Genomic DNA, 46419 nt, shown 5'->3' with positions numbered 1-46419 from the left:
CTCGTCAGAGGGCCCCTTTGCTTTGGATCGGATTCCGTTATTCGAAGTTGGCGTCCTTCATCAGTTCATACTCCGGCGAGAGTGCGTACATGCGTACGTATTCGAACTTGCCGGTGTCGACGAGTTTGAATTCGAATGCGTGCGTCACCTTGCCCGTGCCCGAGCCGATGTGCTGCGTGTAGAGCATCATCTGTACGGTGTAGATCACGTCGATGCCGGAGATCATCTTGACATCGGGGTAGAGCGTACCCAGGGCGGCCGACATTACCTCGCCGAAACGCTTTTCGACTTCGTCGTAGAACGCCTGGTACGAAGCGCGTGCTGCTTCCTTGTCGTCCGACCCCCAGTTGTCGTAGGCCGATATGTCTTCACCGGCTTCGCTCCAGTAGTATTTCGGAAGCGTGTTGATACGCCAGTTCAGGTTGGTGTAGCTTGCCGCGCAACCGCTGTAATATTCCGAATCCGTGAGGCGGCTCCCGCTGCGGTTATCCGTCGTATAGGCGGCGTCCTTGTTCTGGAGTACCCAGTCCACGCAAGCCTGGTAGAAGCTCTTGCTGTAAGCGCTGCGGTCGGGGGCCACGACGAGCGTCATGCTGGGGTCGAAGTTCCATTTGCCGCTGACCTTCTTGAACGGGCCGTCGAGCGTCTCGTAGGTGAGGTTCTTGCTCCAGTTCGAGCCGTCGAACGTGTAGCGGTCGGCCTGGAGCACGGTCGATCCCGAAGCATAGAAATGGTAAGCCACATCCATGACATCCTCGGGCATTGCATACGGGAATTTGTATTTCAGGTAGAGGGGCAGGTAAGTGTCCTGCGAGAACGACGAGCTGAAGTTGGGGTTTGTGGCGCCCATCTGTGCGTAGTCCTCGGGATTGACGATCGTCGTAGCCTCGGCTGTCGCCCACGACGTGCCGTTGAAGGTGTAGACTGCATACTGTTCCTGTGTTACCGCCCGGGTCTGGCCGAGGGCTGCGGCAGCTGAAACCGCCACACCGCGCTTCATGCTCGAAACCTTGATGTTGTCGAGCTGGTAGGTGGTTGTTTTCCGGTTGGCACCGTCACCCACATATTTGAACGCAAAATGGAGCGTTTTGCCCGCATATTTATACAGCGAGAAGCGACCGGCCGGTTCGAAGTCGTTGCCATAGCCGCTTGCCGGCTCTTCGGGGATCGTGAAATTCCCGGTGATGTCGGTCCAGGTGGCTGTGGTCACGTCATCCGTATAGTCTTCCGAGATAAGTATCGAGAGACAGTTGGCGTTCCAGTATCCGATCTTGATGTCGAAACCGAATGTCGTCATGCCGTCATCGAACGCCGGAACGGTGATCGGATCTTTGCTTACAAGCCATGATTCGACAGCGCCGGCGGCCCCGTTCGCCGAAACCTGGGCATAGAGGTTCTCAGAGTATTTCTTTATTGCCCACTGTTTGTTATCCTCGCCTGCAGCTTTTACCAGTTGCCATTTGTCGAAGTTGTCGGCATCGAACGTCTCTTCGAACAGGTCGTTGTCCGTGACAGTGACCACATCCTGTCCCAACTGAATATTGTCGATATAATAGGTCGTGGTCTTGTTGTCGGCCGCATTGCCCTGGTAGCGGAATGCCACGTAGACCGATTCGGCCTTATATGCGCTCATGTCGCATATGCCTGCCGTATACCATTTGCCGGAGGTCGAGCCGTCGAACGTGAAATTGTTCGTCAGGTCGATCCATGTCGCCTCCTCGGGGGTGACGCCATTGTAATCGGTGGATACGAGTACGCTCAGACCGTCATGCGTCCAGTAGGAGATTTTTACATCGAATGCAAGTTGCGGATTGTCGGCGAGCGTAAGGTTCACTTTCTCGGAAATAAGCCAGAGATCCTGCGGGCCTGTGGTGTTGAATGCAGAGCATTTTGCCGATTTTACACCGTTGTAGTCGTCCAGCGTCCAGGTCGAGGTGCTCGATCCTTTGACGATCTGCCATGCATTGAGCCCTCCGTCGAATGTTTCGTCGATACTCGTTGCCGCGGGAGTTTCACCGCCGCCCGTATTGGGTTCGGAAGCGGAGTAGTTATAGGCTACGACCTTGATCGCACCTGCTTCCGCATCGGGATAAGCACCCGTCAGGATCTTGTTGGCATAGCCGGCCAGCGGTTTCTCGGGGGTGAAATAGTTAGCCGGAGTCTCGCCCCAGACCGACTGGTAATCGGCACCCGAGACGGTGTAGGTCTCTGCCGCAGCGAGTTTGACAACCTCTTCGGCGAGGTCGGTCGCATTCTTATAGGTAACGGTGACAGTCGAGCCGTTCGAGAGGTAGCTGTCGTAACCTGCAGCCAGGAAGGCGGGCAGGTACGTCGTGGCGGAAGCGGCTTCGGAGAAACATTTTGCAGTGCCTACGGCGGCCAGGGCTGCCACTGCATCGGGCCCTGCGGCTTCGGCGATCGCCTTGTTGGTGGCATTCGACGCGACGCTGGCGTAGTCGGCGTCGGTCATCGTGTATTTCAGCACCTGGACGTCGGTGATCTCCTTGTCGGGGTTGAACCCGTCCAGATACTCCTCGTTGTAATCGTCGACATTACAACCCCCCCCCACGAATGCTATCGTCGCAAGGGCCAGAAGGTATTTTACAATATGCTTGTTCATATGGTTCGCTGTAATTAGAAGTTAATTTTCAGTCTTACTGTATAGGTGCGACCGAACGAGTACATGACGGCATATACGTTCTGCCAGATACCTTCGTCGGCTGCGGCGCACTGCGCGTCCATGATGTAGTTGTAGTCGTAGACGTTGTTCACGTTGCCGTAGATCGTGGCGCGTACGTTGCCGATCTTGAAGGCGTAGCTGGCCGAGAGGTCGAGCTGGTGTCCCCACGGAATTTTCCACGGGTCTTTCACGTCGACGGTCGAGTTACCGTTAAGGCTGGTGTTCGAACCGATGTAGAAGTCGGCGTAGTTGTTGCCGTAGGCGTTCCAGTCGGCGCTGACGCGCAGGCCCTTCATCGGGCGTACCGTGACGCCGAGGGCTCCGGTGGTCTGTGCCGAACCGCCGACCTTGATGCCTTTCTGCTTCAGGTTCAGCCATGCGTGGTCTTCAGCCATGATGCCCGAGGCGACCGTGCCGTCCAAAGCCTTGGTCAGGGGCTGCCCCTGCGTGTCGTAGATGTAGCCCTTCGAGTCGCTGTCCCACTGCCAGTCGCCCAGCGAAAGCATACCGGTCACGTCCAGCCAGCGGTTGGGGCGCAGGACGAAGTCCAGTTCGAGGCCCATGTGGCGTGCGTCGACACCCGAGAGGTTCACGCGGGCGTAGTCGCCGTTGGCCATCGAGCTGGAACGTACGACCGACTTGTCCATCCAGAGCGTGTAGTAACCGTTCAGGTTGACCGAAAGGATGCCCGAGCGGAATCCGTAGCCGATCTCGGCAGAGAATACCTTTTCGTTCAGCGGGTCGGGGTTCTTGACGTTGCTCGTGGTGCTCTGCAGGAATGCGCCGCCCGAGAAGAACGGGGCGCGGCTGATGTAGCCCAGGTTGGCGAATACGTTGTGTTTCTCGTTGATGTTGTAGTTGGCGCCTCCCTTGACCGTGTAACCGATGAAGTTCACGTGCTCGGACTCGGCGTGTGCGGCGTCGTAGTAGAAGCGGTCGTAGCGCCAGTAGCCGGTGTTGGAAACCGAACCCGATACGAAGGCGTTGAGGTTTTTCTTCGTCCACTCCAGCTGGGCGAATACGCCTTCCTGGTGTACGTGGCCGTCGTAGTCGCGGTAAACCTTGTCGCCGACCTGTAATTTCTGGTATTTCCAGTTGGGATCGGCTGCGGCGGCGTTCTGCTCGGGCTTGACGTTCTTGCGGCTGTCGTCGTCGATGTAGTACTTACCGTCGTAGAGGTCGATGATCTCGTTGTTGTGCTCGCCGATGTAGTAGCGCACGTCGATACCGGCCGACAGTTCGAGCGACTTGGAGATCTGGTTGGTGTAGGTCGAGAGCAGTCCGTACCACATGTGGTTGTTGTTGCTCTTCGACATGATCATGCGCGAACCGTCGGGGCTGGCGGCGTTCATCTCCTGGATCTTGTCGTAGGCGAACGTGCCGTCGGGGTTGCGGAAGGTGGTGTTCAGTACGCCGTAGTTGGTACCCTTCCACATGTTGCGGTCGGCCGAGGTGCGGCCCTGGCCCGAGTAGCCGCTGCCGCGTCCGATCGACATGTAGAGCGCCGTCGAGAGCGACGACTTGTAGTCGATCTGCCACTGGTGGTTCAGCGAGATCTGGGGCTTGTGGTATTCGTTGAAGTGCGAGTAGCGCTGCCTGCCGTTCTTGTCGAAACCGTACTCGGCGTTGTAGCGGTACATATCCTTTTCGCCCATGAAGTTCTTGGCCTTCTGCCACTCCTCGATCTTCAGTCCGTCGTCGAGGGCATGGCGCTGCGCGTGCTTCTGCGGGGCGCCGAAGGCGGTCAGCGACAACTGGTGGCGGTCATTGATGCGCTTCGAGATGTTGACGAACCAGTTGTAGCCTTCGAAGTTGGTTCCCTGGATGTAACCGTCGCCCCAGCGCTTCGCGCCGAGTACCGACAGTGCCCAGCCGCTCTTCGTGAGGCCCGTCGAGAGGCTGAACGAAAGGCTGTAAAGGCCATCGTTACCTACGCCGAACGAGAACGTGCCGCCCTGCTTGGCCTCGATGCCGTTGGTCACGATGTTGACCGAACCGCCGACCGAGGGCGACGAGATTTTCGAGGCGCCCAGGCCGCGCTGGGTCTGCATGCTGCGCGTCACGTCCGAGAGTCCGGCCCAGTTCGACCAGTATACGCCGCCCCACTCCATGTCGTTCACGGGGACGCCGTTGACCATCACGGCCACGTTGGCCGCCTGGAAACCGCGCATGTTGATCTTCGAGTCGCCGAAGCCGCCGCCGTCCTTGGTCACGTAGACGCCCGGCGTCGATTTCAGGATTTCGGGGAACTCCTGTCCGCCGAGTTTGTAGCTGATTTCCTCGGCGTTGACCGTCGATACGGCAACCGGGGTCTTGCGCTGCACGGCCACCGACTGCATGACGATGACATCCTGCAATGCCACGGCGTCGGGCTCCATCTGGATGATGCCCAGGCGTGCGTTCGGGCCCGTGACGGGTTTTTTGGTCGGGACGTAGCCCACGTAGCTGATCTCGATCTCCTTGGCATCGGTCTTCAGCGTGAAGTTGCCGTCGACGTCGGTGCTGACACCCTGCGATGTGCCGGGTACGGTCACAGAGGCGCCGATCAGCGGTGCGCCGGTCTCATCTACGATTTTACCCGTAACTGCCGATTGCGCGACAGCGGCGGACACTCCGAACAGAATCAGGGCGGCCGTCATGAGGAAATGTTGTAAATGTTTTCTCATACTTTTTAATGGATTAGTAAATAAAAGAGTGTAATGGATATTTCGGTTTCTTCATTTCTGGGTGTCGCGATCCGCGGCACTAAGATCGGGGATTTCTCCGCTTCCGCCGGCGGGATGGTTGGAATTTCACAGGATTTTAACCCCCGGCAACCTTTCGGGAAGGCTTTGTGATACATAAAATACTGGGGTTTGTATAAAGTTGCGAGGGATACTCCGCGTGTGAGATACCCCTCGTCGTTGCGTATCGCCGGCCGTGCCCGGCGATAGCCGATATCCGGTTTGCATACCTTCTCCCGCACCGTATCGGTGATGCAGGGTGCCGGTGGAAACCGTTATTTCCATAAAGCCGTCCATAATTTGCTTATACAAATTTAAACCAAATATTTCACAGCCGCAACAGAACACCGTAAATTTTGTTCAAATATTTTTCAACCTGTTGACGGGCACGGTCTTGCACGTTGCGGCACGTTCCTTGCTCAGCGGACGCGTATGCAGTCTTTCAAGGAACTATACTGGCGTTATTCGCTTTTCGTGCTGATCCTCGGACTGGGGGTCACGATCTTCATCGAGCTGACCCCGTTCCTGGGCGGGGTGCTGGGTGCCATGACGATCTACGTGCTGCTCCGGCGGCAGATGCATTACCTCACGGCTTGCCGCAAATGGCGGCGCAGCCTGGCCGCGTCGCTGCTGCTGGGTGAGGCGGTGCTCTGTTTCCTGGTGCCGATCAGTCTGATCGTCTGGATGGTCGTCAACCAGGTGCAGGACATCGCCCTCAAGCCCGAGTCGATCGTCGAGCCGCTCAAACACATCGCAGCGCTGATCCACGAAAAGACGGGATACAACCTTTGGCAGGAGAGGAATATCGCGTCGCTCGTGGGGGTGATCCCTCATTTGGGGCAGTGGGTGCTGGGCAGCATCATGGATTTCGGCATCAACATCGTCGTGCTGCTGTTCGTGCTCTATTTCATGCTCATCGGCGGCCTGCGCATGGAGGAGTACTGCCGCGAGATACTGCCTTTCAACCGCGACGTGGGCAGCAGCGTCATGCGCGAGGTGCACATGATCGTCCGCTCGAACGCCATCGGCATCCCCCTGCTGGCCGTCGTACAGGGCATCGTGGCGTTCGTGGGCTACCTGGTCTTCAACGCCCCGAGCCCGCTGTTCTGGGGCGTGCTGACCTGTTTCGCAACGATCATCCCCATCTTCGGAACGGCGCTCGTGTGGCTCCCGCTCGCGGGTTACATGGCACTCACGGGCGACTGGGGGCCGGCCATCGGGCTGCTCCTTTACGGCGGGCTGGTCGTGACGCACGTGGACAACGTCGTGCGGTTCATCATGCAGAAGAAGATGGCCGATACGCATCCGCTGGTGACGATCTTCGGTGTTTTCATCGGGCTGTCGCTCTTCGGGTTCATGGGGGTGATTTTCGGGCCACTGATGCTCGAGATGTTCGTCTTCTGCGTCAATATCTTCAAGAAGAAATACCTCGACGGGACGTCGTACAAGCAGTTGTTCGTGCCCGAGCACGATATCCAGGCGTAGCCCGCCGGGGCGCTTCCGGGCGGGGTGCTTTTACGAAAAGTAACCGTTTCGGGTGATTTTTGTGAAAAATTCCTGTAAAATGGTTGGAATTTCAAATTGTTTATTATCTTTGTTATTGAAATAACAGTGGAAGCGGTAACAAGAACCCTTAATAAAAATATCACAATGGCGAGAAATCTCAAAATCAGAGACCTTACGTTGCGCGACGGACAGCAGTCCTCGTTCGCGACGCGCATGTCGCAGGCACAGGTAGACCGTTGCCTGCCCTTCTACAAGGATGCAAATTTCTATGCGATGGAGGTCTGGGGCGGTGCCGTGCCCGACTCGGTGATGCGTTATCTCAACGAGAACCCGTGGACGCGCCTGGAGACGATTTACAAGGCTGTGGGCAAGGTGTCGAAGCTCACGGCGCTTTCGCGCGGCCGTAACCTGTTCGGCTACGCGCCTTACCCCGACGACGTGATCGACGGCTTCTGCCGCAACGCGATCGAAAGCGGGCTGGGCATCATGCGTATCTTCGATGCCCTGAACGACGTGGACAACGTGAAATCGACGATCAAATACGTCAAGCAGTACGGCGGCATCGCCGACTGCGCCGTATGTTATACGGTCGACCCGAAATATCCCGAACCCTCCTTCATGCAGCGCCTGATGGGCAAGAAGCGGCCGCAGCCCGTCTTCACGGATGCCTATTTCCTCGACAAGGCCAAACAGATGGCCGCACTGGGCGCCGACATGATCACCATCAAGGACATGTCGGGCCTGATCCCGCCGCGCCGTGTCGCCACGCTGGTCAAGCTGTTCAAGAAGAACATCTCGATTCCGGTCGATTTCCATACCCACTGTACCCCCGGCTACGGCCTGGCTTCGGTGCTCGCGGCCATCGTGGCCGGCGTCGACATCGTCGATACCAACTGCTGGTATTTCGCCGAAGGCACGGGTGCCCCGGCCATCGAGCTGGTACACGTCTTCTGCAAGAAGCTCGGCGTTGATACCGGTGTGAACATGGAGGCCGTGGCCAAGATCAATACCCAGCTGCGCGAGATCCGCAAGGAGCTCAACCAGTCGGTATTCGGCGCGGACAAACCCGAGCCCAAGGCGTTCAACCCGCTGACCGACAAGCTGCCCGCCGAGATCGACGCCCTGTTCGACAAGGCTATTGCGGCCGCCAAGGCCGACGATGAGGACGCTACGATCGACGCCTGCCGCAAGATCGAGGCCTATTTCGGGTTCCCGGCTCCCAACGAACTGGTGCAAAAGGCCGAGATCCCCGGCGGCATGTACTCGAACATGGTCGCCCAGCTCAAGCAGCTCAAGGCCGAGGACATCCTGCCGCGCGCCATGGAGCTGATCCCCTCGGTGCGCCTGGCCGCAGGCCTGCCGCCGCTGGTGACCCCGACCTCGCAGATCGTCGGTGCGCAGGCCGTCAACTGCGCCCTCGACGAGAAGGCCGGGCGTCCGATGTACACCAACAAGAGCTCGCAGTTCGTCGGCCTGGTCAAGGGCGAGTACGGACACACGCCCGTGAAGATCGACCCCGAATTCCGCTTCAAGATTTGCGGCGTGCGTGAGGAGACGCCCTACGATACGTCGAAATACCAGATGCAGCCCAACCCCGAACTGCCCGAGGCCGGAGGTGTGAAGCTCGCCGCCAACGAGAAAGAAGTGCTGCTGCTCGAGCTGTTCCCGATGGTCGCCAAGACATTCCTCACGGACATGAAGGTCAAGGCTTACGCCGCGGCCAAACCCGCCGAGCCCAAGGCCGAGGAGAAAAAGGCCGAAGAGGTGAAGAAGGTCGTCATCACGGGCAATGCCGTGACGGCGCCGCTGCCCGGGCGTATCATCGAGCTGAAGGTCAAGGTGGGCGATACGGTCAAGGCCGGCGACGAGATCGCAATCCTGGAAGCCATGAAGATGGAGAATGCCGTGACGACCGATTACGCCGGCACGGTGAAGCAGGTGCTGGTGCAGCCCGGCGAGAACGTGGCGACCGACGCCGTACTGGCCGAGATCGGATGATCCCCTCCGGCACATTCGTCCGAAGAATGGGCAGCCGGCTGTATGTCGGTTGCCCTTTTTCGTGCGATTTCCCGGAAAAATAGTATATTTGCACCATCAAATAATTAAACCTCAGACTTATGGCATTTCTAAAAGAATTCAAGGAATTCGCCCTCAAGGGGAACGTGATGGACATGGCCGTCGGTGTGATCATCGGCGGTGCATTCGGCAAAATCGTCTCGTCGTTGGTGAACGACATTCTGATGCCGCCGATCGGGGCGCTGATCGGCAATACCGATTTTTCGCAGCTGCGGCTCGATATTTCGAAGTTCCGGGACATGACTTCGAGTGCCGTGCATGCCGTCGGCGACGTCGTGACGGGCGGCGGCGAAGCCGCTGCAAAGGCGGCTACCGAGCCCGTTTACTGGAATTACGGCGCCTTCATCCAGCAGTGCATCGACTTTACGATCCTGGCATTCTGCGTCTTCCTGATGGTCAAGCTGATGAACCGCCTGATGCGGAAAAAGGAGGAGGCCGCCGCTCCGGCACCCGCTCCTGAACCCGCACCCACGAAGGAGGAGTTGCTGCTGACGGAGATCCGCGACCTGCTCAGGGAGCAGAAGAAATAATTACCCGATACGTACAGCGGGCTGTCTGCATTTGGCAGGCAGCCCGCTTGTATTTGCGCGTGCCGGCCGTGCCCATGGGATTGTGGCAAGGGAGGGGAACCCGCTGCCCGGCCCGGCGGTCTTATTGGTCGGACTCCTTTTTGTGCGTATACTCCTGTAATATATAAGTGGTGAAGATCGGGAACATCATCATTCCCAGCGTAGGCAGCAGGATGGTGATGACCTTGCCGATGGCCGTGACGGCGAATATCTCGGCGCCGACGGTCGTGACGTTCATCCAGGCCCACCACAGGGCGTTTCCGAAACCATGGAGTTTGTCATTGACGAATATTTCGTAGTCGTAGAAGACCAGTGCCGAGATATAGGTGAAAACCACGACCGTGAAGATGTAGGCCGTGAATAGCCGGCGGATCTTGTTGTCCACGAGCCATTGCACGACTACGTAGAGTGCCAGGAACGCCCGCATCAGCGGCATCACCCCGATCAGCATGGCCCAGTAGCGGGGGAGGTCTGCACCGCTCCAGGCCAGGATGTTCAGGTAGGGGATCGAGATCAGGAAGAACAGAATGTTCCGCCCGAAGAAGCGCCCTTTACGTTCGGCCGCCGCCCAGCGTACGAAAAAATCGCACAGGAAAAGGATGCAGACCACCAGCTGCACGGTCAGGTAGCTCTGCGAAAAACGGGTGTGGTCTCCGCCGATGATTTCCCACGAGACCGCGGCGAGCAGGACTACGCCGGCAATTACTTTGAGTATGCTCAGGGAATTGGCGATTTCGTTGCGTGATGTGTCTGTCAGCGGCATGTCATTCTGTTTGCCCACAGGCGGGCAAAATCGGTGCCAAAGCCCCGGAGTCTGAATTTTCCGGTGATTTTTTGCCGAAAGATTTTGCATGAATAAAAAATTCTATTACCTTTGCACTCGCTTTGATGCAATGGCGGGTTAGCTCAGCTGGTTAGAGCGCATGATTCATAATCATGAGGTCCCGAGTTCAAGTCTCGGACCCGCTACGAAATACAAAGGGACACTTGTACGCCAGGTGTCCCTTTTTTGTTCCCCGCCTCTCCTCGTCTACCGATCTTCGCACAACCCTTTGTCCCGCCCCGTTCGGCTGTGTCCGTCCGCCCTGTTTTATTTTGCCGCGGCCGGCGAATCCGGGAGGGCATCTTGCTTTGTCCCGGAGGGAGCATTTTATTAATTTCTTATTTCGCATGAAATCAGTTAGTTATATTTTATTACCCAAAAAATATTACTTTGGGTGGTTCTTTTATTAACTTTTTTTACTCAAAAAACATTGTAATAATAAATATTATTACTACATTCGTGTGGAAATAATGCCGTATTTATATTTTTAAAATGGATTGTTATATTATATAAGTGTGATACTTGTGGTATCACATTCCTATTGTAAAATTAATTACTTGTATCGAGATTATCCCCGAATAAATTTCTTAAAATACCCGAAGGAGAACTAACCCATAATTATTCAATCTAAAATACCTGATTATGAAAAAACTTTTTACCCCCCCCCTGTTGACCGCGTTGTTGTGCTGCATGGGTGCATTTCTTATTGCCTCGTGTTCGGACGACGATGAAAAATGGCCCTCGGAAGTCTCCCAACCTTTCGTTTCCGTGACGGCTGCCGACGGCGATGCGACGATCACCGCCGTCATTTCGGATGCGGACAAGACCATCACGTTCGGGGAGTTCCAGAACATGACCGACCTATCCAAGGTGACGGTTACGTTCGATATGACCTGGGGTGCTATCCTCAAAACGCCCGGCACGGCGACCGCCGAGGTTAACCTCACGTCCCCTTACAGCGTTGTTGTGAACGTGGGCTACCTCCACGAAGAAACCTACCTGATGTCGGCCAAGCCCAAGGATATTCCCAACCCGATCCTCTCCGCGAAGGTGGGCAACGAAGAGGCGGTCATCGCCGGCAACACCATCACGATCGCTTACAAGACGGGCATGAATGTCAATGCCATGGTCTTCGACATCGAGCTGGTTCCGGGCGCTTCCCTGAAGTCCCCCGAGAACAAGACGTTCGACCTCGAATTCGCCGACGGGACGCTGGTGGTCACCTACGGCGGGACGGACTACACCTATGTCGTCAAGCAGACCGGCTATACCGATCCCCTGCTGAGCCAGGGATGGACGGACGAGACGGGAAGTTTCGGCACGCTGCCCAAATATATCAAGGTCTATAAGACCACGAAGCTGAACGGCGTCGACAATAATATCGCCTACATCGCCATCATGGGCCCGCAGTCGACGATGGGCGTTGTCGGCAACGGTTCCGATCTTAAGACGATTCAGGAGCTCGAAGGTTTGGACGGCAGCTGGAACGTATACCTGGTGGGTGTATCTTCTGCCGGCACCGCAGTTCAGACTATCATCCGTGACGGACAGTTCGTTCAGGATCCTCATGCCATCAATTCGTTCGCTACGATCGGGCAGGATAACAACGGTGCCTACAAGATGGCCTGGTCGCAGAAATTCGACGGTAAACTCTATGCGTTCCCGTTCAGGAACGGCAGCAGTTTCACGGCTCGGGTTCAGGGCGACGGTACCGTGTGGGATGCCAAGACGGCTGTTTCCGGAATCCCGATGGTTTTGTGGGACGGTAATATCCTGACCGAGGCGCAAACGATCTGCAACGACGGTAGTAACAGCGGCTGGTATGCCGGTAATCCTGCGTATGCCCGTGCTGCGGTAGGTATCACGGCTCAGGGTAAGGTTTTCGCATTCTGCGGCCAGCAGGTCGAGGGCAGCGTCGGCGTTTCGATGCTCGACCTGGCCAAGGTCATGAAGGAGCTGGGCTGCGTCTCCGCCATGTCGTTCGAGGGCTCGAGTTCGCCGAACATGCGTATCAACAAACACGAAACCGTACTCAACTCCAAGGTCGCTTCGGGCGACGCCGAGAAGGCGATGCAGTGTGCATTGGTCTTCAAGTAACGGAATGTCCTGCCGTCCGGATGACGGTGGCATGGTAAATAATCGAGCCGGCATGTCTCACGACATGCCGGCCTTTTCCATGCGCTGCGCCGTGGGGATCATGCCCATTTTGCTTCCGGGCGGGGTGCAGCTTTTTTTAGCTGTGGCGACGCGCCAGCTCCGCTTCGAGGTCGGCGATGGAGCATCCGGCGGCTTCGAGCAGCACCAGCAGGTGGTATATCAGGTCGGAGGCTTCGTAGACCATCGCTTCGCGGTTGCCTGCCACGGCTTCGATAACCGTTTCCACGGCCTCTTCGCCCACTTTCTGTGCGATCTTGTTCACCCCGCGCTCGAAGAGTTTGCTCGTGTAGGAGCCCTCGGGCATCTCGGCGTGTCGCCTTTGGATGACGCCCTGCAGATAGCGGATGAAGCCTTCCGGCCCGGCCGCGGCCCCGTCGAAGCAGCTCGCCGCCCCGGTGTGGCAGGTCGGGCCGTGGGGGATGGCACGTATGAGGAGCGTGTCGTTGTCGCAGTCGGCGGTGACTGATACGATTTCGAGGTAGTTGCCGCTTGTTTCGCCTTTTGTCCAGAGGCGGCGGCGCGTGCGGCTGTAAAAGGTGACGCGGCCTTCTGAAAGGCTCTTTTCGTAAGCCTCCCGGTTCATGTAGCCGAGCATCAGCACCCGCAGGGTGCGCACGTCCTGTACGATGGCGGGGATCAGTCCGTCGGCCTGCTTCGAGGCGTCGAGCGCCTCGAAGGGTTTTGCTGTGATTTCCATGGTGTCTATTGTCTTACGTTGATATTCAGCCGGTGCAATTCCCGTTTGAGCACGGGGATCGGGATTTCGTTGTAGTGGAAGATGCTGGCCGCGAGCGCCGCGTCGGCACGGCCGTGCGTCAGCACGTCGGCGATGTGCCGCACTGACCCTGCGCCGCCCGAGGCGATGACCGGCACCGGCAGCTCGGCCAGCCGTGCGAAGGTTTCGCACGGGTAGCCGTCGCGCGTGCCGTCGTGGTCCATCGAGGTGAAGAGCAGCTCGCCCGCACCCCGCTGGCAGACTTCGTGCGCCCATGCGAAAAGCTCGCGGTCGGTCATGCGTTTGCCGCCGTGGGTCGTGACGCGCCATACGCCGTCGGTCATCCGCGCGTCGATGGCCGCGACGACGAACTGCGACCCGTATTTCGACGCGATGGCGTCGATCAGCGCAGGGTCGCGTACGGCGGCGCTGTTGACGGTGACCTTGTCCGCCCCGGCGTCGAGCAGCCGCCCGGCGTCGGCGACCGATGCGATGCCGCCGCCCACGGTGAACGGGATGTCGATGCGTTCGGCGATTCGGGCGACCAGCTCCGTGAAGGTCTGCCGCCCCTCTTCCGTGGCGCTGATGTCGAGGTATACCAGTTCGTCGGCCCCTTCGGCGGCGTATTTCGCCCCCAGCTCCACCGGGTCGCCGACGTTGCGCAGCCCGACGAAATTGATGCCCTTGACGGTCTGTCCCTCGCGGATGTCGAGGCAGGGGATTATGCGTTTGGCAAGCATCTTTTCAGTTCTTCGAGGGTGATACGTCCTTCGTAGAGGGCTTTGCCGACGATTACGCTGCGCAGCCCCGCGCCGTCGAGCGCCTCGATGTCGGCCATCGAGGCGATGCCGCCGCTCACGGTGATTTCCACCCCGGGGAACTGCCCCTGCAACCCAGCGTAGAATTCCGCCGAGGTGCCGCACAGCATCCCGTCGCGGGCGATGTCGGTGCAGATGACCTGCGCGAGCCCCTGCGGTGCGAAGCGGGCGATAAGCTCCTGCGCCGTCATCTCGGATCGCTCCGTCCATCCCTGTACGGCCACCGCGCCGTCGCGGATGTCGGCGCCCAGGATCAGCTTCCCGCCGCCGAATTCGGCGAGCCATTCGGCGAACGATTCCGGTTCGCGCACGGCGATGCTGCCGCAGATGGCGCGGCTGGCGCCTGCGCCGAATACGCTGCGCAGCGCCCCGCGGCTTTTGATTCCGCCGCCGTACTGTACTTCGAGCGTGGTTTTCGTCGCCACGCGTTCCAGCACGGCGAGGTTGCGGGGCTCCGACGCCTTGGCGCCGTCGAGGTCGACCATGTGCAGCCGGCGGATGCCCGCCTCTTCGAAGCGTTGCGCCGCTTCGAGCGGGTCGCGGTAGTAGGTCGTCCGGCGGCCGTAGTCGCCCTGCGCCAGGCGCACGCAGGCGCCGCCGATGATGTCTGTTGCGGGTATGATTTCGATTTTCATGTCATCAGAGTTTTAGGAAATTGCGTAGTATCCGCTCGCCCGCCCGCCCGCTCTTTTCGGGGTGGAACTGCGTGCCGAAGAAATTGCCGCGCCCCAGGGCGGCGCTGAACGCTCCTCCGTAGTCGGTTTGGGCGATCGTGGCGTCGCACGCCTGTGCCGCGTAGGAATGGATATAGTAGAGGTAGGTGTCTTCGCCGAGGCCGTCGAAAAGCGGGCTGCGGAGCCTGCCGACGGTGTCCCAGCCTACGTGGGGAATCTTCAGCGGATTTTCCCCGCCTCTCAGCCGCACGACGTGCGCCGGGAAGATGCCCAGGCAGCGGGTGTCTCCCTCCTCGCTGTCCAGGCACATCAGCTGCATGCCGATGCAGATGCCCAGTACGGGCTGCGTCAGGGTGGGGATGAGCGCATCCAGTCCCCGTTCGCGGAGTTTGGCCATTGCCGACGAGGCTTCACCCACGCCCGGGAGGAGCACCCTGTCCGCCTGCCGCAGCACCGTGGCGTCGGACGTGACCGTAAATTCGGCGCCGATGCGCCGCAGGGCATTGGCTACCGAACGCAGGTTGCCCGTATCGTAATCCGTGATCGCTATCATAGTATGCCTTTGCTGCTGGGTATGTCGTATCCGAAGCCGGTGCGTGCCACGGCCATGCGCAGCGCACGCGCGAAAGCCTTGAAGATCGCCTCGGCCTTGTGGTGGTCGTTCCCGCCGCGCGCCGAAATCTGCAGGTTGCAGCGTGCCGCGCAGCAGAGCGAGTGGAAGAAGTGGCGGAACATCTCCGTCGGGACGTCCCCGACCCGCTCGCGGCGGAATTCGGCGTCCCATTCGAAGTCGATGCGCCCCCCGAAGTCGAGCAGTACCAGCGCCTGGCAGTCGTCCATCGGCAGTGCGAAGCCGTAGCGGCCGATGCCCGCCTTCGACCCCAGGGCGCGGTCGATGGCCTCGCCCAGCACGATCGCCACGTCTTCCATCGTGTGGTGTTCGTCGATGTCCAGGTCGCCGTGCGCCTCCACCGTGAGCGACACCCCGCCGTGGTGGGCGATCTGGGCCAGCATGTGATCCAGGAACCGCAGCCCGGTGGAAATCCCGTCGCCGGGGGCGGCCCCGCAGGTGCCGAAGCCCCGGCCGTCGAGGTCTATGCGTACGGTGATTCGCGTTTCGCGCGTTTCGCGCGTCACGACGACCCGCCGTTCCCCGCGGCGGATGTATTCCGCGATCTCGGCCCACGAGTCCGTGATGAGCACGCATGCCTCTTCCGCGCCCGCTTCCCGCAGCATCCTGCGCCCTTCGGCGGCAGGCGCCAAAAGGATGCCCTTCGCCCCGAGGTTGCGCGCCAGCAGGATGTCGGTCGCCCGGTCGCCCACGACGTAGCTCGCCCCGAGGTCGTACGACCCGTCCGTGTAGCGGCCGAACATGCCCGTGCGGGGTTTGCGCGTCGGGGCGTCGTCGCTTTCGAACGTGCGGTCGATAAGCATGTCGTCGAAGGCGACGCCTTCGCCTGCGAGCGTGCGCAGCATTTTTTCGTGCGGCGGCCGGAAATCCTCCTCCGGAAAGGCCTCCGTGCCCAGCCCGTCCTGGTTCGTCGCCATCACCAGTTCGAAATCCAGCCCCCGGAGCGTCCGGAGCGCCGAGATCGCACCGGGTATGAATTCCAGCTTTTCGAGGCTGTCGACCTGGTAATCTGCGGGCGGCTCCGCGATCACGGTGCCGTCGCGGTCTATGAAGAGCGCTTTTTTCATGGGCGGAAATTTTTGACGGTTTCCAACATGCGGTCGTTCTCCTCCGGGCGCCCGACGGTGATGCGCAGGCAGCCTTCGCAACCTGCGATCCGCGAACGGTTGCGGACGATGACCCCCGCTGCGACCAGCTCCCGGTACAACGGGTCGGGTGCCGCGGTCTTTACCAGCAGGAAGTTGCCTTCCGAGGGGTAGACCTGCCCGATGCAGGAGCATGCCGCGAGTGCCGCCGCCAGGCGCGAGCGTTCGGCGCGGATCGCCGCCACCTCGGCCGAGATGTCCCTGCGGAGCGATTCCGCGACGGCCCGCTGCGTGAGCGTGTTGATGTTGTAAGGGTATTTCACCCGGCCGAAGAGGGCGGCGATCTCCTCCGAAGCGAAAGCCAGCCCGAGCCGCAGCCCGGCCATGCCCCACGCCTTGGAGAGCGTCTGGAGGACGATCAGGTTCGGGAACTCGCCGAGCCGCGGCAGGAACCCGCCGCTGTCGGCGAAGTCGATGTAGGCTTCGTCCAGCACGACGATGCCGTCGAAGCGGCGGAGCAGGCTTTCGATCTCCTGCGCCGGGAACGCATTGCCCGTGGGGTTGTTGGGCGAGCAGAGCCACATCAGCTTCGTGCGCTCGTCGGCTGCCGCCAGCAGCGCCCCGACCGGGAGCGAGTAGCCGGCTCCCAGCGGCACTTCGCGCATCTGCACGTCGTTCGTCGCAGCCGCCACGCGGTACATCCCGTAGGTCGGGGCGATCGACACGGCGTTGTCCAGCCCCGGCCGGCAGAAGATCCGGAATGCGAGGTCGATGGCCTCGTCGCTGCCGTTGCCGATGAAGATCCGCCCGGCGTCCACGCCTTTCAGTTCCGCGATCAGGGCTTTCAGCGCCCGCTGGTGCGGGTCGGGGTAACGGTTCACGCCGTTGTCGTAGGGGCTTTCGTTGGCGTCGAGCCATACGTCGATTCCGCCGCCCGCATATTCGTCGCGGGCTGTGGAGTAGGGTTGCAGCGCCAGGATGTTGGGGCGCACCAACTGCGACAGCGGTTTCATAGTATCCCTCCTTTCATCCGGACGCGCACGGCGTTGGCGTGTGCGTCGAGCCCTTCGGCCTCGGCCATGGCCGTGATTGCGGGCGCCAGCGCGTCGAGCCCGTCGCGCGTCAGCTCCTGGAATGTGATCTTGCGCATGAAACTGTCGACGTTCACCCCGCTGCAGGCACGGGCCCAGCCGCCCGTGGGCAGCGTGTGGTTGGTACCCGAGGCGTAGTCCCCGGCGCTTTCGGGCGAATAGTTGCCGATGAAGACGCTGCCCGCGGCCGTGATCTTGGCGGCGATGCCCCATGCGTCGCGCATCGAGACGATCAGGTGCTCCGGGGCATAGGCGTTGGCGAACGCAATCTGCTTGTATTCCTCGTCGAACAATACGATCCGGCTGTTGGCCAGCGAATTGCGGATCGCCTCGCCGCGGCTGAGATACCGGATCTGCTCCTCGACGGCCCGGGTTACCTGCCGTGCGAAACGCTCCGTCCGGCAGACCAGGATGGCCTGGCTGTCGTCCCCGTGCTCGGCCTGCGACAGCAGATCGGCGGCGACGAATTCCGCCCGGGCGCTGTTGTCGGCCAGCACCATCACCTCCGAAGGGCCTGCCGGCAGGTCTACGGCCACGGCCTCGGCGCTTACCAGCTGCTTGGCGCGGGTGACGTACCGGTTTCCCGGGCCGAAGATTTTTTCGACGTGCGGGATGCTTTCCGTGCCATAGGCCATGGCGGCCACGGCCTGCGCCCCGCCGACGGCGAAGATGCGGTCGACGCCGCACAGGTCGGCGGCGAAAAGCACCTCGGGGGCGATCTTCCCGCCGCGTCCAGCCGGGGTGCAGAGTACGACCTCGCCGCACCCGGCGATCCGGGCGGGGAGGGCGAGCATCAGCACCGTCGAGAAGAGCGGGGCATTGCCGCCCGGGACGTAGAGCCCCACGCGGCCGATGGCTACGGCACGCTGCACGCACCGCACGCCGGGCATCACTTCGATGTCGACCTGCGGCGGGAGCTGTGCCCTGTGGAAGGCTTCGATATTGGACTTGGCGATCGCCAGCGCCGTCTTGAGCCGTTGCGGCACGGCTTTGGCCGCTTCGGTGCGCTGTCTGCGGGAAACCTCGAACCTCTCGGGGACGTAACCTTCGATGCGGGCCACGAGGTCGCGCAGCGCCTTGTCGCCGCCCGTGCGCACCTGTGAGAGGATGGCGGCGACCCGTTCCGTGATTTCGCCCTCCTGTCGCGTGCAGCGGGCCGTGAGGGCCGGCCATTCACGGCGCGGCGGGTTGTTGTGGATTTTCAGCATTTCCATATCCGGGTGTTTTTCGGGGTCAGCGGATCATGTTTTCGAGCGTCAGCACCAGGATGTCCTCCGCGCCGATCTCCTTGAGCCGTTCGATGCGTTCCCAGAGCTGGGATTCGCTGATCACGGCGTGTATCGAACACCATCCCTCCTGTGCCAGCGGCAGGATCGTGGGGCTGCGCATGCCGGGCAGGATGACGATCGCTTCCTGGAGTTTCTCCGCCGGGAGGTTCATCAGCACGTATTTCATGCCCCGGCTTTCGAGGATGGAGTTGAAGCGGAAGGTGAGCTGTGCCGTTTCACGGCGCTTCGCCTCGTCCATTTCCGGGTTGGCGATCAGCACCGCCTCGGAATAAAAGACCTTCTCGACTTCGACCAGCCCGTTCGAGATGAGCGTGCCGCCCGACGATACGATGTCGAAGATCGCATCGGACATCCCGACCGCCGGGGCGATCTCCACGGAACCCTCGATGGTGTGTATTTCGGCGTCGATGCCCTTTTCGGCGAAGAACCGCGTGAGGATGTTGGGGTAGGAGGTGGCGACGCGCTTGCCGCGGAAATAATCCAGCCCTTCGTATGCCGCCGTGCGTTCCACGGCCAGCGAGATGCGGCAGTTCCCGAACCCGAGATCCATCGCCTGCTCTACGCGGAATCCTTTCTCCGCCACTTCGTTCAGCCCCACGATGCCCAGGTCGGCGACGCCCATCGCCACGGCCTGCGGGATGTCGTCGTCGCGCAGGTAGAGCACTTCCAGCGGGAAGCCCCCGGCGCGCGAGATGAGTTTGCGTTTGCTTTCGGCGACGCGGATGCCCGCCTCGGAGAGCAGTTCGATGCTCTGTTCGTTGAGTCGGCCCTTGGCCTGGATTGCGATTCTCAGCATTTTTTTTGTCGATTTTGGCACACCGCCCGCGGCATAAGCACGAAAAAAGCCCACCCGCAGGAGGTGAGCTTCGTATATACTTTTGTTAAACTTATGGTTCCGTTTACATGTACATATCCGTCTTACCCCTTCGGAAAGTGGTGATGGTGATGATGGATATGGTGAAATATTGTCATATATGCTGTCGTTGGGACAAATGTATCTATTTTGTCCGAAAAAACAAAATTCCAAGTAAAATTTTTTAATATATTTTCAAAATCAGCCCTGGACACCCTCGGCGCGATCTTCGTCTGTCCCGTGCGGCCTGTTTCCGGTAGCGTGCGGCCGGTGCATGGAGTTTGCAGAAATTGCACGTCCGGCGTCCGGGTATCTGCAATGCCGGTATCCGTGCCCTGCTGCCGGTCGTCTTCACCGTGTCCGTTTTTTTGCTATTTTTGTCTGCCGGCGGACGGTTTCAGTGGGGCAGTTCAGCGCTTCGGTTTTACCTGTTGCCCCTGCTGCCGTGATTCCCGTGGGGTGGTTGCGGCCGCTCCGGGTGCGGGGCGGACGGCGGAGGAAAGTCCGGGGCTTATTCGTCCGCTTCGCCGTATACCTTGCCGCGCAGTGCGTCGTCCGAATAGACGTGCAGGCTGTGCCCCGTGGGGCTCAGGCAGGTGATGCGGTGTATGTGGTTGTCGAAACACCCCGGTTTCCCGATTGCGAAGAACGCGCACGGGGCTTCGACCTCGGCGCTCTGCACCGGACGTGCCATGCCGCCGCCTGCGGGCTCGAAGATTTCGAGCCGGAACCTGCCGTCGGAGAAGTGGTAGCCTGCGAATTGCGGGTGGGCGTGGATGCTCGTGCGGTTGCCCTCCTGCCAGCTCATCACGATCGCCTCCCATCCCGTTTCCGGCGATCGGCCCAGGTAGGTGCGGCGGTAGGCCGTCGCGGAATAGTCGTCGAATTCCGTCAGCGGGTGCCCCTCGAGCCAGCCGAGCACATAGCCCTGTATCCGCTCGCCCAATGCGTCGTCGACGGGGTTCCTGCCGATGATCCCCAGCAGTCCGGTAAAAAACTCCCCGTACACGGCTGTGCTGGCCGAAGCCTCCTGCAAATCCTCCGCGAGTGTCGTCGCATGTCGTTCCTGTTTCATGGTGTTGTCCGTTTGGTGCAAAGATAGCTGGCCGCCCCGTGCAAACCTTCAGTAAAAATACTTATTCCTGCGCTGCGTGTCGGTTTCCCGGGTGTGCGGGCGCTGCGCGGCGTCTCTGCCGGGCGCCCTGCTTCCGGATCCTGACAACGTTGCCGCCCGCCAGCCGTCGCGCCATCGGATTGTCGCCGCCTTGCCTTTGCCCGGGCGGCCTTTCCGGTCGCTTTGCCGTTCGTTCTCCCGTTTACCCTGGCCGTTTTTTCCGGCACGGCCCCCGGGCGGGCGCAAGCCGTTCCCCGATGTCGTTTTTTACGGAAAAATGCCCTGCGGTTGCCGCCGTACAGCCTTTTTTGCTATATTTGTAACTTAAATCCGAACGCTGACTCCGCTTATGACACCTCTCGCCGTTATCGCCACCGTATTGGGCTATATAGCCGTACTTTTTGTCGTCGCCTGGCTCTCGGGCCGGCGTGCCGACAATGCCGGGTTCTTCACCGGCAACCGGAGCACGCCGTGGTATATGGCAGCCTTCGCCATGATTGGGGCTGCAATCTCGGGCGTGACTTTCATCTCGGTGCCGGGTTCGGTCGCCGTCGATTCCTTCTCCTACATGCAGATGGTCGCCGGTTTCACCGTGGGGCAGCTGGTCGTCGCGTTCCTGCTCATCCCGACCTTCTACCGCCTCCGGGTGGTGTCGCTCTACGAATACCTCGACGGGCGCTTCGGCATCCTCTCGCACCATACCGGGGCGTGGTTCTTCTTCGTGTCGAAGATGCTGGGTGCCGCGCTGCGTGTCTACGTGGTCTGCGCCGTCCTGCAACTGCTGGTTTTCAGCCACTACGGGCTGCCGTTCTGGCTCAATGCGCTGGTGACGATGCTCTTCGTCTGGCTCTATACGCAGCAGGGGGGTGTCAAGTCGCTCATCTGGACGGATACGCTCAAGACTTTCTGCCTGGTGGGCAGCCTCGTGCTGTCGATCGTCTTCATCATGCAGGCGCTCGGCATGTCGTTCGGCGAAATGACCCGCGAGGTCGCCGCGTCGCCCTATTCGCGGGTGTTTTTCTTCGACGACCCCTCCTCCGACCGCTATTTCTGGAAGATGTTTCTCGCGGGCGTCGTGCTGCTGATCTCCATGACGGGGCTCGACCAGGACATGATGCAGCGGAACCTGAGCTGCGCCACGCCGCGCGATTCGCAGAAAAACATCGTCCTGACGGCCGTCAGCCAGATATTCGTCATCTTCCTGTTCCTCGTGCTGGGTGTGCTGCTCTACATTTACATCGGCCGCACCGGCCTTGCCGTGCCCGCGAAGGGCGACCAGGTATTCTCGCTGGTGGCTGTCGAAGGCGGGCTGCCGGTATTCGTTGGCATACTGTTTGTTGTGGGGCTTATTTCGAGTACTTATTCAGCTGCCGGTTCGGCCCTTACGGCCCTTACGACCTCGTTCACGGTCGACATCCTGCAAGGCACCAGGCGCTACGGCGACGAACGCCTGACCCGTATCCGCAGGGGCGTGCACGTCGGCATGGCCGTCGGTATGGCGCTGGTGATCCTCGGCTTCGAATACCTGGCCGACGACAGCGTCATCAACCTCGTCTACAAGGTCGCCAGCTATACCTACGGGCCGATCCTGGGGATGTTCGCCTTCGGGATGTTCACGCGCCTGAAGATCCGCGACGGCTGGATGCCCGTGGTCGCCGTCGCCGCCCCCATGCTGAGCGCCCTCGTGCAATACTGGGCGCGCGAGGCGTGGGACTACCGGATCGGGTTCGAACTTTTGATTTACAATGCCGCCTTCACCATGGCCGGCATGTTGTTGCTTGCCAAGAAGAATGAAAACTAAATTCCTGTCGTTTTTCCTGCTGCTCTGCTTCGGCTGGCAGCAAGCCCCGGCCGCCGGGGTCGACGCCGCGACCCGCCGCGAGATCGGCCGTACATTGTCGCGTATCGTCGCCCGTGAGGTTTCGGGCGGCTTTGTCCGCATCGAGGGCGTGGACGCCTCGCGCAAGCGGGTGCGCATCTACACCTCGGTGGGGCTCTCCTATTACCCGTTCCGCGAGCAGAACCTGCGGGCCATGTACGACTCGGTGCGTGCCGTCCTGCCGCCGGAGTACCGTAAAGCCTCCATCGAGCTTTATTCCGACAAGCGCGAAGTGCGGGGGCTGATCCCGATGGCCTACCGCACCGATGCCGAGTTCAGGAAACTGCTGCGCAAGAAGAAGGTCGTGCCCTTCGTCAACCGTTCGCAGCGGCCGCTCGTCGTCCGCCAGTCCTCGCCCGCAGCTCCCACGCAGGGGCTCTCCGGGCGCCATATCGCGCTGTGGCAGAGCCACGGGCGCTATTTCGACCAGCCTGCGAACCGCTGGAAATGGCAGCGTTCGCGGCTGTGGATGACCTGCGAAGACCTCTATACCCAGAGCTATGTGCTGCCTTACCTGGTGCCGATGCTCGAAAATGCGGGAGCCTGCGTGATGCTGCCCCGCGAGCGCGATGTGCAGAAATACGAGGTGTTGGCCGACAACGATGCCGCCGGGCAATACGCCGAGACGGACGGCCCCGAGAAATGGCAGCCGGGCGGTGTCGGGTTCGCGCATACGCGGCAGGTATACCGCACCGGCGAAAACCCGTTCCGGGATGGTACGACCCGCCGTGTGCGGACGGTCGCCGGGGGTGCCGAGAGCCGCGCCGCGTGGCGTGCCTCCATCCCCGAGCGGGGTGAATACGCCGTCTATGTAAGCTATGAAACGGTGCCCGGAAGCACCGACGACGCGCAGTATACGGTGCATCACCTCGGGGGCGAGAGTACGTTCGCCGTGAACCAGACGATGGGCGGCGGGACATGGATTTACCTCGGGCATTTCCTCTTCGGGCCGGGTGAGCAGCCGGTCGTGACGCTCACCAACCGCTCGCGGCAGGCGGGACGTATCGTCACGGCCGACGCCGTGAAGGTCGGCGGCGGCTACGGTAATGTCGCCCGCTCGGTCAGCGATTCGCTGCGCCGTCCCGGCGTCGAATATGCCGAGGAGACGAGCGGCTATCCCCGTTTCTGCGAGGGCGCTCGCTACTGGCTTCAGTGGGCGGGTTTCGACCCGAAGGTATACACCCCGAAGGAGAACGCCGACGATTATAAGGACGACTACATGTCGCGCGCCCACTGGGTCAATGCCCTGATGGGCGGTTCGGAGCGGATGCCCGACAGCACGGGACTGCGGATTCCGGTCGACATGGCGCTGGCCTTCCATTCCGATGCGGGCGTGCGGCTCAACGACGAGACCATCGGCACGCTGGGCATCTTCTATACCCGCGAGAACAAGGGGCGTTTCGAGGGCGGTGCCGACCGCTACCGTTCGCGCGACCTGACGGACATCGTCATGACGCAGATCGTCTCCGACATCCGCCGTAGCTGCGAACCCGAATGGAACCGCCGCGGGCTCTGGAACCGCGCCTATTACGAAGCGCGCGTGCCGGGTGCCCCGACCATGCTGCTCGAACTGCTCTCGCACCAGAATTTCGCCGACATGCGCTATGGCAGCGACCCGCGCTTCAAGTTCCTCGTGAGCCGCGCTATCTATAAGGGTATCTTGCAGTATATCAGTTCGCAGTACGGATTACCTTATGTGGTGCAGCCGCTTCCTGTGGAGGCCCTCTCGGTGCAGTTCGCCGACGACGGCAATGTGGCCGTTTCGTGGTCGCCCGTGATGGATTCGCTCGAAATGACGGCCACCCCGACCGGTTATGTGGTCTATACGCGCATCGACGACGGCGGCTTCGACAACGGCCGTTATACCGACAAGCCCTGTTTGCTTTCCGAGCAGGAACCGGGGCGCATTTACAGCTACAAGGTGACCGCCGTGAACGAAGGCGGGGAGAGTTTTCCCAGCGAGGTCGTCGCCGCCTGCCGCATGCCCGACGAGAAAGGGAACGTGTTGGTCGTAAACGGATTCGACCGCATCAGCGCCCCGCTGAGCATGCGCCGCGATTCGCTGGCAGGGTTCTATACCGAGCTCGACGGCGGGGTGCCCGACAAACAGGACATTTCGTTCATCGGCGGGCAGCAGGTGTTCGACCTGGCGATGGCCGGGTGCGAGGTCGACAGCATCGCCCTCGGCGCCTGCAACTGTGACTACGAGACGGAGGTAATCGGCGGCAATACGTTCGACTATCCCTATGTGCACGGCCGTTCCATAGCCCGGGCGGGCTATTCGTTCTGCTCGGCCTCGGTGCGGGCCGTGGGGGATCGCGGCGTGTCATTGGAGGAGTATTCCGCAGTCGACCTGATTCTGGGCAAACAGCGCTCCGTGACCATCGGGCGCGGTGTGGCGGGGTATGCGTTCAAAACGTTTTCGCCTGAATTGCAGGATGTCCTGAGACGCTATATGGCCGGTGACGGAGCCCTTTTCGTGTCGGGCAGCTACGTGGCGACCGACCTTTGGACGGGCGGGGAGGCCACCCCCGCAGACCGCGCTTTTGCCGAGGAGGTGTTGCACTACACCTACGACGGCGACCAGTCCGTCGACCGCAACCGGGTGCGGGTCGTGACTTCGCATGCGGGTTTTTCGCGCGCCGAGTACCGCTATGTCGACGATTTCCGCCCCGACCGCTACCGGGTCGAACGGGTCGATGCCCTGAGACCCGCGGGTGGCGGGGCTTTCCCCGTGATGCGCTATGTGGACAACAACCGCTGCGCGGGGGTGGCCTGCGCGGACAGCCGCACGTTCGTCATGGGCTTTCCGTTCGAAGCCCTCGAGAGCGATGTGCAGCGCGACCGGCTGATGGCCGACATACTGGGTTTCCTGCTCGGCGGAAAGAGCGGAGGGGATGATTAGCCGGCCGTGCGGTCGGCCTCCGGTGCCGGTTTTGCGGCAGTTATGCTCCGGCTGTGGCGCGCCAAGCGCCGTGTGCCGCCCGGCGGGGCGCCCCGGAAGAGGACGGATAAACGATTGTTTTTTGTAAAATAGATAAATTATGTCACTCGAACAACAGATTTCGAAAGGTATCATGGAGGCCATGAAGGCCAAGGATACCGTGCGCTTGGGCGCATTGCGCAATGCCAAGAAGTATATCATCGAGGCCAAGACCGCGGGCCCGGAAATCGCCGAGCTGCCCGATGCCGACGTCCTGAAAATCATCTCCAAACTGGCCAAGCAGGGTGCCGATTCCGCCGCGATCTTCACAGAGCAGAACCGCCCCGACCTCGCGGCCGAGGAGTTGGCGCAGGTCGCCGTCTTCCAGGAGTACCTGCCCCGGCAGCTTACGCCCGAAGAGCTGGAGGCCGAGGTCAGGGCCGTGATCGCCGAGGTCGGCGCCACGTCGGTGAAGGAAATGGGCAAGGTGATGGGCGTGGTCACGAAGAAGCTCGCCGGACGTGCCGACGGCAAGGATATTTCGGCCAAGGTCAGGGAACTGCTCGCGTAAGGCGGGTGTGCCGATGAAACGCCTGCTGTTTGTCCTGTGCAGTCTCGTCGCGGTGCAGGAGGTCTGCGCCCGGCGTCCTGCCGTGCGGTTCGACCTGCCCTATACGGTCGAGCACGGCAAATATGTCGTGGTGCTCGGCACGCCTGCGGGCCCCCGCCGGTTTATCTTCGACACCGGGGCGTCAGGCACCTGCATCAGCGAATCGCTGCGCGACGAACTGGGGGCCGAGATCGTGAAAACCCAAAAAGTCCGCGATTTCGAGGGCCATGTCGTCCCCATCGACCTGGTTCGGCTCGACAGCCTGCGGATGGGCGACGCGCTTTTCCGCGACCATCCGGTGCTGGTCATGCCCGACACTTCGCTGGTCTTCGCCTGCCTGCGGGTCGACGGCATCGCGGGGTGCGACCTGCTGCGCTGGTGCGCCGTCCGCATGCCCAATGCCGACTCGACGATCACCGTCACGGACGATGTCCGCAGGCTGGGGCTGCCCCGCGGCCGACGCATGTCGCGCATGGAACTGGGCGGCGGATGCCCGTTCCTGCCGGTGACATGCCGCAACGGCGACAGGCAGGCCCGGATGTACGTCAAATTCGACACCGGCTCGGCGGGCTATTTCCATTTCTCCTATGCCGATTCCGGCGATGCGCCCCCGCCCCTGTGGTTCATCGACAGCCTGCGCTGGGCCGACGGATATGCGTCGGCTATCGGCTGGACGAACCGCAACAGGGTGAACAGCCATTTCCGGGGTACGATCCCCCGGTTCGAAATCCAGGGGACGGTCATTGCCGACATGCCGGTCAAGCGCACCTTCGGCCACAACCGGATCCTCGGCTGCAAGTTGTTCGACTGGGGGCAGATCGTGCTCGATTTCCGCCGCAAGCGCTTCCTGTTCATACCCCGCGGGGGCGAGGCGAAAGCCCCGCCGCAGCCCGCCTGTAATTTTACGCTGGCCCTTTCCGCCGGGCAGCTCGTCGTCGGGCAGGTGTGGGATGAGGCGCTCGCGGGCGTCATCGCCCCCGGCGACCGCATCCTCTCGCTCGACGGCCGCCCCTGGGACGGCGACGCCTGCCGATTCCTGCTCGACCCCGACCCGCTGGACGGTACGGTGTGCGGGATCGGGACGGCCTCCGGGCAGCATGTTGTCCTAACGATTGAAATCCTGAAATAATGCACGTACTGGAATACCTGCACCGCAATGTCAAGACCGTCGCCATGCCGACGGCCATGGTGGTCGGGGCGTTGCTTTGCCGCCCCGTGACCGCCCTCGAGGGGTGGACGCACCAGATGATTACACCCTCGCTGATTTTCCTGATGCTCTTCTTTACATTCTGCCGCGTCAAGCCCCGGCAGATGAAGCCTTCGATGCTGCACCTGTGGCTGCTGCTGTTTCAGGTTGTGGTGAGCGTGGCGGTCTATTTCCTGCTGCTGCCGCTCAATCCCATCGTGGCACAGGGGGCGATGATCTGTGTGCTGGCGCCCGTGGCGATGGCCGCGGTGGTGATCGCCGGGATGCTCGGGGCCAATGTCCCGACGATGGCTACATACAGCCTCGTGTGCAACATGGTGATCGCGCTCGTGGCGCCCGTCGTTCTGTCGCTGGCCGGGATGGGGGCATGCTCCTTCACGCAGATACTGGCGCGTATCGCGCCGCTGCTCATCATGCCCTTCGCGGCTGCGCAGTTCTGCCGTTTCGTACTGCCCGGAGCGGCGAAATGGATCGGGGATCACAGTCAGATTTCATTTTACATGTGGCTCGTATCGCTGGTGGTGATCATCGGCCGTACGACGGCCTTTATCCTCGATTTGCACGATGCTTCGCCCGCGACCGAACTGTGGCTGGTATTCGCGGCGCTGGTAATCTGCCTGGTGCAGTTCAAGGTCGGCCGCACGCTGGGACGCCGCTACGGCGACGCCCCGGCGGGCGGGCAGTCGCTCGGGCAGAAAAACACGGTGCTGGCCGTCTGGATGGCGCAGTCGTTCCTCGACCCGATCTCCTCGATCGCCCCGACGGCATATATTGTCTGGCAGAACTTCGTGAACTCGTATCAGATTTACCGCCATGACCGGCGGGAAGAGCAGGCCTAACCGGGAAACTCGGGCCCGGGAGGATACGTATGGATTTTATCGGCAGGCATCGCCTGTCGGGTACTGCCGTACGCCCGGCTGAGGGCGCGGCTATTTCCGGAAGATGAAGTAGACCGCCAGTATCAGGCAGAGGAAACCTGCGAGGTGGTTCCAGCGCAGGGAGTCCGACTTCATGAAAACCAGCGCGAACAGCGTGAAGACCGAGAGCGAGACTACCTCCTGGATGACTTTCAGCTCCCAGATCGAGAACGGCCCGCCGAATTGCGACGACCCGATGCGGTTGGCCGGAACCTGGAAGCAGTATTCGAACAGGGCGATGCCCCAGCTCAGCAGTACGATGGCCAGTATGCCGAAGCGTTCGAGTTTGGATTTGAATGCGATGTGGCCGTACCAGGCGAGCGTCATGAAAGCGTTCGACAGGACGAGCAGGGCGACGGTGGCGATTCCTTTGAACATATGCCATACGGGATTAAAACCGCGCAAAAGTATCAATTTTTTCCGTATGATATGCGCGCCCCGCAAAAAAAAGCCATCCGCAACGTTTTTTTATCGGAATGGCGGTAGGGTATCGGGTGTACGGTGCGTTTGGGTACGGCCTGCGGCAGGTAGCGTCCGTATGCCTTGCGATCGGCGATGCTGCCGATCCGCCGACGGCCCCCTGCCTGCCGCCCGATCGTTGCCGGGGGCGGCCGCGAAACCTGCCGGTTCCTGCTTCCACCTGCCTTGGAATTGTCGCCGGGGCGGAGGAGCCGCGGAAATTGCGGACGGCCTGTCCGGCCTCTGTGCCCGGGTTATTTCAGCAAAGCGTCGAGGTCGGTGATGTCGCGGAAATCGTCGATGACCCTGTCCGCATCGGTCTGCGCCAGCGCTGCGCGGTCGAGCGTCGTGGCCAGCGCCACGATATGTCCGGCCCCGGCTCTGCGTGCTGCTTCGATCCCCGCCGGGGCGTCTTCGAAGACGACGCATTCCGCCGCAGTCAGCCCCAGGGCCGCGGCGGCCGTAAGGTAAATCTCCGGGTCGGGTTTGCAGCGCGAGACCATGTCGCCGCTGATCCTGGCGTCGAAATAAGGCTCGATACGGCATTTTTCCAGCACGAAATCCACATTGGGCTTGTAGCCCGACGAACCTACGGCGCAGCGTATGCCTGCGTCGCGGAGCCTTTGCAAGAGGTCGGTGAGCCCGGGCATCGGCACGATCTCGGGGGCGTAGATCTCTCGGTAGATGGATTCCTTCTCTTCGGCGAGTGCCGCGAGCCCCTTTTCGCGGATCACCTCCGCGGGCATGATGAGCCTCATGATGTCGTCGTTGCCCATGCCGTATGCCTGGCCGAGTTTCTCCTTCCAGTCGCGGATGCCGTATCGTTCGCAGAAGATTTCGAACGCACGGATGTGGACGGGCGTGTTGTCCACGAGTGTCCCGTCCATGTCGAATATTGCACCTTTTATCATAGTTGTCCCCTTTTTTCCAGCCCAAAGGTAGTCAAAATCCCCGGGTTCCCGGCCTCCGTGCATCAGAATTTGAGTTTTATGCCCAGGTTGACGGCGAAATTCTGGATCTCCTGCCCGGGTTTCGGGTCGCGGTGCGTGATGCGCCAGATGAAGTCCACGCGCAGCAGCCGGAAGATGTTTTCGACGCCGAATCCCACTTCGACATAAGGGTCGGACACCGATGTCATGCCGGGCGGGAAGAGCAGCGGCGCCTGCGTTGCGGCGAGGCTGCCGTCGTTCTCCTTCGACAGCGTGCCCCACACGCCCTTGCATACCAGCACCTCGCGCCATTTGAGCTTTTTGATGAGCGGGATGCGCCCCAGCAGGATGCCGTTGAAGTGGTGCTCGAAGAACAGCGCCACCCAGGTGTCCGAAGCGAACTCGTAGAAGTTCATGCACGAGAACGCCATCGGGTCGTAGAAATAGGTGCCGTTTCCCTCGTGGAGTTTCAGCAGCGGGTAGGGTACCTTGCCGAAGATCTTGCCGCCCTGCACGGTGATGTCCGAGTAGCCCAGCGGCGGCAGCTCGGGCTTGTAGTGGATGCCGCCCTCGAGGCGGTAATATTCACAGCTGCCGCTCAGCACCCGGGGTATCCCGGCCGTGAATCCGAGGGTCAGGACGGGGTATTTCGTCCCCATGTACTGCTTGTCGAACGGCATGCGGTAGATGCTTTCGTTCTTCGAGATACGCATCCCGACGTGTACGGCGGCGTCCGCTACCGAGTTCATGACCGTGCCGTCGGGGCGCACCAGCGAGACGTACCGGTTGCCGTAGATCTTCTGGATGCGGGCGCCGAGGAAGTTGCTGATCCCGTGCCGCCATTCGTGCTCGTAGACGGCCTCGCCGCGGTTGACCATCGAGAGCCGTGAGTCGCCGCGCGAGAGGAGCGAGCTGAGGATGTTGCTCTCCGTGAGGGCGTTCTGCCCCGCGCCCAGCTGCATCACGTCGTGGCGGCCCGAGACGGTCAGCTTGCGCGTCAGCCGGCGGTTGAAAGCCAGCTCGACGCTGCCGCCGCCTTTGAACATCCCGTCGCGCGTACCGTATGCCGCATACCCCGAGAGGCGTATGCGGCGGCTGACAGCCGTGGTCGTGCGGAATCCCGGCTGCATGCGGAACCCTTCGAGCTTGTTGAAGCTCGCCAGTTTATAGTAGGGGCCGATGCCGATGTATTTGGTGTTCCAGTAACCGACAATGACCGTGTTGATCAGGGTGTAGATATTGCGGTACAGCGGGACGTTCTGCACCGAGTCGACCATCGAATAGATGCCTTTCTCCTTGTCGCTCAGCCGGTAGGGGCGGACGCTCTCCCAGAAGGCCTCGTCCTTGCTCTGCTGCCCCTGGTCGCCGATCACGACGTTGTTGTCCATGCGTATGACCTCGGCGGGGATCGGTTCGCCGATCCGCACGTCGGTGTAGACCACCTCGCGCGTGCCGATGAACGAGGTCAGTTTCGATGAGTCGGCCGTGGTGACCGAGAATTCGGCCGATACGCGGTCGCGGCTTCGGAACCACGTGCTGTCGCGCACGATGCGGTTCTCGTTTTCGAGCCGCAGGTGCTTGATCCAGTTTACGTTGACGCCCTTGGGCATGCGCGCCGAGGCCGATTGCAGGGCATACGACGCCGAGTCGATGTTCACCTCGCCGTCGAGCACCGGGGAGGTGAGCCGTTTGGGGTGGAACCGGATTTTGTAGGTCTTGCGGCCGTCGACCTGCATGCTGTCCACCAGGAAATAGTCGTAATAGAAGAGTCCCCCGTCGGAGAGCGGGCTGGCAAAACGGACGTTGAAAATGTCGATGAAGTTGGCGTAGAAGTTGACGTTGCCGTGCATCTGTCCCGTGAACTGGGCGATGGCGAAGCTGTCCTCCACCCCCGATACGCGGTTGGCGCGGATGATCTCGCGCGACAGCGAGGGGTTGCGCTTGCTGTGGTAAAAGTCGGCCGTGGTCTCGGAGATCATGGCCGGCAGGTAAGCCTGCCCGGTGAGGGCCGACGTGTCGACGTATTCGAATATGAAGCCGAAGTTGCGTTGCAGCCTTTTGTTGCGGAAGCGCGGCTTGATGTTCGTCAGGTCGAGCTCCATCTTGGTGTACGTGGCGCAGTGGTAGCGTTCGTACTCGTCGGGGTCGTTCTGCGGCTTGCGGCGCACGACCCCTTTCAGGATCGGGTGTGCGGGGTTCTCGCCCGGGGTGATGACGACGCTGCCGATGCCGAATTCGACCGCTTCCAGGGCGAAGTCTACCTGGTTGAAGCCGCCCCGCGTGAGCGGCTTGGTCTGTGTGGCGTAGCCGACCATCGAGGCCTGTACGCGTCCCACCGTATCGCGGGTCTCGAGCGTATAGATACCCTCCTCATCGGTCGTGATGCCGGTCGTGGTGCCGGGGAACACGACGCTCACGAACTGCATCGGGGCACCGCTGGCGGCATCCGTCACACGGCCGCGGACACGGGTGCTCTGTGCCGACAGGGTCGTGCACACGGACAAGGCTGCGAGCAGTGAGGCGAGCAGTCTGTATGTAATTTTGCCACGGTGCATTTTGCAAAAATAATTAAAAAGAACCTGTTTGGTCAAAATAAATTACTTTTGCATAATATAAGCCGAAAAATCGAACACCAATAACTGAAATGGCACACGGAAAAATCGAAAAGACCAATGCGGCCCGCTTGCTCGACCGCGCTAAGATAGCCTACGAACTCGTCCCTTACCGGGTTGATGAAGAACACCTCGCAGCGACGCACGTGGCCGAAGAGCTGGGCGAAGATATAGGAAGCGTATTCAAGACCCTCGTGCTGCGGGGCGACCGCACGGGGTATTTCGTATGCGTGGTGCCCGCCGACCACGAGGTCGACCTCAAGGCCGCCGCACGCGTATCGGGCAACAAGAAGACCGACCTGATCCCGATGAAGGAGCTGCTGCCGGTGACGGGTTACATCCGTGGCGGCTGCTCGCCGATCGGTATGAAAAAACAGTTTCCGACCTATATCCACTCCTCGGCCGCGTCGCTTCCGGCCATCTACATCAGCGCCGGCGTCCGCGGCCTCCAACTGAAAATCGCCCCGGCGGAGCTCATAGCTTTCGTCGGGGCGATCGTGGCGGAAATCAGCCGGGGAGGGTAGTGCCGGAATGAGTTTCGGGTTCAAGGAACTTGTTTCCGACCGTTTAATTTATCATATACGGCGGCAAGCCTTTTAACGATGGCCGTCCAATCGTATGCTTCCAACTCATATTTTTGTTGCCGGGGGTATTTGAGTTTCCGCTCTATTTTCCGGGCCAGTTCCTCATAGTCTCCTTTGCCGAAATAGTCGTCTGCAGGCAAATCTACCAGATGGCTGGCCGGAATGTCGCTGACTAGCACATCGAGGCCGTAACTCATCGCTTCCAGCAATACCAGGGGAAATCCTTCGTTGTAGGACGATAATACGTACAATCCGGCGTGTGTGTACAACTGGTTCAGTTTCTCGCCGTACACATAGCCCGTGAAGACGATCTTTTCCGGTGGCAATATTGATTTCAATTCGTCCAGATAGGCGGATTCCGTCTCCACGCCCCCTGCAATGACCAGTTTGTAATCGGTATCCACTCCGGCAAAAGCTTTTTCCAGACAATCGAAGCCTTTTTCCGGAGTAATGCGTCCAACACCCAGTACATATTTTCCCGGAGTCAGGCCTAATTCCCGGATATAATTCTGCTGTGTCGCAGGAGTGATGCGCGGAATCCCGTTCGGGATATAATACGATTTGCTCCTGGTTCGCTCATCGTATTTTTCCAGTTGAAATTTATTGACGAAGATGACTGCGTCGGACATTCGCAATGCTATCTTTTCGCTCCATTTCAACAGCGTTCGGGCACCCCATCCCCATTTTTTGTGTTCGTAATTGGGACTATGGTACGTAAGCACGACTTTTATGCCGCACAGCTTCAATAGCGGAGAGAACAGAGCGGGGCCTATGTTGTGGATATGTACGATGTCCGGTCGGCTGAGAACCGCACGGCAGGTGGACAGGAATGAATGGTATACGGCCTCGAAACCTTTTATTTTCGTGGACGGCAGGTCTATGAAAGTTATGTTGGGATAGGACGGAGTGACGCGGACATACGGTTTCCGCCTGAAAATAACAAAGCGATATTCTGCAGGAAATTCCGTATACAGGGATTCGCAGTGTTTTTCGACCCCGCCCTGGATCAGGGGGAACCCCCTGGTTCCCAGTACGCAGATTTTCATAAATACGACCTTACCAGCAAATATCCTTCCCCTTTGCTATGCGTATCTTGTTTTTCAATATCCACATGATCGGCTTCCAGGGCTTGCGGATCATGTCATGCCGCTCGGTTACGATGAAAGCGCAGTTCCGGTCGCAGGCTTTTACCTTTTCCGCGACCTCTTTGGCTTTCTCCGACTTCATGATGTTCTCGAACGAATCATCCTTGATATTGCCGATGATCCACTCTTCCGAAGAACCGTTGCAGGGTGAGACATTTCCCCAGGGGTCGATGAAGAAAAAGTCGTTCAATGCGCCGCAAGGGGGTCTGTAACCGGGTTCGTCGCCGCGCAGCCGGCGATGGATGCTGCGGTTGAAATAAGCACGGCCGTAATCTTTCAGTTTGTTCTTGAATCCCCGGCGCTTGGATGTCAAAAGCGCTTTGACGAATTTTTCGTGCTCGTGCAGGGCCTTGTCGCTTGTCAGATTATTGTCCTCTTTGTGGAAGTACCACGAATTATGGACGACAGAGTTGCCCAGTTCGACATCCAGCGCAACGCAAAGGTCGTACAGATAGATCAGGTCTTTGTAGTTGTCCGGGGAAATGACCACCGAGAATCCGATATTCTTGCATCTGGTCTTTTTCAGTTCGAGCATTGTTCGCAACGCGTGGTCGAAGCCGTTGACGGTACCCCGTTTGGAGTCGTTCAGTTTAGGAAGTCCCTCGAGGCTGACGCGGATCAGGATGTTGGGGTATTTATTTGCCAGCGCGACGATCGTTTCCGTATTGTATCCGTTCGTGCTCAGCTCCAGCAGGGAAGCCTTGGGATATAATATCCGGAATATGTCGTCGATGTCTTTACGGATCGTCGACTCTCCGCCTGTAATGTTGATCCGGAGCCCGGCCGGGAGCTTTTCATAATAGTGGTAATCTATTTCCTCTTCCGGTTTGGTTTGGTGCTGCCAGATATTACACATGTTGCACTTGGCATTACAGCGAAATGTCGTAATAAGACTACCTTGTACTACTGTTTTCATTATAAAATATCGTTTTAAAAAGTATTGTATGTATTGGATCACCGCAGGCTTTTCGCCGGTTGTTTTACCGGCTTCAACCCGAATAAAAAGCGGAGAACTCTGTTTTGGGAAAGGATGCGGCGGTGAAGGACGATAGGGAGAATAACTCCTGCTCCCACAATAAGTGCCGCCCCGATGGTGAAATACAGTGAATTGTTCCCGTTTGCCAATGTGGGGACTTTATGGATGAGCGATTTTACGAATCCTTCGAATGTCGTGTGGAACAAATATATTATGTAGGACGATGCCGATATTACCAGTAATTTTTGTGTCGCGTAATTCCAATGTTTTATTCCTCTCGACAGGACGCATATTGCATAAATTCCGATGAACGGCAGTATATAATCCAGAATGGTGGTTAATATAGTATTTTGGGTAACTCTATTAAAGATGAACAATGCAGGCAATGCGCAGACCGGAATAATTCCCGGCACTTTTTTCCCGATCTCAGTCCAGCGCGGATATTCATTGAGGATTATGCCCAGCATAAAATATTTCAGCATTCGTATGGCGAAATTTATGCAGAATATTTCGGGCCATTCGATGGGCAGAAATGTAACGCACAAACTTATTGCGAACAATACGACTTGTCCTGCTTTTGATCTTACCGCGGCGACGAGCAAAAAAATCAGCCAAAGCGCCCAGATAAACCAAAGGAAAAAACCGGCTTCCGGCAGGTAAAACATCTTGAAATAGGACAAATACGTCACCGGATTCTCCACCAGCATCCTTTGTTGTGTCAAAAGTTTTATGCTGATTATGATGATACTGGTGCTGAAATAGGGTATCATCAACCGTTTGAATTTTTTATAAAGAAACTCCCCCCCCCTCAGATTCCCGATTGTCGCTGCGTACACATATCCACTGGCAAACATGAACAAAGGCATATGAAACGTGTAGATGAACAGATTGATTGTATGATACCATTCGGGGGCGTTATCCGGATTGTAATGACCGATGACAACCAGGATAATGCATATTGCTTTGGCAATGTCGATTGAGATCAAACGATTCATACTTGTCTATGCCGTTTTGGAGAAAAACAGAGCGTTTCTGCCGTATTATAAAGAAGTGTATATTTTCAGGAGTTTTGCATAGTACCTTTCTGCCGAATATCTTTTCTGGGCGCCGAGTGCGATCTGCCGGTATTCGAACGGGGTGGCGAACATTTGTCCGATTCGGGCCTTCAGTTCTTTTGCATTTCCGGATTCGAACAGCATTCCGGTCTTGCCTTCATCGATCAGTTCGGGAATGCCGCCGATCCGGCTGCCAAGCACCGGAGTGCCCAGACATTGTGACTCGATGACGGACAGCGGATTGTTTTCATACCATTCCGAAGGCACGACGCAGAATCGGGCCTTACCGACTATTTCCTTGATTTCCGGCCAGTGTTTATAACCCAGAAGTTCTATATCGCTTCCTGCAGCTGCGGCGCGCAGCGTCTCTTCGAGCGAACCGCCACCGATTATCTTCAGTGGGTAGGGCAGTCGCTTTGCCGCTTCGATCAGTGTTCCGATCCCTTTTTCAGGACTAAGACGGCCTATGTAACAGTAATAGTTCTCTTTGTCGTAATCGTCTTTCCGGGTTTTGGCAATGTCGATAAAATTGCAGAGCGTATTGAGCTTCTGTTTGTCGAAGTTGCCCTGAACCATTTTGTCCGCCATAAACCGGCTGGGACAAATAAAGGCGTCGGTAACTGCTTCCAGGCGCATACGAGTCCATTTCATAGCTTCCTTGTATGCCAGGAAACTTGCCAATGCGGAATTTTTCATGCATTTGTGCTCCCGCACCTTGCGTTTGTCGCTAAAGCACTCTTCGCAAACCTGCAACCCGTTGCGCAGGCAGTCGTAACGAGGGCATAGCAGTTTGTAGTCGTGCAGAGTCCATACGACTTTCACGCCTCGTCGATGGGCTATTTCGGCGATAACGGGAGAAAGTTGGGTGTGGATATTGTTCAGGTGGAGTATATCCGGTTGGAACTCATCGAGCAGTCGGGTGAACTTTGTCCTGACTTCACGGGTGCCGAATGGGCGGCGCAGCGCCTCGATTATTCCCAACCCGGGGGCGAATTTAACCTCGCTCGGAAAGTATTTGCTCCAGGGAGTTTCCAGATTTTCCGGATGCTGCATGGAAAAAACGGCTACTTCATGTCCTTTTTGTTTCAAAAGCTCTTCTAGATTGATCGTGCAGACACAATCGCCGCCGCGCGGATAATAGAATTTATTGGCTAAAAGTATTTGCATAAATTGTTTTATGTCCGGTTGCCGTTGATTTTATAGTTATTCGTCAGTATTATGATTATATATCAGTGCTTTATCCGATTATAATATTTGACGAAAATTTCTTTAGGTGTTTTTCTTGTCAGAAGAGCTGCAGCAACATTACGATTTGCTGCTGACATTATGCTGGCATTATCACCGGATACTTTGCTCTGTATTCGATATTTTAAGCTTCTCAGAACTGCTATTACACAGGCAAAGCATGTTAAAAATATATATAATACTACAGACGACCCGGAAAGGAATCTAATCACCCCTTTTTCACCTGCAGGGGCTGTTGCCGTTTTGATCTGGGAAATGTGTGTTTTGCCACTACAGCCTTCATAATGAATTAATTCGACCGATGCGTTCACGTAGCAAAAATAACCACGTCTGTTCAGTGCGGTGGACAATGCGATATCTTCCGGACAGAAAAAGTAGTATTCGTCGAAAAATCCCATTTGCCGGAATATGTCTGTTTTGATCATAAATGCCGCCCCGACGAGATTGTATGTCCGGAATATTCCGATTCGGTTCGTATAGGGACTTTCGACCGTTTTTTCGCGCCACAATCCTAATTGGGCCAAAACATATGTTTTCCAATTTATTTCAGGTCGGCCGCAGTATTGAAGCGAGTGGTCGGCAAATAGCAATTTTGGACTGACGACAGCAGCCTCCGATGGTAATTGGTCGAACGTCGCCGCCAAACTCGTGATTACGTCCGATTCTATTTTTGTGTCGTCATTCAGAACAAAACAATATTTTCCGGTTGCTTTTCGCAATGCCAGATTGTTGTTGGCCGAGAATCCACGGATTTCATTACTTTCAATAATCTGCGCCCACGGGTAATTTTGTCTCAAATGCTGAAGGTTTTCCGGTGAGAAGAGATATGCGACGACAAATACCTCATAAGAGGTCGAGGTGTGTGTGCGGATACTGTCCAGACATCTGCTTAGCACCTCATAATTGTTCATGCTAACGATGATGACTGAAACTTCCATTGTTTCGCTTGTTTATTCGTGATCGGTTGCGATCTATTTTATAAATCAGAATGTAGACCAGATAGAAAAGATAAAGGTGCATTCCCGGTGTTGAAGATACGGTCGACGCCGCTATGAAAGCCAGCGGGAGAAAGAACAGGCATTTTCCCCGCGAGTGCCAGCCCAATCGGCATAAAGTAAAAATAAAGATACAGTATGTGATAATTCCCAATATTCCCCGTTCGACCATAATCCATATCCAGATACTTTCCAGTCCCAGAAGCCGGCCTACCAATATGCGATCCGGAAAGTACAGTGTCGCTTTCTGTCCTAATCCCCATATGGGGCTTTTCGACATAAGAATATAGGCGGCTTCGAACTGATCCTGGCGCATTTCTAAACTGCTGCCTCGTATTTCGGTTTTTTCCGGATTTAATACCGATACGATCAGATTTTCAACAAAATCCAGATAAGGCATCAGGACGATTATACTGATTACCGCAAAAGCTAAGATGCGAACGGATTGTTTGTTTTTTAGATTGATCAGCGGGAGTATTCCTACTGCCAGAAATACCAGCGGTGTTCGGCTGTTGGATAGCAGGGATGCGATGAATGCCATAATGCCGACAAGCAGCATGGTTTTTTGCTGTAATTTACTGAAATATGCTTTATAATACACGTACCCGTACAGGCAGAGGCAGAATATCAATCCGAAATTGATGCTGCCGCCGATCGGATGAAGGAAAAACGATTGGACACGGGTTCCTCGCTCATCTTCCAGATATTGCCAGTCTGTTGCTCTGGAACCTGCGAGGTCTATTTCATAATCCATTACGGGATTGTAGCCCAGGAATTTTTCGATAAATGCATATGTGCAAATTATCAGCGAGGCTCCTAATAATATATTGACAACTTTCAGTATATCTTCTTTGCTTGATATTAACATCCAGCATAAATAGGCACTGATGAAATCGCAAAAAACAACGGATAGCAGTGACGTGAAGGTATTCTGGATTCCGGCGATCGAAATAAAGCTCGATACTACATAGGACAATAGTACCCAGATAAATACCTTGTTGAACGGCAGGGGAGATGTCGTTATTACCCGGCTGTATCTTTTTCTTTTGATTACATATAGCAGTGCGAAGAAGATCGACATGAATACTTCCAGGGTCAATAACGGAACGCCCGGAAGGTTTATCAGGTTTATGTTGTTGTTTAGGAACAGCCGGAACGCCAGAAAGAGAAAAAAACCTTGTTTGTAGTTTTTTAATGAGTACAGAATTAGCAGTGCCGCTATAATCAAGAATGGATTCATGCAGTCATTATTTTATAATTCGGGCCGGAATCCCTGCCGCGATCGAATACGGGGGAATATTTTTTGTAACCACCGCATTCGCACCGATGATGGCCCCCTCGCCGATCGTGACTCCGGCCAAAATCGCGGCTTTCTCCCCGATCCACACATTGTCTCCGATGACGATCGCACCTTTGGAATAAATAGGCCGGGCATTCGGTGCGATGTTCCGGAGCGCCATATCTTTGGGATCTCCGTGCGAATTGTCCGAAATGAGCACGCTTTTCCCCGTGCGGACGTTTTTACCGATCCGGATAGAATTGACTGCGGTGATATGCATATCCGGACCGAACATGCAGCCGTCACCAATCGATATTTTCACCGGAGTATTGTATTGCGGCATTTCATGAGCCGTGATATGGGAATTGCGGCCGATAAGACAATAGTCCCCAATCTCAATGTATTTTTTCCCATTGACTAAATATAATCCCGGTTCTACCTCTGTATGAAGCCCTATTTTTCGGACGTTATGTGCAATCCATGCTGTATAAAACCATGCGTAATACCGGCTAAACCGTTGTGAAAGCGAATATGGCCATATACAATGAAGTAAATTGCCGAATGTTCGTATATATTTATAAAGCATTTTTTATTTTGTATTTAAAAATTTATTTTTCAAATACCCGTATAATGTTTCCTTACCATCTGCCGTTTCATAATATGATAACCGATGGTTTAGTTTGAAAACCGTCGTTTCTTGTTTGATGCGATCGAATTTTTCTGCATCATATGGTTGGTTCATCTCGGAAAGCAATTGGTGTAAATATGGGGATGTATAGGGCATCGTGTCTACGCTTCTGCGGAATGAATCGTTTTTCCGATAAATTAGGTCGAAGATGTAATCTATCAGAAGATAATCGATCATCTTATTGTATTCTTGGAGGTATTTAAGAAAGATACTTTGGATAGTGCCAAATGCTGGATTACCATGAGTTGATGCAAGGAAAAATGTAGCCCACCTGTATGCAGATATGGTGGTATTGGATCCAGTCACAATTTTTATTGAGTGAAAATAGTCTGGGGCAGGAATTGATATTGAATCGGTAATCAGTAAAGTACTGTCCATCCAAATACCGCCTTTATCAAATAATAAACAAATGCGTAATATGTCGGAAAAGTGGGTGTATGAAAGTTCTCCTCTATTCAATCGATCATAAATATAATTAGGAAGTGTAACGTGTGAGGCAATATTATCTTTGGTCAATAAATGGACTGGCCGGTCATGTATATTCGAGACAATACTATTGTAACATATTTTTACAATTTCAGGCATTGCAGTCTCTCCCTGATACCAAAAGATCCATACCGGACCGTTATTTGACTTTTCTTGTAGCGATGGAAATGTTGCAGGAACCATATCGCAATAATGTTCATCCATCCATCGGCGAATAGAATCTATTTTCTGGTTTTCAAAAAAACAGCATTCTTTGAAATGAAAATAGAAAAAATCCCGTATCAGTTGGATGAATAACACGCAAAGTGTCCGTATCCGTAAAAATGAACTTAATCGGACGATATTTATGATCTTAGATCCGTATAAACGAATTGTACGATACATTACTCTGGATTATTTTGGTCGGATATTTTTGACATACATCTTTGTCGATGAGAAATAATTTTTTGATAGATATCGGTTAACGTATTTTTGATAGATTCGGGATTATGCCGTTGCCGGGCTGCTAGTTGTCCTTGGTGACTCAGTTGCTCCATTAATTTTGTATCCCGGCTCAGTTTAACGATCTCCATTGCCAGCATGTGCGGTTCATTTGACGGGATGAGAATGCCGGTTTCGTAGTTTTTGACGAGAGACGGAATCCCGCCTACATAGGTCGTGATGACTGGAATTCCGATTATTTGGGCCTCGCATAATGAATTAGGAGAATTGTCGATATATGCTGTATGTACGTAGATGTCGGCCTCTGCAAGTTGAACGGCTAAATCTTCGGCCGAAAGTGTTCCCAGAAATTTTATGTTGACTGCATCATGAGGCGTACGTTCATTTTTCTCGAAGAAAGGGAAAGACCCGGTGGGGCCGGCAATAAGCCATTCGAAATCAAAATCCGTATGATCTTTTAATAATTTGGCTGTCTTCAAAAGGAGATCCATGCCTTTGACCATACTGCATGACCCGACGCTGAGCAACTGTATGCGCTTCCTTTGTCGAAATGTCCATGTTTTCGGGGGATTGAAGAAGACTGGGCGTAGTGCTTCATTACAATGATAATATTGTGAGTCTGGGGCATACAGGCGTGTGATATTGTAATCCCAGTTCGTTCGCCCCATGACATAACGGCAGTGTTTCAGGATATCTATTTCACGTGCTACTTTATAGTTGTCATTTCTACTCCATACAAATCGTCTTTTTAACAGTACGATAGGGTTGTAGTGCGATGTTTTCCACTGGGTGAAGAAATTATAGCCTGGAGGATACGAGGCATTTACATAGGGAGGAAGGCTGCCCTGCATGTGGATGACGACTGGTATGTCTACGTATTTCTCAACCAATCCGAATCCCCATTCCGAACCGAAAACATGGATGATGTCCGGTTTGAAATCCTCTATGACTTTCAGGCAGTCCGCAATAATTATCTTGTCTTTTTCCGATGCGTATATGCGTCGCCGCAATCCCGGTTTTACCCGGATCGGATAATAACACACCCCGTCGATTTCTTTCTTGAATATCGGATCCGGATGTTCGAATGCTACCCCCAGGCGGATGTTATCTGATGTTCGGATTATTTTTTCCAAGGATGCGATCCAACCGCCGCCGTTATGTTCGCCGTTCCGGTGGGCATCGTAAAGAGATGGATTTACGGCAAACCAAAGTACTTTCATATTATGAATTGGTATTATGTGACAGGAAGCTTTTACTCGTGTCGATTTTCCCGGACAGAAGATCGTCTATGCGCTTCCAATCCGGAGTTGACAGGGGTGTCGTGTCCTGTATCTGTTGAGGATCGAATCTGTCGGTCATTCCCAATCCGTTCAGGAAATCCCGCATCCGCGAATGGTTCGTTCTGCCCCGGAGCGGATAGGTCAGGAACGGTTTATGGAAAAGGACGGAGAATGCCGTCGCATGAAACGAATTCGAAATGACGAATTCCGCATTTTTAATCCATGCGAGGAATTCCAGCGGCCCGGCGTCCGAAATATTCCGTTCCGCATAGGCAAGCGGTGCGAAATCGTTCAGGGAATACAATCTGGCGCCGAGCTGCCGGGCTATTTGCCGTGCATGTTCCCTAATAGTGGGATCATTCGAGAAATCATATACGAGAACATACCTTTCTTGGGGTGTTATGTCCGCGGAAATTTCCTCCCAGCTTTGTCTGTTCAACAGAAAAACCGGATCTTCCACCTGTTCTGCCGTTCTGCCGACAGAAAGATCCCTGATTATTCTTACCCCTGTCTGCTCCCGCACCGATATCGCATCGAATCGCTGCAGTTTTTTCGTGACGAAAGCCCTGTATGCGGGAGCGATCTCCGATACTGCAAAACTGGCTGCATAGGAGATACGCCGCGTATCGTCGGATCCGAAATCGAGATAGAACGCTGCATCCTTTCCGTTTTCACACGCCGTGTTCCAAATCTGGTCGCTTCCGGCAATATATAAATCTGCCTGCGGTGGAGTGGCCCTTAGCTCTTCGGCCGAAGTATAGGTATTGTCGGTAAGCGTCAGGAATTTTTGCCTGAAATCGTCGAATTTACGTTTCCGGCCGATCGTTTTGTATATTTTCCGGTTTTTGAGCAGAAAATAGATACATTGTGTCCCGACGTAATCTTTATAGGGATATAATCTTGATTCAGCGGGAATATGCCGCCAGTTATATCTGCTGTTCAGATAATAGGGCTTGTAATCGATGATCTCGACATCGTGTCCCTCCTGCGACAGATACCGTTGCAGTGCGTACGCCTGCAAAGAGGCTCCGTAATTATAAACGTTATGACAGGTAATCGTCGCTATTTTCATTTTGCGATGCGTTTTATGAGTTTGCGCATTGTCGCTGTCGGATGACGGGCGTGATTTACTATCCGCGTTAATTGTTCTCGACGGGTTACGTAGCGCTCTATTTGTCTGAGCGAAATTTTCGGGTTTCGCAGCAGCGACATGATGTGATCATAATTGCCGGGTTGTCGGGCGTTCTCCCGCATTTGTCCCTCCGCTGCCGTTTCGAATGAAATCTCCGATATATGGCAGCCTTGCAATATTTCGACGATATTTTGGCCTCGCTCCGTGAACGGGATCAGCGCGCTGACACCTTGTTCGTTATCCTGATAGCGGGAACCCCAGAGGTCGCCGACCCGCAAATCCGCGGCTGAGTTGTCGAGTTTATATTTGCACTGTTTGTAGCAGGCAGAACCTAAACACATATCTTTTAGGAATATTTTATAAAAAAGATCTCCATCCGATAATGCTGAAAATCCTTTGGCTATTCCGTCTGATGCCGAATATGTGTAGTCCATGGCCCATGAGTCGTGCCAGCCCCGCCGTTTGCTTCGCCATTTGATGTCCGTGAGTTTTGCGTTTTCGCCGATCGTGCGCAGGTATTTTTGCCATAACAGCATCGACGGAACTCCATGGCAAAAGAAATCCACGAGGATGAAATTCGATTCAACCCTGAAACGCCGGATGTAGCGTCGGAAAGATGCGATTTGACAAGGGGTGCCCGTCACCACGTATTTGTCATGGATATCTATTCCCGCAAATCCGTCGGTTGTATCGCTCTGCAGATATTTGCTTCCTGCAGATGCAGCCAGCTCTTCCTCGTTTCGTGCGATATAATGTTCCGGAATCTGTTTTGCATAATTATAACGGACGACGCATATTTTGAAGCCTTGCTGCAGCATTTGCCGGCCGATTTCAAAAGCGATTCCCCCGGAGGATGAATTTTTGCGGATATCGTCGTTCAGGCTCCATGCCGCATAACTTGTCGGTTTAAGGTCTATAACCTGGCTGTCTGCTGCAAAAGCGCAAACCTCTACGCAGATCGAGCATTTTATACACTGATCCGCCGATTCGATGCGGGGTTCGTAAAAGCCGTTTTTATTTAACTTCAATGCGATGATTTGTTTGGGACAAGCCTTGGCGCAAACCCCGCATCCGAAACAATCGTGTATATCTGCAATATTGATCATACTTTTATGCAGAACATTTCTGTTTGATTCTGGCTACTATTTTTTTCTGCACGAAAATCCGCTCCTGCACCGACAGTCCGACATAGTAAATGACGATCAAAGTTGCGATGGCACATACGCCGGAAACTACGAATAACCGCAAAATGCCGGCATTCATCAGGTGAGAGACTATTATAGGGCAGATTGCTGCCAGAACAGCCACTACGCAGACATTCAACAGCACTTGGGTAAAGTAGGACTTTATGGATATTTCCACCTGCCGGTGAAGAAACCAGAGGCGGGCGAAGAGGCATCCCAAAGAGAGGCAAATGGCTACGTACATGGTCGTCTCTGGTGCATAACCTTTGCCCAGCAATAGGTAGGAGATCGGAAAATTGAGCAATTGAAGGCTTCCGACGACGATCTGGTAGTTCCGTATATTGCCGGTTGCCTGCAAAGCCGTTATTTGCGTGCCGGACAAGACTTCGCACATGGCGAATACCAGAACCAGCCGGACGAAGATTACGGTGTATTCCGGGACGTTTTTCAACCATAGCGTCAGGATCGTATTCGTTTCGATGATGATCGGGAGCGATAGCAGCAACAGCAGGTAGAATGAAAAACGGGCGCCGCTTTGTACCAATGTAAGCATATACGGATAGTCGCCCGATGCGTAGCTTTTCGTGATTTGCGGATTGATCGCAGTCATAAAATTAGTTGCAAATCCGTTTACGGCGACGTTCACCTGGAATGCGATAGCGCGCGCTGCGTTGATGACCGGGCCGCAGAACAGATTTATGACGATATTGACCCCCTGATCCCGCAAAACCCCCGCAAAAGACCCGATGAAATTCCAGCCGGCAAATCCCATCATTTCTTTCAGAAGGGCTTTGTTGAATGTAAAATGATATGTGCACTCTTTGAAATTTCGCTTGCAGTAGATGCCGTAAGCGATCCGGATGACACAGGCGACGGCCAGTAGTAATATACCGTACAATTTTAACTTGTCGAATGAAAAAATGACGAGTATGTAGACGATCAACAGCTTGAGTACTACTTCGATAATGCTGATATACGCAAAAGCCTGCATTCGTTCGTGTGCAATGATCGCCGCATTGTACGGAACGCTGATCAGGTTCACCATGAACGTCAGTATGGAACACTGAAGCACCCAGTTGGCAGCGCCGATACGACTCTCCGGCAGGTTCATTTTTTCATTCAGGAACCATACGCCCCCTATTTCGGCCAATACGAAGATCAGGAGCGCCAGCCCGATCTGGATTGTTACCGACGATGAAAATACGGATTTTAATTTTGCGGTATTGCCCTGTCCCAGCTCGAATGTTATGTACCTGCTTATCGCTGCGGATAATCCGCCGGAAATGACGGAGAACATGGCGACGACTCCGCCGATGACATTATATATACCGAAATCTTCAACTCCCAGCGTATTCAGGACGACTCGGCTTGTGTAAAGACTTACAGCCATCATGAATATCATCCGAAAATAGAGCAGAAGAGTATTTTTCGCTATTCGTTTGTTATTTCCCGATGATGTCTGGACTGTCATTCTGTTTACCTTTGTTTGCCGGATTTTTTGTTTGGTAGGCTTACCTGTCCTTATACATGCTCTGATAGTACTCTTGGTATTCGCCAGAAGTTATGTCGTCCATCCATTTTTGGTTTTG

General features: G+C 56.4%; 37 protein-coding genes and 1 tRNA gene. 11 read left to right on the top strand and 27 right to left on the bottom strand.

The window, feature by feature from the left end; translation table 11 throughout:
- Positions 1 to 37: 37 nt before the first annotated feature.
- Together DW189_RS11440 and DW189_RS11435 are read right to left on the bottom strand one after the other, a co-directional pair.
- Positions 38 to 2620, bottom strand: a complete 2583-nt coding sequence (locus tag DW189_RS11440) for a choice-of-anchor J domain-containing protein (RefSeq protein ID WP_117508276.1) — start codon at positions 2618 to 2620, stop codon at positions 38 to 40.
- A gap of 14 nt (positions 2621 to 2634) precedes the next feature.
- Positions 2635 to 5346 (bottom strand): TonB-dependent receptor, encoded by a 2712-nt coding sequence (locus DW189_RS11435; protein ID WP_055212442.1) that lies wholly within the window; start codon positions 5344 to 5346, stop codon positions 2635 to 2637.
- Positions 5347 to 5835: 489 nt separating this feature from the next.
- On the opposite strand from DW189_RS11435, the gene DW189_RS11430 reads away from it, so the two are divergent.
- From DW189_RS11430 to mscL, 3 genes are all read left to right on the top strand, one after another.
- Positions 5836 to 6888, top strand: a complete 1053-nt coding sequence (locus DW189_RS11430; protein ID WP_055204397.1) for an AI-2E family transporter — start codon at positions 5836 to 5838, stop codon at positions 6886 to 6888.
- 165 nt (positions 6889 to 7053) lie between these two features.
- Positions 7054 to 8907, top strand: a complete 1854-nt coding sequence (locus DW189_RS11425; RefSeq protein ID WP_117508274.1) for a biotin/lipoyl-containing protein — start codon at positions 7054 to 7056, stop codon at positions 8905 to 8907.
- Between the two features lie 119 nt (positions 8908 to 9026).
- Positions 9027 to 9515: a large conductance mechanosensitive channel protein MscL gene (gene mscL, locus DW189_RS11420; protein ID WP_055212446.1), complete on the top strand. Its 489-nt coding sequence runs from the start codon at positions 9027 to 9029 to the stop codon at positions 9513 to 9515.
- A 121-nt stretch (positions 9516 to 9636) separates the two neighbouring features.
- On the opposite strand, the gene DW189_RS11415 is transcribed toward mscL, so the two are convergent.
- A complete protein-coding gene (locus DW189_RS11415) occupies positions 9637 to 10317 on the bottom strand; it encodes a potassium channel family protein (RefSeq protein ID WP_055212447.1) in 681 nt (226 codons plus the stop codon).
- Positions 10318 to 10449: 132 nt separating this feature from the next.
- On the opposite strand from DW189_RS11415, the gene DW189_RS11410 reads away from it, so the two are divergent.
- Positions 10450 to 10523 (top strand) — tRNA-Met (locus DW189_RS11410).
- Positions 10524 to 11019: 496 nt separating this feature from the next.
- Positions 11020 to 12474, top strand: a complete 1455-nt coding sequence (locus DW189_RS11405; protein ID WP_117508273.1) for a phosphodiester glycosidase family protein — start codon at positions 11020 to 11022, stop codon at positions 12472 to 12474.
- Between the two features lie 136 nt (positions 12475 to 12610).
- Here the strand turns inward: DW189_RS11405 and hisIE are convergent, their stop codons facing one another.
- From hisIE to DW189_RS11360, 9 genes are all read right to left on the bottom strand, one after another.
- A complete protein-coding gene (hisIE, locus tag DW189_RS11400) occupies positions 12611 to 13231 on the bottom strand; it encodes a bifunctional phosphoribosyl-AMP cyclohydrolase/phosphoribosyl-ATP diphosphatase HisIE (RefSeq protein WP_117508272.1) in 621 nt (206 codons plus the stop codon).
- A gap of 5 nt (positions 13232 to 13236) precedes the next feature.
- Positions 13237 to 13989, bottom strand: a complete 753-nt coding sequence (gene hisF / locus DW189_RS11395) for an imidazole glycerol phosphate synthase subunit HisF (protein WP_117508271.1) — start codon at positions 13987 to 13989, stop codon at positions 13237 to 13239.
- Positions 13971 to 14702 carry a 1-(5-phosphoribosyl)-5-[(5-phosphoribosylamino)methylideneamino]imidazole-4-carboxamide isomerase gene (gene hisA / locus DW189_RS11390; protein WP_117508270.1) on the bottom strand — a complete coding sequence of 244 codons (732 nt, stop codon included), beginning with the start codon at positions 14700 to 14702 and terminating at the stop codon, positions 13971 to 13973. Before hisA ends, hisF begins: the two co-directional genes overlap by 19 nt.
- Positions 14703 to 14706: 4 nt before the next feature.
- The gene (hisH, locus tag DW189_RS11385; RefSeq protein WP_117508269.1) at positions 14707 to 15294 is read right to left on the bottom strand and encodes an imidazole glycerol phosphate synthase subunit HisH; all 588 of its coding nucleotides are present in this window, start codon (positions 15292 to 15294) and stop codon (positions 14707 to 14709) included.
- Positions 15291 to 16439: a bifunctional histidinol-phosphatase/imidazoleglycerol-phosphate dehydratase HisB gene (gene hisB / locus DW189_RS11380; RefSeq protein ID WP_117508268.1), complete on the bottom strand. Its 1149-nt coding sequence runs from the start codon at positions 16437 to 16439 to the stop codon at positions 15291 to 15293. The genes hisH and hisB overlap by 4 nt, the downstream gene beginning before the upstream one ends.
- Positions 16436 to 17470 (bottom strand): histidinol-phosphate transaminase, encoded by a 1035-nt coding sequence (gene hisC, locus DW189_RS11375; RefSeq protein ID WP_117508267.1) that lies wholly within the window; start codon positions 17468 to 17470, stop codon positions 16436 to 16438. Before hisC ends, hisB begins: the two co-directional genes overlap by 4 nt.
- Positions 17467 to 18762 (bottom strand): histidinol dehydrogenase, encoded by a 1296-nt coding sequence (gene hisD, locus DW189_RS11370; RefSeq protein ID WP_117508265.1) that lies wholly within the window; start codon positions 18760 to 18762, stop codon positions 17467 to 17469. The genes hisC and hisD overlap by 4 nt, the downstream gene beginning before the upstream one ends.
- Positions 18763 to 18781: 19 nt before the next feature.
- On the bottom strand, positions 18782 to 19633 hold the full coding sequence (hisG, locus tag DW189_RS11365) for an ATP phosphoribosyltransferase (RefSeq protein WP_117508263.1): 852 nt from the start codon (positions 19631 to 19633) through the stop codon (positions 18782 to 18784).
- A gap of 568 nt (positions 19634 to 20201) precedes the next feature.
- The gene (locus DW189_RS11360) at positions 20202 to 20765 is read right to left on the bottom strand and encodes a cysteine dioxygenase (RefSeq protein WP_117508261.1); all 564 of its coding nucleotides are present in this window, start codon (positions 20763 to 20765) and stop codon (positions 20202 to 20204) included.
- A 388-nt stretch (positions 20766 to 21153) separates the two neighbouring features.
- Between DW189_RS11360 and DW189_RS11350 the strand changes: the two genes are divergently transcribed.
- From DW189_RS11350 to DW189_RS11330, 5 genes are all read left to right on the top strand, one after another.
- Entirely contained in the window at positions 21154 to 22605 is a 1452-nt protein-coding gene (locus DW189_RS11350) for a sodium:solute symporter (RefSeq protein ID WP_117508257.1), read from the top strand.
- Positions 22595 to 25588, top strand: coding sequence for a fibronectin type III domain-containing protein (locus DW189_RS11345; protein WP_117508255.1), 2994 nt, complete (start codon positions 22595 to 22597; stop codon positions 25586 to 25588). Before DW189_RS11350 ends, DW189_RS11345 begins: the two co-directional genes overlap by 11 nt.
- Before the next feature lie 139 nt (positions 25589 to 25727).
- Positions 25728 to 26177, top strand: a complete 450-nt coding sequence (locus DW189_RS11340; protein WP_117508253.1) for a GatB/YqeY domain-containing protein — start codon at positions 25728 to 25730, stop codon at positions 26175 to 26177.
- 13 nt (positions 26178 to 26190) lie between these two features.
- Positions 26191 to 27345, top strand: coding sequence for a retropepsin-like aspartic protease (locus tag DW189_RS11335; protein WP_117508251.1), 1155 nt, complete (start codon positions 26191 to 26193; stop codon positions 27343 to 27345).
- Entirely contained in the window at positions 27345 to 28262 is a 918-nt protein-coding gene (locus DW189_RS11330) for a transporter (protein WP_117508249.1), read from the top strand. The genes DW189_RS11335 and DW189_RS11330 overlap by 1 nt, the downstream gene beginning before the upstream one ends.
- A gap of 90 nt (positions 28263 to 28352) precedes the next feature.
- Here DW189_RS11330 and DW189_RS11325 read toward each other — a convergent pair whose 3' ends face one another.
- The 3 genes from DW189_RS11325 to DW189_RS11315 form a co-directional block, all read right to left on the bottom strand.
- The gene (locus DW189_RS11325; RefSeq protein ID WP_026318664.1) at positions 28353 to 28718 is read right to left on the bottom strand and encodes a DMT family protein; all 366 of its coding nucleotides are present in this window, start codon (positions 28716 to 28718) and stop codon (positions 28353 to 28355) included.
- A gap of 335 nt (positions 28719 to 29053) precedes the next feature.
- Positions 29054 to 29710, bottom strand: a complete 657-nt coding sequence (locus DW189_RS11320) for an HAD family hydrolase (protein WP_055204424.1) — start codon at positions 29708 to 29710, stop codon at positions 29054 to 29056.
- Positions 29711 to 29772: 62 nt separating this feature from the next.
- Entirely contained in the window at positions 29773 to 32283 is a 2511-nt protein-coding gene (locus DW189_RS11315; protein WP_117508341.1) for a DUF5686 and carboxypeptidase-like regulatory domain-containing protein, read from the bottom strand.
- A gap of 89 nt (positions 32284 to 32372) precedes the next feature.
- Here DW189_RS11315 and ybaK point away from each other — a divergent pair, with 89 nt between their 5' ends.
- Positions 32373 to 32864, top strand: a complete 492-nt coding sequence (gene ybaK / locus DW189_RS11310; RefSeq protein WP_117508247.1) for a Cys-tRNA(Pro) deacylase — start codon at positions 32373 to 32375, stop codon at positions 32862 to 32864.
- A 20-nt stretch (positions 32865 to 32884) separates the two neighbouring features.
- On the opposite strand, the gene DW189_RS11305 is transcribed toward ybaK, so the two are convergent.
- From DW189_RS11305 to DW189_RS11250, 12 genes are all read right to left on the bottom strand, one after another.
- Entirely contained in the window at positions 32885 to 33970 is a 1086-nt protein-coding gene (locus tag DW189_RS11305; RefSeq protein WP_055212478.1) for a glycosyltransferase family 4 protein, read from the bottom strand.
- Positions 33971 to 33980: 10 nt separating this feature from the next.
- Entirely contained in the window at positions 33981 to 34985 is a 1005-nt protein-coding gene (locus DW189_RS11300) for a radical SAM protein (protein WP_117508245.1), read from the bottom strand.
- Positions 34986 to 35023: 38 nt separating this feature from the next.
- Positions 35024 to 36040, bottom strand: a complete 1017-nt coding sequence (locus tag DW189_RS11295) for an acyltransferase family protein (RefSeq protein WP_055212480.1) — start codon at positions 36038 to 36040, stop codon at positions 35024 to 35026.
- Between the two features lie 45 nt (positions 36041 to 36085).
- Complete coding sequence (locus DW189_RS11290; protein WP_117508243.1) at positions 36086 to 37267, bottom strand: glycosyltransferase family 4 protein; 1182 nt, start codon at positions 37265 to 37267, stop codon at positions 36086 to 36088.
- A gap of 62 nt (positions 37268 to 37329) precedes the next feature.
- On the bottom strand, positions 37330 to 38283 hold the full coding sequence (locus DW189_RS11285; RefSeq protein ID WP_117508241.1) for a glycosyltransferase: 954 nt from the start codon (positions 38281 to 38283) through the stop codon (positions 37330 to 37332).
- The gene (locus tag DW189_RS11280) at positions 38258 to 39580 is read right to left on the bottom strand and encodes an O-antigen ligase family protein (RefSeq protein ID WP_117508239.1); all 1323 of its coding nucleotides are present in this window, start codon (positions 39578 to 39580) and stop codon (positions 38258 to 38260) included. The genes DW189_RS11285 and DW189_RS11280 overlap by 26 nt, the downstream gene beginning before the upstream one ends.
- A 7-nt stretch (positions 39581 to 39587) precedes the next feature.
- Positions 39588 to 39941 carry an acyltransferase gene (locus DW189_RS14710; protein WP_276528362.1) on the bottom strand — a complete coding sequence of 118 codons (354 nt, stop codon included), beginning with the start codon at positions 39939 to 39941 and terminating at the stop codon, positions 39588 to 39590.
- A gap of 267 nt (positions 39942 to 40208) precedes the next feature.
- Positions 40209 to 40997 carry a capsular polysaccharide synthesis protein gene (locus tag DW189_RS11270; RefSeq protein ID WP_181969301.1) on the bottom strand — a complete coding sequence of 263 codons (789 nt, stop codon included), beginning with the start codon at positions 40995 to 40997 and terminating at the stop codon, positions 40209 to 40211.
- 179 nt (positions 40998 to 41176) lie between these two features.
- On the bottom strand, positions 41177 to 42454 hold the full coding sequence (locus DW189_RS11265) for a glycosyltransferase family 4 protein (protein ID WP_117508235.1): 1278 nt from the start codon (positions 42452 to 42454) through the stop codon (positions 41177 to 41179).
- A 1-nt stretch (position 42455) separates the two neighbouring features.
- A complete protein-coding gene (locus DW189_RS11260; RefSeq protein WP_022332324.1) occupies positions 42456 to 43586 on the bottom strand; it encodes a polysaccharide pyruvyl transferase family protein in 1131 nt (376 codons plus the stop codon).
- On the bottom strand, positions 43583 to 44752 hold the full coding sequence (locus DW189_RS11255; RefSeq protein WP_022332323.1) for a Coenzyme F420 hydrogenase/dehydrogenase, beta subunit C-terminal domain: 1170 nt from the start codon (positions 44750 to 44752) through the stop codon (positions 43583 to 43585). The genes DW189_RS11260 and DW189_RS11255 overlap by 4 nt, the downstream gene beginning before the upstream one ends.
- Before the next feature lie 4 nt (positions 44753 to 44756).
- Positions 44757 to 46301, bottom strand: coding sequence for an oligosaccharide flippase family protein (locus tag DW189_RS11250; RefSeq protein WP_117508233.1), 1545 nt, complete (start codon positions 46299 to 46301; stop codon positions 44757 to 44759).
- Positions 46302 to 46419: the final 118 nt, after the last annotated feature.

The organism is Alistipes sp. AM16-43 (assembly GCF_003435745.1).
Classification (GTDB): domain Bacteria; phylum Bacteroidota; class Bacteroidia; order Bacteroidales; family Rikenellaceae; genus Alistipes; species Alistipes onderdonkii.
Note: the sequence above shows the minus strand (reverse complement) of the source record. Positions and strands in the feature narration are given on the sequence as shown.

Coding starts and splice junctions, on each gene's coding strand:
- DW189_RS11360 (WP_117508261.1), bottom strand. CDS start 20,765: ATGAAACAGGAACGACATGCGACGACACTCGCGGAGGATTTGCAGGAG.
- DW189_RS11415 (WP_055212447.1), bottom strand. CDS start 10,317: ATGCCGCTGACAGACACATCACGCAACGAAATCGCCAATTCCCTGAGC.
- DW189_RS11295 (WP_055212480.1), bottom strand. CDS start 36,040: ATGAATCGTTTGATCTCAATCGACATTGCCAAAGCAATATGCATTATC.
- DW189_RS11430 (WP_055204397.1), top strand. CDS start 5,836: ATGCAGTCTTTCAAGGAACTATACTGGCGTTATTCGCTTTTCGTGCTG.
- DW189_RS11285 (WP_117508241.1), bottom strand. CDS start 38,283: ATGGAAGTTTCAGTCATCATCGTTAGCATGAACAATTATGAGGTGCTA.
- DW189_RS11335 (WP_117508251.1), top strand. CDS start 26,191: ATGAAACGCCTGCTGTTTGTCCTGTGCAGTCTCGTCGCGGTGCAGGAG.
- hisA (WP_117508270.1), bottom strand. CDS start 14,702: ATGAAAATCGAAATCATACCCGCAACAGACATCATCGGCGGCGCCTGC.
- DW189_RS11255 (WP_022332323.1), bottom strand. CDS start 44,752: ATGATCAATATTGCAGATATACACGATTGTTTCGGATGCGGGGTTTGC.
- DW189_RS11270 (WP_181969301.1), bottom strand. CDS start 40,997: ATGGATGAACATTATTGCGATATGGTTCCTGCAACATTTCCATCGCTA.
- DW189_RS11260 (WP_022332324.1), bottom strand. CDS start 43,586: ATGAAAATAGCGACGATTACCTGTCATAACGTTTATAATTACGGAGCC.
- DW189_RS11300 (WP_117508245.1), bottom strand. CDS start 34,985: ATGAAAACAGTAGTACAAGGTAGTCTTATTACGACATTTCGCTGTAAT.
- hisH (WP_117508269.1), bottom strand. CDS start 15,294: ATGATAGCGATCACGGATTACGATACGGGCAACCTGCGTTCGGTAGCC.
- DW189_RS11265 (WP_117508235.1), bottom strand. CDS start 42,454: ATGAAAGTACTTTGGTTTGCCGTAAATCCATCTCTTTACGATGCCCAC.
- DW189_RS11315 (WP_117508341.1), bottom strand. CDS start 32,283: ATGCACCGTGGCAAAATTACATACAGACTGCTCGCCTCACTGCTCGCA.
- DW189_RS11250 (WP_117508233.1), bottom strand. CDS start 46,301: ATGACAGTCCAGACATCATCGGGAAATAACAAACGAATAGCGAAAAAT.
- DW189_RS11290 (WP_117508243.1), bottom strand. CDS start 37,267: ATGCAAATACTTTTAGCCAATAAATTCTATTATCCGCGCGGCGGCGAT.
- hisD (WP_117508265.1), bottom strand. CDS start 18,762: ATGGAAATGCTGAAAATCCACAACAACCCGCCGCGCCGTGAATGGCCG.
- DW189_RS11405 (WP_117508273.1), top strand. CDS start 11,020: ATGAAAAAACTTTTTACCCCCCCCCTGTTGACCGCGTTGTTGTGCTGC.
- hisF (WP_117508271.1), bottom strand. CDS start 13,989: ATGCTTGCCAAACGCATAATCCCCTGCCTCGACATCCGCGAGGGACAG.
- DW189_RS11320 (WP_055204424.1), bottom strand. CDS start 29,710: ATGATAAAAGGTGCAATATTCGACATGGACGGGACACTCGTGGACAAC.
- hisG (WP_117508263.1), bottom strand. CDS start 19,633: ATGCTGAGAATCGCAATCCAGGCCAAGGGCCGACTCAACGAACAGAGC.
- hisB (WP_117508268.1), bottom strand. CDS start 16,439: ATGAAAAAAGCGCTCTTCATAGACCGCGACGGCACCGTGATCGCGGAG.
- mscL (WP_055212446.1), top strand. CDS start 9,027: ATGGCATTTCTAAAAGAATTCAAGGAATTCGCCCTCAAGGGGAACGTG.
- DW189_RS11435 (WP_055212442.1), bottom strand. CDS start 5,346: ATGAGAAAACATTTACAACATTTCCTCATGACGGCCGCCCTGATTCTG.
- hisC (WP_117508267.1), bottom strand. CDS start 17,470: ATGAAACCGCTGTCGCAGTTGGTGCGCCCCAACATCCTGGCGCTGCAA.
- DW189_RS11340 (WP_117508253.1), top strand. CDS start 25,728: ATGTCACTCGAACAACAGATTTCGAAAGGTATCATGGAGGCCATGAAG.
- DW189_RS11345 (WP_117508255.1), top strand. CDS start 22,595: ATGAAAACTAAATTCCTGTCGTTTTTCCTGCTGCTCTGCTTCGGCTGG.
- DW189_RS11280 (WP_117508239.1), bottom strand. CDS start 39,580: ATGAATCCATTCTTGATTATAGCGGCACTGCTAATTCTGTACTCATTA.
- DW189_RS11305 (WP_055212478.1), bottom strand. CDS start 33,970: ATGAAAATCTGCGTACTGGGAACCAGGGGGTTCCCCCTGATCCAGGGC.
- DW189_RS11350 (WP_117508257.1), top strand. CDS start 21,154: ATGACACCTCTCGCCGTTATCGCCACCGTATTGGGCTATATAGCCGTA.
- DW189_RS11330 (WP_117508249.1), top strand. CDS start 27,345: ATGCACGTACTGGAATACCTGCACCGCAATGTCAAGACCGTCGCCATG.
- DW189_RS11325 (WP_026318664.1), bottom strand. CDS start 28,718: ATGTTCAAAGGAATCGCCACCGTCGCCCTGCTCGTCCTGTCGAACGCT.
- DW189_RS11440 (WP_117508276.1), bottom strand. CDS start 2,620: ATGAACAAGCATATTGTAAAATACCTTCTGGCCCTTGCGACGATAGCA.
- DW189_RS11425 (WP_117508274.1), top strand. CDS start 7,054: ATGGCGAGAAATCTCAAAATCAGAGACCTTACGTTGCGCGACGGACAG.
- hisIE (WP_117508272.1), bottom strand. CDS start 13,231: ATGGAAATCACAGCAAAACCCTTCGAGGCGCTCGACGCCTCGAAGCAG.
- ybaK (WP_117508247.1), top strand. CDS start 32,373: ATGGCACACGGAAAAATCGAAAAGACCAATGCGGCCCGCTTGCTCGAC.